Source organism: Hyphococcus luteus (assembly GCF_002943565.1).
GTDB classification, from domain to species: domain Bacteria; phylum Pseudomonadota; class Alphaproteobacteria; order Caulobacterales; family Parvularculaceae; genus Hyphococcus; species Hyphococcus luteus.
Map to the genome: position 1 here is coordinate 173,015 of NZ_PJCH01000001.1, position 55,725 is coordinate 228,739.

60 protein-coding genes (2 of these 60 only partly in view) are annotated in these 55,725 nt (G+C 61.2%); 20 read left to right on the forward strand and 40 right to left on the reverse strand.

What is annotated here, in order from left to right:
* Window positions 1-788, reverse strand: the 5' portion of a protein-coding gene (gene pyrC / locus CW354_RS00690; protein ID WP_104828127.1) for a dihydroorotase. 289 nt of this gene lie to the left of the window's left edge; the window shows 788 of its 1,077 coding nt (coding positions 1-788); the start codon lies at window positions 786-788; its stop codon lies off the left edge, out of view.
* A gap of 110 nt (window positions 789-898) precedes the next feature.
* On the opposite strand from pyrC, the gene ygfZ reads away from it, so the two are divergent.
* The 11 genes from ygfZ to ptsN all read left to right on the forward strand — a co-directional run bounded on the left by ygfZ (window position 899) and on the right by ptsN (window position 9,795).
* The gene (gene ygfZ, locus CW354_RS00695) at window positions 899-1,708 is read left to right on the forward strand and encodes a CAF17-like 4Fe-4S cluster assembly/insertion protein YgfZ (protein WP_165793457.1); all 810 of its coding nucleotides are present in this window, start codon (window positions 899-901) and stop codon (window positions 1,706-1,708) included.
* A gap of 41 nt (window positions 1,709-1,749) precedes the next feature.
* Window positions 1,750-2,160, forward strand: a complete 411-nt coding sequence (locus CW354_RS00700; protein WP_104828129.1) for an MAPEG family protein — start codon at window positions 1,750-1,752, stop codon at window positions 2,158-2,160.
* Between the two features lie 4 nt (window positions 2,161-2,164).
* A complete protein-coding gene (locus tag CW354_RS00705) occupies window positions 2,165-2,764 on the forward strand; it encodes a DNA-3-methyladenine glycosylase I (protein ID WP_104828130.1) in 600 nt (199 codons plus the stop codon).
* 74 nt (window positions 2,765-2,838) lie between these two features.
* Window positions 2,839-3,999, forward strand: a complete 1,161-nt coding sequence (locus CW354_RS00710) for a beta-ketoacyl-ACP synthase III (protein ID WP_104828131.1) — start codon at window positions 2,839-2,841, stop codon at window positions 3,997-3,999.
* Window positions 4,000-4,076: 77 nt separating this feature from the next.
* Window positions 4,077-4,691 (forward strand): ribonuclease D, encoded by a 615-nt coding sequence (locus CW354_RS00715; RefSeq protein WP_104828132.1) that lies wholly within the window; start codon window positions 4,077-4,079, stop codon window positions 4,689-4,691.
* Between the two features lie 132 nt (window positions 4,692-4,823).
* Entirely contained in the window at window positions 4,824-5,606 is a 783-nt protein-coding gene (gene lptC / locus CW354_RS00720) for an LPS export ABC transporter periplasmic protein LptC (protein WP_104828133.1), read from the forward strand.
* Window positions 5,603-6,109 carry an LptA/OstA family protein gene (locus tag CW354_RS00725; protein WP_104828134.1) on the forward strand — a complete coding sequence of 169 codons (507 nt, stop codon included), beginning with the start codon at window positions 5,603-5,605 and terminating at the stop codon, window positions 6,107-6,109. Before lptC ends, CW354_RS00725 begins: the two co-directional genes overlap by 4 nt.
* Window positions 6,110-6,194: 85 nt before the next feature.
* A complete protein-coding gene (gene lptB / locus CW354_RS00730; protein WP_243396243.1) occupies window positions 6,195-6,998 on the forward strand; it encodes an LPS export ABC transporter ATP-binding protein in 804 nt (267 codons plus the stop codon).
* A 26-nt stretch (window positions 6,999-7,024) separates the two neighbouring features.
* Complete coding sequence (gene rpoN / locus CW354_RS00735; RefSeq protein ID WP_104828135.1) at window positions 7,025-8,539, forward strand: RNA polymerase factor sigma-54; 1,515 nt, start codon at window positions 7,025-7,027, stop codon at window positions 8,537-8,539.
* 77 nt (window positions 8,540-8,616) lie between these two features.
* Window positions 8,617-9,207: a ribosome hibernation-promoting factor, HPF/YfiA family gene (hpf, locus tag CW354_RS00740; protein ID WP_104828136.1), complete on the forward strand. Its 591-nt coding sequence runs from the start codon at window positions 8,617-8,619 to the stop codon at window positions 9,205-9,207.
* A gap of 123 nt (window positions 9,208-9,330) precedes the next feature.
* Window positions 9,331-9,795, forward strand: a complete 465-nt coding sequence (gene ptsN / locus CW354_RS00745; RefSeq protein ID WP_104828137.1) for a PTS IIA-like nitrogen regulatory protein PtsN — start codon at window positions 9,331-9,333, stop codon at window positions 9,793-9,795.
* 38 nt (window positions 9,796-9,833) lie between these two features.
* On the opposite strand, the gene CW354_RS00750 is transcribed toward ptsN, so the two are convergent.
* From CW354_RS00750 to CW354_RS00785, 8 genes are all read right to left on the reverse strand, one after another.
* Entirely contained in the window at window positions 9,834-10,130 is a 297-nt protein-coding gene (locus CW354_RS00750; RefSeq protein ID WP_207764596.1) for a DUF1150 family protein, read from the reverse strand.
* A gap of 256 nt (window positions 10,131-10,386) precedes the next feature.
* Window positions 10,387-11,403, reverse strand: coding sequence for a threonine ammonia-lyase (locus CW354_RS00755; protein ID WP_207764597.1), 1,017 nt, complete (start codon window positions 11,401-11,403; stop codon window positions 10,387-10,389).
* A gap of 89 nt (window positions 11,404-11,492) precedes the next feature.
* A complete protein-coding gene (locus CW354_RS00760) occupies window positions 11,493-12,308 on the reverse strand; it encodes an undecaprenyl-diphosphate phosphatase (RefSeq protein WP_104828138.1) in 816 nt (271 codons plus the stop codon).
* Between the two features lie 82 nt (window positions 12,309-12,390).
* Window positions 12,391-12,789, reverse strand: a complete 399-nt coding sequence (locus CW354_RS00765) for a response regulator (protein WP_104828139.1) — start codon at window positions 12,787-12,789, stop codon at window positions 12,391-12,393.
* A 103-nt stretch (window positions 12,790-12,892) separates the two neighbouring features.
* Window positions 12,893-13,549: a histidine phosphotransferase family protein gene (locus CW354_RS00770; protein ID WP_104828140.1), complete on the reverse strand. Its 657-nt coding sequence runs from the start codon at window positions 13,547-13,549 to the stop codon at window positions 12,893-12,895.
* Window positions 13,550-13,621: 72 nt separating this feature from the next.
* On the reverse strand, window positions 13,622-13,978 hold the full coding sequence (locus CW354_RS00775; RefSeq protein ID WP_104828141.1) for a YdbL family probable chaperone protein: 357 nt from the start codon (window positions 13,976-13,978) through the stop codon (window positions 13,622-13,624).
* A gap of 10 nt (window positions 13,979-13,988) precedes the next feature.
* Window positions 13,989-14,192 carry a YnbE family lipoprotein gene (locus CW354_RS00780; protein ID WP_207764598.1) on the reverse strand — a complete coding sequence of 68 codons (204 nt, stop codon included), beginning with the start codon at window positions 14,190-14,192 and terminating at the stop codon, window positions 13,989-13,991.
* Between the two features lie 138 nt (window positions 14,193-14,330).
* A complete protein-coding gene (locus CW354_RS00785; protein ID WP_104828142.1) occupies window positions 14,331-17,201 on the reverse strand; it encodes an intermembrane phospholipid transport protein YdbH family protein in 2,871 nt (956 codons plus the stop codon).
* A gap of 211 nt (window positions 17,202-17,412) precedes the next feature.
* Here CW354_RS00785 and CW354_RS00790 point away from each other — a divergent pair, with 211 nt between their 5' ends.
* Together CW354_RS00790 and CW354_RS00795 are read left to right on the forward strand one after the other, a co-directional pair.
* Window positions 17,413-19,224, forward strand: coding sequence for a peptidoglycan DD-metalloendopeptidase family protein (locus CW354_RS00790; RefSeq protein ID WP_104828143.1), 1,812 nt, complete (start codon window positions 17,413-17,415; stop codon window positions 19,222-19,224).
* 271 nt (window positions 19,225-19,495) lie between these two features.
* The gene (locus CW354_RS00795) at window positions 19,496-20,773 is read left to right on the forward strand and encodes a hypothetical protein (protein WP_133162106.1); all 1,278 of its coding nucleotides are present in this window, start codon (window positions 19,496-19,498) and stop codon (window positions 20,771-20,773) included.
* Here CW354_RS00795 and CW354_RS00800 read toward each other — a convergent pair.
* Entirely contained in the window at window positions 20,770-21,096 is a 327-nt protein-coding gene (locus CW354_RS00800; protein ID WP_104828145.1) for a 7(1) septoil knot domain-containing protein, read from the reverse strand. The two genes, CW354_RS00795 and CW354_RS00800, sit on opposite strands and share 4 nt — an antisense overlap.
* Window positions 21,097-21,436: 340 nt before the next feature.
* Here CW354_RS00800 and CW354_RS00805 point away from each other — a divergent pair, with 340 nt between their 5' ends.
* Window positions 21,437-22,918, forward strand: coding sequence for a DEAD/DEAH box helicase (locus tag CW354_RS00805; RefSeq protein ID WP_104828146.1), 1,482 nt, complete (start codon window positions 21,437-21,439; stop codon window positions 22,916-22,918).
* Window positions 22,919-23,069: 151 nt separating this feature from the next.
* Window positions 23,070-24,137, forward strand: coding sequence for a GGDEF domain-containing protein (locus CW354_RS00810; protein ID WP_104828147.1), 1,068 nt, complete (start codon window positions 23,070-23,072; stop codon window positions 24,135-24,137).
* 182 nt (window positions 24,138-24,319) lie between these two features.
* Here the strand turns inward: CW354_RS00810 and CW354_RS00815 are convergent, their stop codons facing one another.
* Window positions 24,320-24,895, reverse strand: a complete 576-nt coding sequence (locus CW354_RS00815) for a DsbA family protein (protein ID WP_104828148.1) — start codon at window positions 24,893-24,895, stop codon at window positions 24,320-24,322.
* 95 nt (window positions 24,896-24,990) lie between these two features.
* On the opposite strand from CW354_RS00815, the gene CW354_RS00820 reads away from it, so the two are divergent.
* Window positions 24,991-25,344 (forward strand): winged helix-turn-helix transcriptional regulator, encoded by a 354-nt coding sequence (locus CW354_RS00820; protein ID WP_104828149.1) that lies wholly within the window; start codon window positions 24,991-24,993, stop codon window positions 25,342-25,344.
* Between the two features lie 3 nt (window positions 25,345-25,347).
* Here the strand turns inward: CW354_RS00820 and CW354_RS00825 are convergent, their stop codons facing one another.
* Window positions 25,348-25,815, reverse strand: coding sequence for a DnaJ domain-containing protein (locus CW354_RS00825; RefSeq protein ID WP_104828150.1), 468 nt, complete (start codon window positions 25,813-25,815; stop codon window positions 25,348-25,350).
* A gap of 39 nt (window positions 25,816-25,854) precedes the next feature.
* Window positions 25,855-26,694, reverse strand: coding sequence for a division plane positioning ATPase MipZ (locus CW354_RS00830; protein WP_104828151.1), 840 nt, complete (start codon window positions 26,692-26,694; stop codon window positions 25,855-25,857).
* A 106-nt stretch (window positions 26,695-26,800) separates the two neighbouring features.
* On the opposite strand from CW354_RS00830, the gene CW354_RS00835 reads away from it, so the two are divergent.
* Complete coding sequence (locus CW354_RS00835) at window positions 26,801-27,643, forward strand: fimbrial biogenesis chaperone (RefSeq protein WP_104828152.1); 843 nt, start codon at window positions 26,801-26,803, stop codon at window positions 27,641-27,643.
* Here the strand turns inward: CW354_RS00835 and CW354_RS00840 are convergent.
* The 4 genes from CW354_RS00840 to CW354_RS00855 all read right to left on the reverse strand — a co-directional run bounded on the left by CW354_RS00840 (window position 27,640) and on the right by CW354_RS00855 (window position 30,772).
* Window positions 27,640-28,410 (reverse strand): SPOR domain-containing protein, encoded by a 771-nt coding sequence (locus tag CW354_RS00840; RefSeq protein WP_165793458.1) that lies wholly within the window; start codon window positions 28,408-28,410, stop codon window positions 27,640-27,642. The genes CW354_RS00835 and CW354_RS00840 overlap by 4 nt on opposite strands.
* Before the next feature lie 122 nt (window positions 28,411-28,532).
* A complete protein-coding gene (locus CW354_RS00845) occupies window positions 28,533-29,312 on the reverse strand; it encodes a hypothetical protein (RefSeq protein ID WP_104828154.1) in 780 nt (259 codons plus the stop codon).
* A 14-nt stretch (window positions 29,313-29,326) separates the two neighbouring features.
* Window positions 29,327-29,758 carry a DUF1489 family protein gene (locus tag CW354_RS00850; protein WP_104828155.1) on the reverse strand — a complete coding sequence of 144 codons (432 nt, stop codon included), beginning with the start codon at window positions 29,756-29,758 and terminating at the stop codon, window positions 29,327-29,329.
* Between the two features lie 42 nt (window positions 29,759-29,800).
* Complete coding sequence (locus CW354_RS00855) at window positions 29,801-30,772, reverse strand: lysozyme (protein WP_104828156.1); 972 nt, start codon at window positions 30,770-30,772, stop codon at window positions 29,801-29,803.
* Window positions 30,773-31,209: 437 nt separating this feature from the next.
* Here CW354_RS00855 and CW354_RS00860 point away from each other — a divergent pair, with 437 nt between their 5' ends.
* Both CW354_RS00860 and CW354_RS00865 read left to right on the forward strand, forming a co-directional pair.
* A complete protein-coding gene (locus tag CW354_RS00860; protein WP_104828157.1) occupies window positions 31,210-31,434 on the forward strand; it encodes a hypothetical protein in 225 nt (74 codons plus the stop codon).
* An 83-nt stretch (window positions 31,435-31,517) separates the two neighbouring features.
* Window positions 31,518-31,799: a hypothetical protein gene (locus CW354_RS00865; RefSeq protein ID WP_104828158.1), complete on the forward strand. Its 282-nt coding sequence runs from the start codon at window positions 31,518-31,520 to the stop codon at window positions 31,797-31,799.
* 75 nt (window positions 31,800-31,874) lie between these two features.
* Here the strand turns inward: CW354_RS00865 and mgtE are convergent, their stop codons facing one another.
* The 19 genes from mgtE to CW354_RS00960 form a co-directional block, all read right to left on the reverse strand.
* Window positions 31,875-33,326, reverse strand: coding sequence for a magnesium transporter (gene mgtE, locus CW354_RS00870; protein WP_104828159.1), 1,452 nt, complete (start codon window positions 33,324-33,326; stop codon window positions 31,875-31,877).
* Between the two features lie 103 nt (window positions 33,327-33,429).
* Complete coding sequence (locus CW354_RS00875) at window positions 33,430-33,675, reverse strand: DUF1467 family protein (protein WP_104828160.1); 246 nt, start codon at window positions 33,673-33,675, stop codon at window positions 33,430-33,432.
* Window positions 33,675-35,333 carry a ribonuclease J gene (locus CW354_RS00880; RefSeq protein ID WP_104828161.1) on the reverse strand — a complete coding sequence of 553 codons (1,659 nt, stop codon included), beginning with the start codon at window positions 35,331-35,333 and terminating at the stop codon, window positions 33,675-33,677. The genes CW354_RS00875 and CW354_RS00880 overlap by 1 nt, the downstream gene beginning before the upstream one ends.
* The gene (locus tag CW354_RS00885) at window positions 35,333-36,106 is read right to left on the reverse strand and encodes a type III pantothenate kinase (RefSeq protein WP_104828162.1); all 774 of its coding nucleotides are present in this window, start codon (window positions 36,104-36,106) and stop codon (window positions 35,333-35,335) included. The genes CW354_RS00880 and CW354_RS00885 overlap by 1 nt, the downstream gene beginning before the upstream one ends.
* Window positions 36,107-36,127: 21 nt before the next feature.
* Window positions 36,128-36,862, reverse strand: a complete 735-nt coding sequence (locus CW354_RS00890; RefSeq protein ID WP_104828163.1) for a biotin--[acetyl-CoA-carboxylase] ligase — start codon at window positions 36,860-36,862, stop codon at window positions 36,128-36,130.
* A 3-nt stretch (window positions 36,863-36,865) separates the two neighbouring features.
* Complete coding sequence (gene nuoN / locus CW354_RS00895; RefSeq protein WP_104828164.1) at window positions 36,866-38,311, reverse strand: NADH-quinone oxidoreductase subunit NuoN; 1,446 nt, start codon at window positions 38,309-38,311, stop codon at window positions 36,866-36,868.
* A complete protein-coding gene (locus tag CW354_RS00900) occupies window positions 38,311-39,891 on the reverse strand; it encodes an NADH-quinone oxidoreductase subunit M (protein ID WP_104828165.1) in 1,581 nt (526 codons plus the stop codon). The genes nuoN and CW354_RS00900 overlap by 1 nt, the downstream gene beginning before the upstream one ends.
* Window positions 39,891-42,065, reverse strand: a complete 2,175-nt coding sequence (gene nuoL, locus CW354_RS00905; protein ID WP_104828166.1) for an NADH-quinone oxidoreductase subunit L — start codon at window positions 42,063-42,065, stop codon at window positions 39,891-39,893. Before nuoL ends, CW354_RS00900 begins: the two co-directional genes overlap by 1 nt.
* A gap of 5 nt (window positions 42,066-42,070) precedes the next feature.
* On the reverse strand, window positions 42,071-42,379 hold the full coding sequence (gene nuoK / locus CW354_RS00910; RefSeq protein WP_104828167.1) for an NADH-quinone oxidoreductase subunit NuoK: 309 nt from the start codon (window positions 42,377-42,379) through the stop codon (window positions 42,071-42,073).
* 14 nt (window positions 42,380-42,393) lie between these two features.
* Window positions 42,394-43,029 (reverse strand): NADH-quinone oxidoreductase subunit J, encoded by a 636-nt coding sequence (locus CW354_RS00915; RefSeq protein ID WP_104828168.1) that lies wholly within the window; start codon window positions 43,027-43,029, stop codon window positions 42,394-42,396.
* A gap of 272 nt (window positions 43,030-43,301) precedes the next feature.
* Complete coding sequence (locus CW354_RS00920) at window positions 43,302-43,709, reverse strand: hypothetical protein (RefSeq protein ID WP_104828169.1); 408 nt, start codon at window positions 43,707-43,709, stop codon at window positions 43,302-43,304.
* Between the two features lie 143 nt (window positions 43,710-43,852).
* Window positions 43,853-45,931, reverse strand: coding sequence for an HAD-IIIC family phosphatase (locus CW354_RS00925; protein WP_104828170.1), 2,079 nt, complete (start codon window positions 45,929-45,931; stop codon window positions 43,853-43,855).
* A gap of 6 nt (window positions 45,932-45,937) precedes the next feature.
* A complete protein-coding gene (gene nuoI, locus CW354_RS00930) occupies window positions 45,938-46,426 on the reverse strand; it encodes an NADH-quinone oxidoreductase subunit NuoI (RefSeq protein WP_104828171.1) in 489 nt (162 codons plus the stop codon).
* 2 nt (window positions 46,427-46,428) lie between these two features.
* Window positions 46,429-47,508 (reverse strand): NADH-quinone oxidoreductase subunit NuoH, encoded by a 1,080-nt coding sequence (nuoH, locus tag CW354_RS00935; protein ID WP_104828172.1) that lies wholly within the window; start codon window positions 47,506-47,508, stop codon window positions 46,429-46,431.
* A 101-nt stretch (window positions 47,509-47,609) separates the two neighbouring features.
* Entirely contained in the window at window positions 47,610-48,302 is a 693-nt protein-coding gene (locus CW354_RS00940; RefSeq protein ID WP_104828173.1) for a head GIN domain-containing protein, read from the reverse strand.
* Window positions 48,303-48,475: 173 nt separating this feature from the next.
* Entirely contained in the window at window positions 48,476-49,132 is a 657-nt protein-coding gene (locus tag CW354_RS00945; RefSeq protein WP_104828174.1) for a head GIN domain-containing protein, read from the reverse strand.
* A gap of 107 nt (window positions 49,133-49,239) precedes the next feature.
* Complete coding sequence (locus tag CW354_RS00950; protein ID WP_104828175.1) at window positions 49,240-49,767, reverse strand: hypothetical protein; 528 nt, start codon at window positions 49,765-49,767, stop codon at window positions 49,240-49,242.
* Window positions 49,768-51,873: an NADH-quinone oxidoreductase subunit NuoG gene (nuoG, locus tag CW354_RS00955; protein WP_104828176.1), complete on the reverse strand. Its 2,106-nt coding sequence runs from the start codon at window positions 51,871-51,873 to the stop codon at window positions 49,768-49,770.
* 248 nt (window positions 51,874-52,121) lie between these two features.
* Complete coding sequence (locus tag CW354_RS00960) at window positions 52,122-52,337, reverse strand: hypothetical protein (RefSeq protein ID WP_104828177.1); 216 nt, start codon at window positions 52,335-52,337, stop codon at window positions 52,122-52,124.
* Window positions 52,338-52,474: 137 nt separating this feature from the next.
* Between CW354_RS00960 and CW354_RS00965 the strand changes: the two genes are divergently transcribed.
* Window positions 52,475-53,101 (forward strand): helix-turn-helix domain-containing protein, encoded by a 627-nt coding sequence (locus CW354_RS00965; RefSeq protein WP_165793459.1) that lies wholly within the window; start codon window positions 52,475-52,477, stop codon window positions 53,099-53,101.
* Between the two features lie 124 nt (window positions 53,102-53,225).
* Here the strand turns inward: CW354_RS00965 and CW354_RS00970 are convergent, their stop codons facing one another.
* The 4 genes from CW354_RS00970 to CW354_RS00985 all read right to left on the reverse strand — a co-directional run.
* Window positions 53,226-53,639, reverse strand: coding sequence for an HU family DNA-binding protein (locus CW354_RS00970; protein WP_104828179.1), 414 nt, complete (start codon window positions 53,637-53,639; stop codon window positions 53,226-53,228).
* A gap of 142 nt (window positions 53,640-53,781) precedes the next feature.
* On the reverse strand, window positions 53,782-54,312 hold the full coding sequence (locus tag CW354_RS00975) for a GNAT family N-acetyltransferase (protein WP_104828180.1): 531 nt from the start codon (window positions 54,310-54,312) through the stop codon (window positions 53,782-53,784).
* Window positions 54,309-55,610 (reverse strand): NADH-quinone oxidoreductase subunit NuoF, encoded by a 1,302-nt coding sequence (gene nuoF / locus CW354_RS00980; protein ID WP_104828181.1) that lies wholly within the window; start codon window positions 55,608-55,610, stop codon window positions 54,309-54,311. The genes CW354_RS00975 and nuoF overlap by 4 nt, the downstream gene beginning before the upstream one ends.
* A 19-nt stretch (window positions 55,611-55,629) precedes the next feature.
* Window positions 55,630-55,725: the end of a nuclear transport factor 2 family protein gene (locus tag CW354_RS00985; protein ID WP_104828182.1), read on the reverse strand. The gene runs 417 nt beyond the window's last position; only the last 96 of its 513 coding nucleotides appear in the window; its start codon lies off the right edge, out of view; its stop codon occupies window positions 55,630-55,632.

Consider the following 55,725-nt stretch of genomic DNA (forward strand, 5'->3'; position numbering starts at 1 on the left):
GCATGGGGCGCGGTGTCCGTGCCCAGAAAAAACTTCGGCGAGCCCGAGGTCGCGGCGCGGCGCAGGGCGAGCCGGTGTTTTTCGCGCTTGGCGACCGGCAGGCAGTAATGATGGGGCCTGAGGCCGCCTTCGAAGATGGCGTTGCGGTTGATGCGCAAATGATGCGGCGTGATCGTCGCGGCGATATTGGCGCCGCTCGCCATGACGAACGCGACGGCTTCGTCCGTGGTCACATGTTCGAAAACGATCTTCAGGTCCGGAAAATCCCGGACCACTTTCGTCAGGACGCGTTCGATGAATACCGCTTCGCGATCGAAGATGTCGATGTCTTTGTCGGTCACCTCGCCATGCACCAGAAGCGGCATGCCCATGCGCTGCATCGCTTCGAGCACCGGATAGATATTCGCGATGTCGGTGACGCCGTGACTGGAATTGGTCGTCGCATTCGCAGGATAGAGCTTGCAGGCGGTGAAAACGCCCGCTTCAAACCCGCGCTCCACCTCCCCTGCGTCGAGCGTATCGGTGAGGTAGCAGGTCATCAGCGGCGTGAAGTCATAGGCCTCATCCGCCGCCGCCATGATGCGCGCGCGGTAAGCCTCTGCGGCCTCGGCGGTCGTTACCGGCGGGGCGAGATTGGGCATGATGATGGCGCGGGCGAACTGGCGCGCCGTATAATTCGCCACCGCCTCGAGCATCGCCCCGTCGCGCAGATGCACATGCCAGTCGTCGGGCCGGCGCAGGACGAGACGGTCCGCGTCGCCGGAAATCGGGTCTTTGGATTGCGTCATGGCCCGTCTTTTAGGCCTGTCGGCGCCCGAGGCACAAGAGACGGGGCCGCCCTCGCCGCCGCGAATCGTGACTTTGCAATCCGCCTGAAGGCCCTTACATGCGGGCGGTTATGAGCCAGACCGAACGCCTTTCCGACCGCGCCGTCATCCGCCTTGAAGGCGAGGACCGCCTTTCCTTCCTGCAAGGGGTCGTCACCCAGGACCTCGACCGGCTGAAGGAGGCGCCGGCGATCTTCGCCGCGTTGTTGACGCCGCAGGGAAAGATCCTGTTCGACTTCTTCATCGTCAAAGCCGACGGCGCGCTTTATCTCGACTGCAACGCCGAGGCTGCGCCGGCGCTGTTGAAACGGCTTTCCCTTTACAAGCTCCGGGCGAAGGTCGCGCTCGAGATCGACGAAAGCCTGCATGTCGTCGCGAGCGAAAGCGAACTGAACGAAGGTTTCGCTTTCGCCGATCCGCGCCTTGCCGCGCTGGGTTGGCGCGCCCTTGTTGAAAACGGCGATGATGCTGAGGACGGCGATTATGACCGGCGGCGCATCGCGCATGGCGTTCCCGAATTCGGCAAAGACTTCGCCAGCGACGAGATGTTCCTCCTCGATGTGAATTATGACGCGCTCGCCGGGGTCAGTTACAAAAAGGGCTGCTTCATCGGACAGGAAGTGTCTAGCCGCATGAAGCGCAAGGGCGATCCGCGCCGTCGCACGGCGATCGCCACTTTCGAAGGCCCCGCGCCGGAAAAAGGCGCGGCGATTACAGCGGGCGGCTCGACCCTCGGCGAAATCATGAGCGGGACCGGAACCGGGGCCCTGGCGATGATCCGCCTCGACCGCTGGGAAAAGGCGGAGACGGAAGAAACGCCCGTGGAATGCGGCGGCGCGGCGCTGCTATTGCAGATTCCGGCCTATCTCGAACAGGGCTAGGCTCCATGGCTGTCTGACGATAACAACAAGGAGGAACCGTCATGACGCCAACCGCAACCGCATTACTGGCATACGCATCCTGGTTCATAATTTTATTGTTGTGTCTCGCTTTCGTGCGCACCTCTCTCGTCATGGCTGGCAAGCGCGCCTCCAACTCCTTCGCCCCTTCGGGGGACGATATGGAGGGCTTCGCCAAACGCCTCACCCGGGCGCACGCCAACTGCTATGAAAATATGGGTCTCGTCGCCGCGGTGCTGCTCTACGCCATCGCAACGAACCAGACCGCCCTTACCGACGGGCTTGCCTATGTGTTTCTCGGCGCGCGCATAGCGCAGTCTGCAGCGCATCTCATCGCCACAAACCGCCTCTTCGTTTTCATTCGTTTTGCCTTTTTTGTTGTTCAGGTGCTAATCCTGATCTACTGGCTCTTGAAACTGTTCCACCTGATCTGAGCTGATGCCCCAAAAAGCCGCCAAGAAAGCCCCCTGCCTTTGGGCGCCCGTCGACGATCCCGTTTATCGCGACTATCACGATACGGAATGGGGCGTGCCCGAATATGACGACCGGGCGCTATTCGAAAAGCTGATCCTCGACGGCTTTCAGGCGGGGCTTTCCTGGCGCACCATCCTTTATAAGCGCGATAATTTCCGCAAAGCCTTTGACGGCTTCAACCCGGAGAAGATCGCGCGCTATACGCCTAAGAAAATCGACCGGCTGATGAACGATGCCGGCATCATCCGCTCGAAGACCAAGATCAATGCGGCCATCGGCAATGCGAAAGTCTATCTCGACATCATGGAGACAGAGCCGGACGGCTTTTCCGGATTCCTATGGGACTTCGTCGGCGGCGAGCCCATCGTCAACAAGCTGAAAGACTATCGCCAGCATCAGGTGAAATCGCCCGAAAGCGAGGCGATGGCGAAAGAGCTCAAAAGGCGCGGCTTCAAATTCTGCGGGCCTGTGATCGTCTACGCCTTCATGCAGGCTGTCGGAATGGTCAACGACCATGAGCAGCACTGCCCGCGCTGGAACGCGGTGCAAAAGCTCGCCCGCTAAGAGCGGCCCAGAGTTGCGCGCTCCGGCCGAAAGGCGCAAATTGGGAAAAATTCCCAATCTGGAAGCGCTCATCAATGTCCCAATTCCCCGCCGCCGACATACGCATCGTCGCCACCGGCCTTTACACCCCGCCCCACGCCATTTCGAACGACGAACTCGTCGCCGCCTTCAACGCCTATGTTGTGAAATTCAACGAGGACAATGCGGCGAAGATCGAGGCCGGCGAGATAGACCCGTTGCAACCGTCTTCTTCGGAATTCATCGAAAAGGCGTCCGGCATCAAATCGCGCTATGTCGTCGAGAAAGACGGCATTCTCGACATCGACCGCATGGCGCCGCGCGTCGCCGCGCGCCCTAACGAAGAGTTGTCGCTGCTCGCCGAAATCGCCGTCGCCGCCGCCCGCGACGCCATGCGCGCCGCCGACCTCAAACCCGTCGACATTGACGGCGTCATCTGCGCCGCCTCGAACATGCAGCGCGCCTACCCCGCGATCGCTGTTGAAATTCAGGCTGCGCTCGGCATTGAGGGCTTTGCGTTCGACATGAATGTCGCCTGCGCGTCGGCCGCCTTCGGCATCGAGACAGGCCTCGGCCTCATCCGCGCCGGGGCGCGCCGCATCCTGATGGTCAATCCGGAGATCTGTTCGGCGCACCTCAATTTCCGCAACCGCGACTGCCATTTCATTTTCGGCGACGTGGCGACGGCGGTGATCCTTGAACGCGCCGACGGCGCGCCTTCGGGCGAGGCCTGGGAGATCCTCGGCACACGCCTCAAAACCCAATTCTCCAACAATATCCGCAACAATTTCGGCTTTCTCAATCATTGCGAGCGCGAGACCGGCGCCCCCGCCGATCCGCAGACCGATCCGGCGACGGACAAGCTGTTCATGCAGGAAGGCCGCAAGGTCTTCAAAGACGTCGTGCCCATGGTCAGCGAGCTGATTTCAACCCATCTCGGCGATCTCGGCGTCGCGCCGGAAACCGTCAAACGCTTCTGGCTGCATCAGGCGAACCTCGCCATGAACGAGTTCATCGCCCGCAAGGTGCTCGGCCGCGACGCGACGCGCGAAGAGGCGCCGGTCATTCTCGACGCCTACGCCAACACCTCCTCGGCCGGGTCGATCATCGCTTTTCACAAGCACAAGGCCGATTTCGCCGCCGGAGACATCGGCGTTATCTGCGGTTTCGGCGCAGGCTATTCGGCCGGCTCCGTGATTGTTCGCAAAGCCGCTTAATCCGGCCTTCACTATTGCGGCGACAATGTTAAGACCGGCGGATTAGCATTTGCCGGACGCATGCAAAGAAAGACGTCATGACCAATCATCTGCATAAAGGCGATTTGCCGGAGGGGCTCGATCTCGGCCCCGTCGTGGCCATCGATTCGGAGACCATGGGGCTGATCCCCCAGCGCGATCCGCTTTGCGTCGTCCAGCTTTCCGCCGGAGACGGAAACGCCCATCTCGTCCAGCTCGACCGCAAGACCTACGATGCGCCGCGGCTGAAGGCGCTCCTCGCCGACCCGAAGATCCTCAAGATCTTCCATTTCGCCCGATTCGACATCGCCGCCTTCCAGCACTGGCTGGGCGTGCGGACCGCGCCGGTCTACTGCACCAAAATCGCCTCCAAGCTGTGCCGCACCTATACCGACCGGCACGGGCTGAAGGACGTGACCCGCGAGCTTCTCGGCGTCGAAATCTCGAAACAGCAGCAATCCTCGGACTGGGGCGCCGAAACCCTCAGCGACGCCCAGATCGACTATGCGGCCTCTGACGTCCTTTATCTCCACGCCCTCAAGGAGAAGCTCGACGCCATGCTGGCCCGGGAAGGCCGCACAGAGCTCGCAGAGGCTTCATTCGGCTTCCTGCCGACCCGGGCGGCGCTCGATCTCGCCGGATGGCCCGAAACCGACATCTTCGCCCATTCGTAACCGCCTTTTCGAACGAAAAGGCCCCGCCCCTTGTTTCCCTCACGCCCCCGCGCGACTATATGAAAGGGCAGGCCCCGGCCGCCCCGCGAGGCGGGGGCGAGGCTTTCGGACGATAAGGAAACCCGAGGGGTCATGACGACCACCGTCACGCATAAGGAACAGCCCGCCGCCAATGCGCCGACGCCGCTGCCGCAGCGCCGCCGGGTCCTGGACAGCTTGCCCTCGCAGGCGCGCACCACCGGCGATCAGGCCGCCGCACGCTCGCGCATGGTCAAACGCCTGCGCCTCGCCCTGCCGATCCTGGCGCTCGTCCTGGTCGCCGCGTTCTTCTTCAACACAAAATCCAACGACGTCGACAAGGCCTTTCTCGACGATTTCAAGGACGTCTCCGCCTCGGCGGAAGAATTGCGCATGGCCAATCCGCGTTTCGCCGGCGTCGACAATGAGGGCAAACCTTTCGAAATCACAGCGAACACCGCCATCCAGAACACCAAAATCAAGGACGTCGTTACGCTCGACAAACCCCGCGCCGTACAGGGCGAGAACAATGAGTCGACGGTCGTCACAGCCGACAAAGGCGTCTATCGCTCAGACATCAACATTCTTGAACTTGAGGACAGCGTCACCCTGCAACATAATGTCGGCGCGGAGAGCTATGTCTTCAAATCGCCTTCCGCCACGGTTGCGATCAAAGACGAAGTCGTCACCAGCGACGCCGGCGTCGGCGGCGAAGGAACAGATGGGAGCACGCTCCAGGCGGATCACATGAAAGCCTATAACAGCGAAGGCCGGGTCGTCTTCGAAGGCAATGTGCGCATGCGCATTTATCCGAAAAGCTCGCCCGCCCCTCTCGAACAACAAAGCGCCCCGGAAAAACCCGAGCTCAGAGATTCAGGAAACGATACGCCGCAATGAACCCGATCAGATTATCGAGGCCCGCCTTCTTGTTCGCCGCCGCCTTTTTCGCCGGCGCCCTTCCCGTCAGGGCGCAGCTTATCTCCGCCGCCGGCGACAGCGACGAACCCATCGACATCACCGGCGACACGGCGGAGTTTCAGGACAATCATGCGGTCTGGACCGGCCATGTCCGCGTCGTTCAGGGAGAAGCCATTCTCACTTCAGAACGGCTTGAAGCGGTGCTCAACGACGACGGCGATATCGAAACCATCACCGCCATCGGCGCCGTGCGCTATTCAAACGGCAAGGAAGCGATTACCGGCGAGCACGCCGTCTTCAATGACGAAAAACGCACCATCGTCATGACTGACAATGTGATCGTCACCCAGGGCAAGCAAGTCATGTCCGCCGGCAAGATCACCTACTGGGTCGACACCGGCAAAGTTCTTTTCACCCCCGAGCCGGGCAAGCGCATTCGCGGCCTGTTCTTCACCGGCAAGGAAGAAGACGAACAATCGTGACGGAGTCCGGCCGCAGCGGCCAACCTCAACAAGGCATTAAGGTTAACAGCTGAATTTCACGGAACGTTAAAGAGAGGCGCGCTTAATGAGCGACAATATGGAAACAGACACCGCCATAAGCAATGCAAACGCGACGCGGAAGCTGAAGCCCAAAGTCATCGAGGGCGGCGGCGCGCTTGCGGCCGAGAATCTGGGCAAGTCGTTCAAGCGACGCCCAGTGGTGCGCGGCGTCTCCATGAGCGTCAAACGCGGCGAGGTTGTCGGCCTTCTGGGGCCCAACGGGGCCGGCAAGACCACCTGTTTCTACATGATCACGGGGCTCATCCCCGCCGACCGCGGCCGCATCATGATCGACGGGCACGACGTCACCAACCTGCCCATGTATCAGCGCGCGCGTCTCGGCGTCGGCTACCTGCCGCAGGAAGCCTCGATTTTCCGCGGCCTGACAGTCGAACAGAATTTGCGCGCCGTTGTCGAACTCATCGAGCGCAACAAGGACAAGCAGCAGGCGATCATCGACGACCTCCTGAACGAATTTCACATCACCCATCTGCGCAGCGCCCCGGCGATTGCGCTGTCAGGCGGCGAGCGCCGCCGTGTCGAGATCGCGCGCGCGCTGGCGACCGCGCCGTCCTTCATGCTGCTGGACGAGCCTTTCGCCGGCATCGACCCGCTCGCGATTGCGGAAATCCGCGAACTGGTCGCGCATCTTAAAGATCGCGGCCTTGGCGTTCTCATCACGGACCACAATGTCCGCGAGACGCTCGATATCATCGACCGCGCCTATATCATTCACGAAGGCGAGGTCCTGCTCGAAGGCGCGCCCGGCGAAATCGTCGGCGACAAGGATGTGCGGCGCGTCTATCTGGGCGACCGTTTCCAAATGTAAAGAGTAGAGTACGACCCGGGGGTCATGTGGCGTTAACACCGAAACTGGAATTCAGACAGTCGCAACAGCTGGTGATGACGCCGCAATTGCAGCAGGCAATCAAACTGCTGCAATTGTCGAATCTCGAACTCGCCGAATATGTCGACGACCAGCTCGAGCAGAACCCGTTTCTCGAACGCGATGAATCGCCCGTCGACGGTCCTGAGGAACGACGCGGCCAGAGAAACGAAGAACCCGAAGCCAAATCCGCTCAAGGAGAAGGCGTCGACAAGGCGAACGCGAAAGAAACCCAGGACTCCCTCGACGCCTCATATGAGGACCTCAATCCGGGCGACTCGGGCAGCGATGCGGCTTACGGCGATTATCAACCCAGCGACTGGGCTTCCGTCCAATCTTCGGGAGGCGGTTTCGAGGGCGACGACCAGGAATTCGGCGCGACCCTGAAAAAGGAAATCTCGCTCGCCGATCATCTGACCGAACAGCTGCACCTTGCGACGCGCGAACCGCAAGCCCTGTTCATCGGGGCCTATATCATCGATCTCATCGACGAGGCGGGCTATCTGCGCGAAGACCTTTCCACGATCGCCGAAAGGCTCGGCGCCGAACTTTCCGATGTCGAAGAAACGCACAAAATGATCACGAGCTTCGATCCGTCCGGCGTCGGGGCGCGCGATTTAAAAGAATGTCTGAGGCTGCAACTCATCGATGCGGACCGCTACGACCCTTCAATGCAGGCGTTTGTCGAAAATATCGAACTTCTCGCCAAGGGCGACCTGAAAGGCCTGATGCGCGCGACAGATGCCGACGAAGAAGACGTGCGCGACATGATTGCGGAAGTGCGCGCGCTCACCCCAAAGCCCGGCTACGCCTATGGCGGCGGCGTCGTGCAGGCTGTTGCGCCGGACGTGTTCGTCACGAAGTCGCAGGACGGCGGCTGGAAAGTGGAGCTCAACAGCGAGACCCTGCCGCGCGTGCTCGTCAATCAACGATACTATTCAGAGATTTCTTCAGTCAAAGGCGGCGACGAAAAAGACAAAACTTACATCGCCGAGCAGTTCGCCAACGCCAACTGGCTTTCAAAGAGCCTGCATCAGCGCGCGCAGACAATTCTTAAAGTAGCGAGCGAAATCGTCCGCCAGCAGGACGCCTTTCTCGCTTATGGCGTCAAGCATCTGCGCCCGCTCAATCTGAAGGTCGTCGCCGACGCCATCGAGATGCACGAATCAACCATCTCCCGCGTGACCTCCAATAAATACATGGCGACGCCGCGCGGCTTGTTCGAACTGAAATATTTCTTCACCGCCTCCATCGCCTCGTCGAGCGGCGGCGAGGCTCATTCCGCCGAAGCGGTCCGCCACCGCATCCGCGAGCTGATCGAAGCCGAAACCAAGGACACGGTTTTGTCCGATGACAAGATCGTTGAAATCCTGCGCGCCGAAGGGGTCGATATCGCCCGGCGCACCGTCGCCAAGTACCGGGAAACATTACATATTCCCTCTTCGGTACAGCGCCGGCGGGCGCTGTTGCAAACCGCAATCTAACCCTTTAATCCGCGGCCCCGGCGCCAATATAATAGATGGCGGAGCGGTCCTTTGGGCCGCCATTCTCAGGAGGTCTAATGGACATTCAGGTCAGCGGTAAAAACATGGATCTGGGCGACGCCCTCCAGGCTCATGTGGCGGAAAAACTCGAGGACAGCGTCCATAAATATTTCGATCGCGGCGCGGAAGCGTCCGTCACCTTCTCCAAAGAACGCCATCTCATCGACTGCGATTTGACTGCGCATCTGGCGTCAGGCGTATTTCTGGCGGCCCATGGCGAAGGCGGCGACGCCTACAGCGCCTTTGAGGAAAGCTTGGAAAAGCTTGAAAAACGCGTCCGCCGATACAAAAGGCGTCTGAAAAGCCATCACACCAACGGCAAGCCTCCCCTGCCGGCGGAAAGCGCCTCCTATTACCTGATCGAGCCTTTCCGGGACGAAGAGGAGGGCGACGATCTCTCGCAGGATGACGGGACCGATCCCGCCCCGGTAATCGTGGCTGAGACCCAGACCATGCTGCGGGAAATGACCGTCGGGGCCGCCGTCATGCAGCTCGACATCGCCGAACAACCTGCGGTGGTGTTCAAAAACGCCGCCCATGGGCGAATCAATATTGTCTACCGCCGCCGCGACGGCCATATCGGGTGGGTTGATCCGGGAGCCTCTTGAGAGTAAAGGCGGCGCCGGCGGGCCTAAAGGCCCCACCCCGGAGGGGTTATGGTTAACGAAAAACTCAATTTATTTTTCTAGTGAGGGCGGCTGCGAACCGGCAAGCTGAGTTTGCGTGAGCGTATGGGACTTCAGGACCTCTTAAGCCCTCAGGGCGTCATCCATAACCTCCGGGCGAAATGCAAGCGCGACGCGCTGCAAGCGCTCGCTGAGAAGGCGAGCGCTATTGTCGACCGTCCGGCGGCGGACATCATGGGCACGCTCCTTGAGCGCGAGCAGCTCGGCTCCACCGGAGTCGGCGACGGCGTCGCCCTGCCCCATGGCAAGATCGAAGGTTTAAGCAAGATTGTCGGCGTGCTCGCCCGCCTCGAAACGCCCGTAAGCTTTGACGCGGTGGACGACCAGCCTGTGGATCTTGTCTTCATGCTGCTGGCCCCGGCGAATGCGACGGCGGCGCACCTTAAAGCGCTCGCCAAAGTCTCCCGCCTCTTCCGCGACGCCGAAGCTCGCGAAGCGCTGCGCGGCGCCGATTCAGCCGAAGCGCTGTTCGCCATCGCCACGGCGGACCAGAAGCACCACGCCGCCTAGGCTCTTTTTTCGAATATCGTCGATTTGCAGAACGCTCGTCAGTGAACGCTGACCGGGTTCATTTCATGCTGGCGCGCCGCCGCGAAAGCAAGATCGCGGTCGCCCACAAGGGCCAGACGCTCGCCCGAAGAGGAGTGCACCGAGTAAAGAATATCGTCGGCTTCCACTTCGATCGAAAGCTCGCCATCATCATCGAGAAGGTCGTCGAGAACGTCACGCGCGGCGATTGCACGGACATAGACAAGCTTGCGCCCGCCAAGTTCTGCAAAATCGCGCGCTGACAACGGCTTGCTCTCGCCATCGTTCAAAATCGCGCCATTTTTCATCACTGTCATCGTCTTCTCTCTTTCGTTGCCTGTCGGCCGTTTCCAGCGTCCGGCTCTGCTGAGTTTCAAAGAAAACGGCTAGCAAAGCGTGAACGCCGAACGCGAAATTCAATGGTCTTTTTACACAGGAGAAAGGGCGAAGGTTCGTCCCTTTCGTGGCAAGACCGCCATACTCCGCAGTGTACAGTTTATTTAGGAACAAAACGTAACCATTCAATAACCCGTTTTACGCACGCGCGAATGTGAATTTTTCGTGCAAGGCCTATTATCGGGCTGTGGGGATCGGCCTGTTTTCTAGCACTGCGGCGAATAGTCCGGCATCCACATTGCCGCCTGACAGGGTTAACGCAACGATCTTGCCCTTCGCCTCGAATTTGCCGGAAAGGATGGCCGCAAGCGCCACCGCGCCTCCGGGTTCAACCGTAAGCTTCAGCGTTTGATGCGCGAAAACCATCGCGTCTCGCACCTCATCCTCCGTCAGGGCGACGCCGCCGCACACCAGCCGCTCCATGATCGGCAGGGTCAGCTTGCCCGGCGTCGGCGAGGCCAGCGCATCGCAGATCGTATGCTGAGAAACGTCGGCGCGGCACCGGGCGCCGTCCCGGATCGAGGCCCATGTTTCGTCAAACCCTTCAGGCTCGGCGATCCAGACTTTCGTCCCCGGCGAAACGTCTTCGAGAATCACGGCGCTGCCTGCAGTCAGCCCCCCGCCGCCGCAACAAGTGATGAACGCCTCAAGGGTTAAACCTCGCGCTTTCGCATCTTCATAGACTTCAAGCGCAGCCGTGCCCTGCCCTTCAATCGTATGGGGGTGGTCGAAAGGCGGCGCCAGCGCAAGGCCGCGCTCGGCCATGATTTTCCCGCCGACCTCTTCGCGGTCCTCGGTGTAACGATCATAGGTGATGATTTCCGCGCCGAGCGCGCGGACATTGCGCAATTTGATCGCAGGCGCGTCTTCCGGCATCAAGATGGTTGCCTTGACGCCCATGAGCTTCGCCGCATAGGCGACGCCTTGCGCATGGTTTCCCGAAGACCAGGCGAGAACCCCTGCCTTGCGCTGTTCAGGACTTAGCTGCGAGATCAAATTATAGGCGCCGCGGAACTTGAACGACCCGTAATGCTGCAGCATCTCCGGTTTGAGGAGAATGCGCCCGCCCGCGCGGTCATTGAGAATGGCGTTTTCAAGAAGCGGCGTTCTGACAGCCTTCCCGGCAATGCGATCCGCCGCAGCGCGCACGCCGTCTGCGGAAACCATATCGGCGGTCAAAACCTTCGCATCCATGAAACACCTTTGAAACAAATCAAGCTGGAGATTTTTGACGGCAAAAAGCGCCGCGGCCAAGACTTATTTCTGGCGTTGTCGCGGCAATGTCATTGCGCCGCAAGCGAGCCCGCCATGGCGAGAAGCGCTACGCCAAAAATGATCCGATAAATGACGAAGGGCGTGAAGCTCACGCTGCGCGTCAGCCGCATCAGCGCCGCAATCGCCGCATAGGCGCAGACAAAGGAGAGAACCGCCACAATGGCGGCGCTCGCCATGGTCGCGCCGGCCCCTTCTCGAACGATTTCAATAGCCGCAAAGAAGCCCAGCGCCAAAATGGTTGGGATGGCGAGCAGCATGGAAAAACGCGCCGCTTCGGGACGCGCAAGCCCCAAATAACGCGCCATAGTCATCGTGATGCCAGAGCGCGAAACGCCAGGCACGAGCGCGACCATCTGGGCAAGGCCGATGCTTAGCGCATCGCGCCAGGTAATGTTGTCGAGGCCTTCGCGCGTTCCTTTGGACCGGTCCCCATGCCAGAGCAGCGCGCCGAAAATAATGCTGGTCCAGCCAATGACGACCGGCGAGCGCAAGGCGTCGGTAATGTCGAGAAGAACGAAAACCGCGGCCAGCGCCAGGGTCGGGATGGTGGCCGCCGCAATAAACAGGAACAGTTTGCGGTCATCGCTCGGCTTGAAACGCAGCGTGTCGACGCCGCCGCGAAACAACATCGCCGTCTCCGTGCGGAAATAAAGAAGGACGGCGGCGAGCGAGCCCACATGCGCGGCGATGTCAATGAGCGGCCCCTGATCGGCCCAGCCATCTACGACAACCGGCGCCAAGATGAGATGCGCCGAGGACGAGATCGGAAGAAATTCCGTAATCCCCTGAATGATTGCCAGAACGACAAGCTGAAGAAGCGTCATGCCCCGCTCTTAAACCCGTTCCCATGGCCGCACTATGACAATATGCGGGCGGGGTGTTTTTTCTTTTACGCCCCTTGCAGCCTTAAGCGTTGGCGGCGGCCGGCGGATGATCGATCAGACCAATCTCGGCCAGCTTGCCCGCCAGAACGGTCTTGTCGAAAGGCTTCAGGATGTGATGGGCCGCGCCGGCGGCCTTGGCCAGCATGAATTGCTGATGGTCGTTCTCGGTGGCGCACAAAATGATCGCCGGCCTGTCGCCTTCGAGGCTCGCCGCTTCGCGGAGAAAATCAAGCGCGCCCATGGACGGAAGATCCCAATCGAGGAACACTGCCGCCGGCCTTTTTTCCCGGCAGACCTCGACAGCCTCGGCCGCATCGACAGCGCCCTCCGCCTCAAGGCCAAGATCAGTGATGATGCGGATCGCGATTTCCCGGATCAGTTCGGAATCATCAACGACAAGACAGGTTTTCGATGCAGTCATGGCCTTCGGGGTCCGTTCCAGAATAGCTGATCAGCCCCCGACTTTGCCGCGGCGTCGTTAGCACAGGATTAACGCCCTGGCAGGAATTTCGTTAACCGCTTTTTTACGATCCGAAAGACGCCTTGAATGTCACCACATCTTCCGCGCGTTCGACCCTGATGGCGCCGCCCCGCGACGCGACAAGCTGCGAGGCGATCAGGGCCGGCGTATATTTCGGCGTCAAATCGTTCGCATCGCCGCCGAGGGCGCGTACGAGATCGTCATTGAGCAGCACTTTTTTGCCTGTCGTGGTGATCGTGAAATTCTGGATATCCCCCTCAATGGTGACGACGCCGCCGCGCGGCACGCAATCGGCCGCCGCATAGGCGAGCACCATCAGGACTTTCACATTCTCTTTCGCCGCAAGGCCTGTTTCAATGCGCCAGTCGAGTTCGGCCTTGGTGACGGCGAAGAGGTCGGAGAGCGCCTTCTGCGCGTCTTCAAGGCTGATCTGGGCGCCAAAGCCGCCCGCGGCGCCATAAGCGAGCCGCGCATAGGAAAGGAGCGCAACGGCTTTCTGAGCCCCGTCGCGCACGAGATCCATGGCTGCGTCGCGCATGGCCCCCTCCATGGACGGATCTTCCAGAACCTCCAGGCCGGAACGCAACGCGCCGACCGGATTGATGAGATCGTGACAGACCCGCGAAGACAGGAGCGCCGCAAGCGCAAGCGAGTCGGGTTCATTGTCGTCTGGCGGGGTGAGTTTGGCGGCTTCTGACATGGGCGGGGACTCTCAAGCTAACGGGAGTCCCCTTATCCCTGATTCGCAGCCTCAGGACGCCTTAAATCGCGCTTAGCGCTTCACCCATTCGCCTGATTCGAGGCGCACGCACTGGCCCGGCCCCGCCTGATTCATCAGCTTTTCCGCCGTCAGCGCCGCCGTCACCTCGATTGTGACGCCATTGCGCCGGGCGAGATTGGCGTAAGCCGCCTTGCGCTGCTGATTGATGTCGCGCACTTCGCGGCGCAGCGCCTCGCTCGCATCAGCGCCGGTCACAACGCCGAGATAGCCGTCGGCCTGTTCGCCGACGACGCAGTTGTTCTTGGCGTTTTCGACAAGCGGGCTCGCCGCCAGAACCGGCGCGGCGGAAACCGCCAGCCCGGCCGCCAGAAGAATCACGGCCACTAGCTTCTTCAATGTCTGTTCCATCTCGCTCCCCTTAGAAAATGTCCGGATTGTCCGCAATCAGATCCTCGATCTCGCGATCGAGCCTGACGCGCACTTCCTGATCGATCTTGACGTTGAGATTCACGACAATGGGTTCGTCCTTGTCGCCCTTCAAAGTCACCGTGGTGCAGGCGAGTAGCGCCGGCGCCGCAAAAGACGCCAGAACCGCAAGTCTCCACTGTTTCAGTCTCATCATAGGGGATCGCCCTCCGCCCTGAATTCATCCAATCGGCCCAATCGGCATGCCGAACTTTTCACGGATACTAGCTCAGTCATAGGGCGAAAAATAGACGAAAATCGGCGCCAACGGCCGTCGAAGCGCTGCATTTCGGCCTCATTGTCCATCTTCCGCCCGGGCGCCGCCGTCCGGGGGCTCCGTTCTTTGCATCTGTTCGTATTGGAGCCTGAAATCCTGCGACAGCCGCGCCTGATTGATCAACGCAAGCAACGGCGCCTCCAGGCTGATCGTGTAGCGCGCCGGAATGCGCCCCTTGCCTTCCTTGATCATCGCCTGGTTCTTGAGAGTAATTTCGCCAGCCCCTTCGAGGGCCACGACAAAATCGAGATCGCCGTCAAGAGGGCCGCTGATCTCCACCCTCATCGACTCATAGCGAAAATCGCGCAACAGATCGAAAGCAACGTCCGCCTCGCCGCTGCGCTCGGACGCGGCGTCCGTACCCTTGCCCACATAACTCAAGACGCCCGGCCCCTCCGATTTGAAATAGCCGTTTTCGATGCGTGCTTTCCCGTCCTCGAAAGTGACGGGAAGCTCGCCGCTCAGGACACCCTCGCCGGAAAGCCCGTCGACATCCACATAGTCGAGGATCTTCGCAAGATCGGCGTTGTCTGCGCGCAAAGGGATAACCGCCTCGCCCGTAAACGCCGCCTTCGCGTCATAAACGCCGATGGTTCCGCCGAACCAGGGGAACTCCGCCTCAGCAAGATGAATGCTGTCGTCGCCGGGCATGTCAAACGTGATCGCGCCGGCCCCGAGCTGCAGCGCATCCATGTCGACGGCGCTTACCGTAATAGTCTGCAATCCGTCAGTGGTCACCGGCCAAAGGTTCGTAAGCTGAACGCTTCCATTAAGGCCCGAAGTTCGCGTCACCGCTCGTGTCGGACCGACGAAGGAAATCTCGTTAAACTGGAAATCCGCGCTCGAGGTCACGCCGTCCGGCGACCAGCCGAAGCGGATCGCGCCGTCCATGCCCCCTTCGGCGGCGTCGACAATGCCTTTCAGCGCCGGCGAAATCCTGTTGGGCTGCAAGGCCCCTGGCGCGAAAGCGAGATTGCCGAGGGAGAACGCCGTCTCGCCGCTCGCCGTCATCATGTCATGCGTCCCCTCGCCACGGCCGAGCCGGCGCCCTTCCGGCGTCGTCAGCGTGTAGGCGAATTCCGCCTTGCTCCCTTTAAGAGACGCTTCGCCGGCGGCGACCACAGGCGAGACCAGCCGGGCCTGACCTGTTTCCCGGAGATGCTGGGCGATGCGCAGCCGGTCGACATTCGCCGACGCGCGCAAGGTTTCGGCGTCCAGCGTGATTTCAAAACGCCCGACAACGCCGGCCATGTCGAGCGCATTATTCAACGTCATGGCGCCGCCTTCAGCCGCGCCTTTGATTTCGGTCTTTTCTTCGTTCGGACGATAGGACGCATCGATACGTATTGCCGGCGGGCGGCCTTCAGCGCGCGTCTCGCCCATGCGGAACATGGCGGTCTTCGCCGCAAGGTCGCCGGCAAGTGCAAAGACGGTTTCGCCGTTCCATGTCACAACGCCGAGCGGGCCGTCGCCATTGCATAGGGTCATGGCCGAAATACGCGTTTCGAGATTTTGCGCTTTGATGACGCCGCGACCGCGCTCGATCGTGAAACAATCGCTTTTGCTGACGATGGTCGCGCGCCGGGCGTTCATATCCGCCTTTATTCCAAAAGCGCCTGAAAAAGGCGCATCGGAAATCGTTAGCCTGCCGACTTCCAAACGCTTGAGGCCGGATTTAAGCCCGAGCGCCGCATCGATTATCGCACCATCCGACATTGCTGACAGATCGACGCGGCTGCCGGCGAGCGACAAGGGACCGGAGGCGAATTCAGCGATTTCGACGGGCGCGGCGAGACGCCAGCCGCCGCCTTCCTGCGCGAAATCAACGCCGCCCGAAGCATCGACGCCGTCGCTCTCGAGCGCAAAGCCGAACGACGACGCCATCCGGCCGCCGGACGCCTTATAGAAAGGCGCTTCGCCCTGCTGCCTCACCGTCAGCAAAGCCCCGTCCGGCGTTGCAAGCGTCAAAGGTTTCCCGCCAGCGATGCGCGCCGTCAACGCGGCCTGTGAAAAGTCGATGATGACGGCTCCGTTCAGCGCTCCCCGGCGCAATGCTGTTCCGAGAACAGCCTCCACCGGCGCGGCGCTCATCACGCTTTGCGCCGCCGGCTCGTTGAGTTCGATATCCGGCGCGGAGAAATCGAAACGCATTCGGCCAGCCAGCGCATCCGCTTTGCCGTTCGCCGCATCGCGCCAGTCCGCCGCTTCGCCGTCAAGTTTCATATCGAGATTATTCGCTATCGCTCCTTCCGTGCCGGCAGACGCGGCTTTAAGGTCTGCGGCCAGAGATATTTTTCCGTCTGCAGACAAATCCGCCGACGCCGAACCCTCCACTTCCGAAAAATGAATATCGCGCCACACGAAGCGCTTGGCCTCGAGCGTCACGGCACCTTTGCCGCCTTTGCCGATATCGTATTCGGCGTCGATGATCGCTCTCGCATTGGTGTCCGGCGCCAGAATGAACACCTTCAAGTTCCGCAGCAGAAGCCGATCGAATGGGAGCGCCGCGCCGACACCCTCACCTTCGCCGCCCGCTTCAAATCCGGCGAACGAGGCCCGGCCCGCGTCGTCGACCTTCACCCGCGCCACGCCCGGCCCGGCGCGCAGGGCGTCGGCTTTCTTTTCCGTCCATAAACGGCGCGGATGAAAATCCGCTTCGATCGCTTCAAAGGAAAAATCCGGCGCCAGTTCCGGTCCCGCTGCGACATCTTCGAGACGCGCGCCGGAAAAGCTTAATGCCGTCACGCGCGCCGCCGGATTTTCAAACCCGGCGCCGGCCATGGCGCTGCGCACCGCCCACCCCGCCATCGGCAGGCGAAACACATAGACGAGCGCGGCGAGGATCGCCGCAAGCGTCAGCAAAATCGCCAGTAAACGCGCCGCCCGCATGGTGTTACCCCACTCCCTCAAACACGACCGCCGCTTTTCTCTATTGGTTAACAACAATTTCGTTTAATCAGCGCGGTTCGGCGCTTAAGCATGCAAAAAATTGCGGGCTTTGGCGAGGCGTGCGAGGATAGAAGGCGGCGGCCGCCGGCAGGCTGGCCAGGAACTTGAATGGCGATTTGAATAGGCCCAGGAAACCGGCGGCCAGGCGCGAATGACAGGCGAGTTTGTTCATACAGGTCAAACCCTTACGGGAGGCGGCGACGCCTACTGCCCGCTTGAGCGCAAGCGGCGGGGGCCCGCGGCGCTCGCCGCGGCGCTGACCGTTCTGCTCGCTGGCGGCGTGTTTCTCGTCTTTTCCGCCATCTCCGAACCCCAACGGATCGCTGAAACGCCCATCGCCGCGACCCTGCCCGTCGCGCCCGAAACGGCCCCGGCGGCGCCGGTTGAAAAGGCGGCGGCCGAAGAGATGACCGTCGCCGAAGCGCTGGCGGAATCGCGCGCCGCCCGCGCCGGGCGCGCCGCCGAAACGGAGCGGGCGCTCGCAGGGGGTGAAGAAACGGCGGACAAGCCGGACGGTCTCGTCCCCCATCTCAAACCCGTAACCACAAGCATTGCGGACGGCGTCGTCAAAACCGCCGGCGTCGCGCCGAGCCTCAAGCCCGCGGCACCGGCGCCCAAGCCCGTTGCGCCGCCCTCGCGGCCGATGCAGCTTGGCGGCGTCGAATATGCGTCCGCTGACGACCAGCCGCCACCTTTCTTTTTTGCAAGCGACATCGTTCGTCATGATGTCAGCCGCACAGCGCCCGCCGTCGCGCTCGCCGCCGATTTGTCGCGCGAGCCGCAGGAGTTCCGCATCCGCATTAATCGCGGCGAAAACTTTGTCGACGCCTTGAAGCGCGCCGGCGTCAGCCCTGTCGACGCGAATGAGGCCGCCTACGCCTTCGGCGAATATCAAAATCTGCGCCGCCTCCTGCCCGGCCAGGAACTGGCGCTGACTCTTGGCTGGCAGAACCAGACTCTGTTCGAACTCGCCTCCGCCCATAAGGAGCCGCAAGCCCAGCTTCTCGGGCTCGAATTCCGCGCCGACCCGGAAAACCGCATTCTCCTCCGCCGCGCCGCCAACGGCGAAATCCTCGCGGAAAAAAAGACCGTGCCGCTGACGACGCGGGTCATGTCCATCGCCGGCCAGATCAACGGCAGTCTTTACCTGTCCGCCAAGCATGTGGGCGCGCCCGACCAGATCATCGCCGATCTCGCCGACGCTTTTTCCTATGACGTCGACTTCCAGCGCGAGATCTTCGGCGGCGACGAATTCGAGGCGATTTTCGAAGTCAATTACGACGACCGCGGCAAGATGGTCTCTGTCGGAGACATCCTTTATGCGCGCCTGAAATGGCGCGGCCGCTCGCGCGAGAAAGGCTATTACCGCTTTTCCGAGGACGGCGAGACGTCGGATTTTTACGACGCCACCGGCCAGAGCGCGCGGCGCCTTCTGATGAAAACGCCGATCGACGGCGCGCGGCTTTCCTCCGGCTTTGGCACGCGCCGGCACCCGATCCTCGGCTATCGCCGCGCCCATAAAGGCGTCGACTTCGCCGCCCCGCGCGGCACGCCGATCAAGGCCGCCGGCGACGGCGTTATCGAGCGCGCCAACCGCTACGGCTCCTTTGGCAATTACGTCCGGATCCGTCACGCCAACGGCTATCAAACGGCCTACGCCCATCTCAAAGGCTTTGCCCGGGGCATCCGCGCCGGCAAGCGCGTGCGCCAGGGCGACATCATCGCCTATGTGGGCACGACCGGCCGCTCGACCGGCCCGCATCTTCATTACGAAGTCCATCTTCACGGCAAGGCGGTGAATCCCCAGCGCCTCAAGATCAAGACGACAGGCAAGAAACTTCAGGGCGAAGCGCTCGACCGCTTCAAAATGATGCGCGCCATGATCGACGCCATGCGCATGCCGCCGGAAGAACGCGAGGCGCTCTACGCCCGCCAGAACAGCGGAACACAAGGGGCGCTCTGATTGCGCGATGGCGGCCTCGGCCATGGCCTGTCTCCTTAATCTTCAAAATTGATGCAAAAACGCCCGGCGCGCGGAACGCGTTCCGTCCCGGGACAAGGCTCATCATAGGGCCGCGCAGAAGCCCGTGGATGAAATAAATCCAACTTTTTTTAGCTCTCGGGCCTTGCGTCGCCCGAAAGTTGCAAGGCGAGGCGTAATTTAACCCGGCTTTCAGCGGCTGACGGCTAGGCTTGGAAGCCTTTTGTTGCGTTTGTTTATGGCGGGCCCGGATATGCCGGCGGCGAAAACCTTGCTGACTTATCTTGCGCCCGCTGCGTTTCTCGCCGGGATGGCCCATCTCGCCTGGCTTGCCGGCGCGCATTGGACCTCGTCGGCTGATGATTTTCGCCTGTTATGGCTGGCGGGCGATTTCTGGACTGCTGGCGGCAATCCTTACACAGAAGAGTTTGCGCAGACTGCGGCGGCGCAGTTCGCCGGCATCGAAAACGCGCTCTGGCTTGCGGGACCAAACTGGTTCCCTATCGCCGCAATCTTTTCCCTGTTCGATCCGGCGACAGCGGGACGCGCGTGGTTTTTCTTCAATGCGGCGGCGCTTCTCGGCGCGAGCGGCCTCAATGTCGCCACCTTCCGGAAGATGGCGGCGCAATCGACGCTTTTCGGCGACACGGAATTCGCCTCTCTTCTCAAAAGCCTGTCGCCGCTCACCCTGTTCCTGCTGCATGCAGGCTTCATAACGACAACGGAAGCGGTCAGCGGCGCTTTCGTCCTGGGAGCAGCGTCCCCGCTTGTCTATTTCGGCGCCAGCCTCCTGCTTTACGGCGCAGCGGCGAAACACGATCTCGCCGGCGCCGGCGGCGTCGCATTGTTGATGCTGCAGCCTTCCATCGGACTCATCCTCATCGCCGGGCTGGGGCTTTCCGCCTATGGGCGGCGCGCCCTCATCCTCGGCGCCATCTTCTCTTTCCTGATGGCGGTCCCAGTGCTGGCGGTGACGCCGGGGGTCGATATCGCCGCCGCCCTGATCTCCGGGGCCGGACAAACCCCAAGCGGGTCCGCAGAGGCCGCTGCCGGCCTGCGCGCGCTCCTCTCAGCCGCTGGCGCGCCGGATCTTGGCGCAATGTTTTATTTTCTCCTGGCGCTGGCCGCGGTTTCCACGGCGGGGCTTGCAGGGCGCAAACGCGCGCGCGCCTTGAAGCCCGTGGACAATCTGATGATCGCCGCCAGCGCCGCGCTTGCCGTCGCGCCGCTCCACGCTCCGAATTTTGTGCTTGTCGGGGTTTTGCTGTTTTACGCTGCCGCGCTCAGGCCGCCGCTCGGCGCGGGGCTCATCGCCGCCGCCTTCCTCTCCTGGCGCGGCGGAGACCTGCCGGGCTTCGGCCTTGTCGACGCCAGCGTTTACGCCTCGCTCGGCGCCACGGCGATGTTCGCCTTGCTGATCGGCGCCGGCTTCTTTTCACCCGCGCCAGCGCCTGTTCGCCGCCCCGCGCCGTCGCTCGGCGACAACGTGGTGCTATGGTCAGCTTTTATAAAGAAGCGCCGCAATGCTTAAGGAACGCCCGGGAAACTCTCTACGAATTCGATTTTCAGGTCCGGGAAACTGTCCACATACTGAATTTTAATGTCGGGAAAGCTCTCGACCATTTTCCATTGACCGCATTCCTCCGGGAAACTGTCGACGATTTCGACCTTCAGGTCCGGGAAGCTGTCGACGATTTGCACCTTGATATCCGGGAAACTGTCCACCACCTGTATATCGCCATGAAGCGCGACGCCGTTGAACGTGCATGCTTCTTGGTTAAAGCCGTCCCCGGCGGCGGCGGGCGCGCTCAGAGCCAGAAAGCCAATAGCGGTACAGGCAAATCGTCCGTGCATGTGATGATTTTAGGCAACAATCCGCTTTCGGACCAGCGCTAGAGGGCCCGAAAAGTCTCGCAAATGTTGACTTGAGGGCGAAAGCCCCCTACTTCCCGCTCAGCAATGCTGCGATGCAGCGCGCGCAACCGGCCTTTTTCCTTGCTGGAAGTCGGCCCCACCATAAGACGCAGCGCACATTTTGCATTCGCTTCCGGTCGAAAGACCCATTGCATTGATGACGCATCGCTTCCTCGGCGGAAGGGCGGGGCGTTGAAGAGAAACAACCCCGCCGATGCAAAAACTGGTTTACGGGCGGCGCAAGCGCGCCCCGCCAGCAAAAAAACCAAACGGAGACTGAATGTCGTTCGCTGATCTCGGCCTATCGCCGAAACTGCTCGAAGCTATTGCTGCGGCTGGCTACGAAACCCCCACCCCGATCCAGAAAGAGGCGATCCCGCCCGCGCTTGAGGGCAAGGACGTCCTCGGCATCGCTCAGACCGGCACGGGCAAAACCGCCTCCTTCACCCTGCCGATGATCGAGCGCCTGTCGAAAGGCCGCGCCAAGGCGCGCATGCCGCGCAGCCTCGTCCTCGCGCCGACCCGGGAGCTCGCCGCGCAGGTCGCGGAGAATTTCGAGAAATACGGCGTCAACCACAAGCTGACCATGGCGCTCCTCATCGGCGGCGTCTCGTTCGGCGACCAGGATGCGAAACTCACCCGCGGCGTCGATGTTCTCATTGCGACGCCGGGCCGCCTGATCGATCATTTCGAGCGCGGACGCCTCCTCCTCAATGGCATTGAAGTGATGGTCGTCGACGAAGCCGACCGCATGCTCGACATGGGCTTCATTCCCGACATCGAAAAAATCTTCAAACTGACGCCGATGACGCGCCAGACCCTGTTCTTCTCGGCGACCATGCCGCCGGAAATCCAGCGCATTACCGACCAGTTCCTTCACCAGCCGGTGCGGATCGAGGTCTCAAAGCCGGCGACCACCGCCGACACCATCACCCAGAATATCGTGCGCGTGCCCTCTAAAGACGATAAGCAGAAGCGCGCTGTGCTGCGCGAACTCATCGGCAAGGAAGACGTCAAGAACGGCATCATCTTCTGCAACCGCAAATCGACGGTCGATGTCGTCGCGAAGTCGCTGCAAAAGCATGGCTTCAACGCCCGCCCCATCCATGGCGATCTGGCGCAGTCTTTCCGCACCGAAACCCTCGACAAATTCCGTAATGACGACTTGCAGTTCCTGGTCGCGTCGGACGTCGCCGCCCGCGGTCTCGACATTCCGGCGGTGAGTCATGTGTTTAATTTCGACGTGCCGATTCATTCGGACGATTATGTCCACCGCATCGGACGCACCGGGCGCGCCGGGCGCAAAGGCGCCGCGCTGATGCTGGTGACGCCCGCAGACGGCAAACATCTCGACTCGATCCTGAAGACGATCGGCGCCAAGGAGATCGAAGAGCTCGATTTCAGCGAATTCTTCGAAGCCAACCCGGCGTCCGAAAGACCGGACAGAAAAGGCGGCCGTGACGACAAGGGCGGCAAAAGCCGCTCCCGGCGGGGCGAGCGCTCCTCCGGCGACCAGCCGAGCCGCAGAAAACCCAAAGACGCTAAGGAGCCTGCGAACGATCAGCCGGCTGTGGAAGCACAGGTCGAGCCTGAACAGGACAATGACAACCAGGCCGAGCCCAAAAAGCAGCGTGACGAGACCCGCTCGTCAAAACGCCGCCGGGGCGGCGGCGACGCCCGCTCCTCGCGCCGGCGCGAGGAAGCCGTCGTCGGCCTTGGCGATCATGTGCCAGCCTTCCTGACGCGCAAAGTCGCGCGCTAGGTTTTAACCGGACGTTAATTAGGACATTCAAGAGCCCGCAACCGCCGGGCCCGGCGTGATTCGCACGGGCCCGACCTTAGGCAATCCTTTACTGCGCTCCTTTAAGCTCTTTCCAACGGGTAAGAAACGCCCATTTGGATTTCGGGGAGCTATGAGTCCAGATACGGATACGAGTCACCGCTATGCCGAGCTTGCGCTCGCGGCGTTGAAAAAGACCGGTCTTTCGGCCAGTCCGCGCAATTACGAATTGTGGTATGCGCATGTCGAGGGCAAGAACCCTTCTCTCTCCGCGCACATCCAGAAAGCCATGGACGCTAACGGCAAGGTCAGTCAGGAAAAGGCTGACGCGCTCTATAAAAAGCTTATCGAGCAAACAGATATTTCAAACGATGTCATCGAGCTGGTGACGCGGTTTCACAACGAAGTCAGCGCTCTCTACGATATTGTCGAAGAATCCGGCGAAAACGCGCAAGGCCGCACGAAACAACTGTCCAACATTTCCGAACAGCTGCGCGAGACGACGGAAACGTACCCGGCTGTGGGGGCGCTTCTCGAGGGCGTCATTTCCGTTGCGAAGTCCATGCGCGAGGAAAACGAAAATCTTGAATCCCGCCTTGCCGCGTCCGTCGACGAGGTCAACGCGTTGCAGCGCGATGTCGAGGCGATCCAGCGCGAAGCCATGCAGGATGCGCTGACCGGCGTCGCCAACCGCGCGACTTTCGACCGCTCGCTGGGAAAACATATGAGCGAGGCGCGCGACAACGGCGAGCCGCTGACGCTGCTGCTTTGCGATATCGACCATTTCAAGAAGTTCAACGACACCTGGGGCCATCTCACCGGCGATCAGGTGCTGCGTCTTGTCGCCGAAATGATGAACGCCAATGTGAAAGGCATGGACCTTCTGGCGCGTTATGGCGGCGAAGAATTCGCTGTCGTTCTTCCGGGCACGACCATCGAAAACGCGCAAAAAGTGGCGGAAAAAATCCGCGCCGCCGTTGAATCGCGCCGTCTGCGCAAACGACGGACGGAAGAAGATCTCGGCACGGTCACCATGTCTTTGGGCGTCGCCCAGCTTCGCCCCGATGACACGATGGAAAGCCTCATCGAGCGCGCGGATACTTGCCTTTACGCGGCAAAGAGCGCTGGGCGAAACCGCGTATTCCACGAAGGCGAGCTAAGCGCGTCCGACGAGGAAAGCCCGCGCCAGGGCGTCGCCTAAGAGCCAGATTCAAAAGCCCGCAGCGCATTCAGAAACAGAATAGACAGACGTCAGTCAGCAAAGACGCCGGCGCCTCTCAGGCTCTTGATTCTTAAACTGCAGAGCCGTTGGCGCATCAATACGCCGATAGGAACGTCTGATCCCTCTATTTCGAGGACGTGTGAAGGATTTTCAGCTAGGCTCTAAACGGCGGCGCCCCCTACGTCTTCCGCCAGAATGTGAAACCGGTCATGGCCCCAATATTTTTGGGCGCCCATAACCGCAAAAGGCACGCCGAAAACGCCGTCTGCCGCAATCATCTCGCGATGGCGCTGCATGACGGCGGCGACGTCTTCGTCTTCCTGTGCTGTTTCAATGCGCGCCTTGTCCCAGCCGGCCTCATCGGCGCATTTTTCAAGCACCGCTAAATCGGAGACATCGCGCCCCTTGCCCCAGCGCGCATCCGATACGGCGATGGCGAAAGCGAGCCCCTTGCCGTCGAGTTCTGCGGCGGCGGCAGCCTTGTTTGCAGTCGTCATGTCGACATCGAACGGATTGGGCGGCTGGATCGGCAGGCCCAGGCGCATGGTCATGCGCGGCGCATCGAGGAGATAATAGGAAAGCTTCAGCCGGTTCGCGGCCGGGTCGTCGAATTTATGCCCCTCGGGCGGGCCGGTGAACGGGATCAGCTCCGCTGTAAGGCCGGCCTTGACCAGCATATGGAGTCCAAGCCGCGAATAGGGACTTCGGAAGCCGTGATAAACGCGAATACCGGTCATCGGCTTTCTTCCTTCTGTTTCGATATATCACTTTCATTTTGCAAGTTATATGGATCGACTGTAACTTGCAATAAAAAAGTCACCCGGGAGCCGCCTTGCCCAAAAAACCGACATTCAGCCGTTCGCCCTGCCCCCTGGCAGTGAGTCTCGACATTCTCGGAGACAAGTGGTCGCTGATCGTCATCCGCGACCTCTTTCGCGGCGTCACGCGCTACAATGATTTTCTGAAGTCGCCGGAGGGCGTCACTACGAACATTCTCGCCGAACGGTTGAAACGGCTTGAAGCGCACGGACTGATCTCAAAATCGGCCTATCAGGAAAATCCAGTGCGCTATGACTATGCGCTGACGGAAAAAGGACGCGCGCTGGGCCCGGTGCTGCGCGAAATCGCGAGATGGGGCAACGCCCACTACCCCGGCACCTACAAACCGCCTTTCAAAGTCGGATAAAGCTCATTCCGCGCCGGCGCGGCGCATCAGGTAATCGCGGGCTTCATTGATCTTGGCGGCGAGATAATCCGTGCCGCCCCGGTCGGGATGAAGCTGGGCGATAAGCTTTCTGTGCGCGGCGCGGATTTCTTCAAGGCTTGCGCCCGGTTTCAGGCCCAGCACCGACAGCGCCTCTTCCTCGCTGATGCGCTTCGCAGGGGGCGAAGCCGGCGGCGCCTCCTCCGTTTCCGGTGACCCGGCCCTAGCCCGCCAGGCCTCGATCGCCGTGACGCCCCCCGCCGCCAGCAGCACCATGAAGGCGAGCGGCCAGAGCTTTGCTGCGAACAGAACAGCCGTCAGCGCCAGCCAGACCACAAGCTTCATGACCGTCATGGAGCGCCCGCCCTGATCATCGCCGGCCCGCGCCAGCCGGAACAAGAGCCAGCCCGCAGCGGCGACGGCGACCAGAATGGCGAGAAAAGCAAGACCCATCAGGCCAGCATAGCCGCTTCAGGGCTGAGCCGCGATGATTTAAGCGGCCGCCGCCTTGTCGGCGTCTTTGGTTTCTTCGCCCGCCGGCAGGTTGAGCGCGGCGACAAGGGAGCGAATTTCGAGCCGCGCGGTGACATGGCTCATGGTCGACAGGCGCACCGGCGAATCGACCCCGCCGAGATCGAGGAGGGTCAGCCCGATAGGAAACAGCTCGCGGTAAATCACCCGATCGCCGAAGCCGCGCGCCAGCCGGAAGCCGATGCGCGAGGAAAGCTCATCCAGCTTGTCGCCCATATTCTTCTTGTTGCGGGCGCGGGTGGCTGAAAGGCGATTGCGCATCACCACCCAGTCGATGCCGCTGCGGTCGCCCATCATCGCCCGGTGCTTGCGCGCATCCCACACCATTTCACTGTAAAGGCTGGGACCGACCACCTTGCCGGTTTCCGGATCGACCTTCGCGAGAAGGTCGAAGTCGACGAAACTGTCATTCAAGGGGGTCACGATGGTGTCGGCGTGAAGATGGGCGAGCCGCGAGAGATGGGTGTTCGCGCCGGGACAGTCGATCACCGCGAAATCGCACTCCCCGAGAGTTTTCAGCGCGTTTTTAAGGTTTTCCGTCTCTTTCTTCTGGGACTCCGCGCGGCTGTCGAGGCTCGACGGCTCCACCTTCACCATCTCCGGAAAGATGAGCTCTTTCCCTTTGATTTCACTGAATTTTCTTCGATTCTCAAGATATCGGGTCAAGCTGCCCTGACGCAGGTCAAGATCGACCGCGCCGACCTTTTTGCCGGACTTCAACAAGGCGACGATGAGATGCATCGCCGTCGTCGATTTGCCCGAGCCGCCCTTTTCGTTCCCGAGGACGATTACGTGAGTCATAGGAAAGGTCTCTCATCGGCCTCGCGGGACCGGCATTTCATGGTTTTTGCTTACAGTTGGGAAACTCTCCCTACTTAATTTCGACTGTGAGACGATTCTAGGGCCTATGGCGATAGCGAAGACATCTGACCGGAGACGGCGCCGGGCCGGGCTGGCGGCCATCCTGGCCGCCGCCGCGGGGGTCGTCGCCCCTGGCGCTGCGATGGCGGATATGGACCTTGCGCCCTTGCGCCAGGTTCTGGACTCCGACCACCCCCGCGCCGAATTCGCCGTCTCCAACCCTTCCGACCGGATTGTCGAAGGCCGTGTCAGCTGGATCGATCTCGCCGCGGCCGAGACCGGCTACGAGTCGGCCGACCCGGCCTTGCGCGCCGAGCTTAGCGCCGCTCCTTATCTGGTGGTGTCGCCAGCCCATTTCCGCCTGAAGCCTGGGGGACGCCAGACCATCACTGTCGAAATCAAAAAAGGCGCAAAGCCGCCAAAGGGAGAAAGGCGCTCGCATCTTCTGATCGAAACGGAAGCCTCGCGCACGGCGCTGCGCAAGGCGAGCAACACCGGCCTGCAGGTCGATGTGGGGCTCGGCATGTCAGCGCCCGTGATCTTGCGCAATGGCGGCAAGGCCGATGCAAAGATCACGGACGTCAAACTCCTGCGCGACGATGAGGGCCTTTTGATGCTGGAAACGACGATTGAACCCAAAGGCGACTGGTCGAGCTATGGGCGGATGGTCGTCACTTACAAACCCAAAGACGGCGAGAAACAACTGCTCGGTATTCGCGACAATGTCGCCGGCTTCACCGACGCCGAACAACGCAAGGTGACCGTTCCCTTCGGCTTCGTCTCGCTCGGCGCAGGCGAGCTTACGGTGCGCTATGAAGGCGCGGCGGAGTATGAAGGCGTCGTTTTCGACAGCCGCGCTTTCGACATTAAACCGCCTGAAGACAATTAGCCGCGATTTTCCGCAAGCGAGAGACGTTCGCCCTCGAAACTCTCCACCGAGCAGAACAGGCCGTTCGCCTTTAGTTGGCCGCACAGCGCCTCGGCTTTGTCGCGCGCAGCGAAGCCGCCGCCGATAAGACGCAGGAACTTGCCCTTGCCTTCAATCGTCACGGCCTCAACGCGCGGCTCCAGCAAACCAAGCTCGTCAGGGTTCTCCCGCTGCAGCTTGCGCCAGCCGGCCCGGGCTTCTTCCAGATGGCGGTAAGACGCGAGATGAACGCCGAACAAAACGCTTTCGGTTTTAATGTCGCCATTCTCGGCTTCGTTTTCAAAAACGGTTTCGTTCGACGCAAAGGTCGGCTGCACAAGCCGCGGCGAGGTTTCCACAGGCACGTCGGTTTTCGCGAGCGCGGGCGAGGCGGCGTCGTCGACCACCGCTTTCGAACGCGGCGGCGTTTCGTTGCTGGCCGTGCTGTCCGGTTTCGGCTTGACGCTAAGCTGCAGCTCTTTTTCGTCAGCCGCCTGGGCCGCCTCGTCCGCCGCCGCGCGGCGGTCACGTTCGCGTTGCAAAGAAAGCACTTCATTGGCGAGTCGCGCATTCTGGGATTTCAGGCGCGCCACCTCCGCCTCCAAAGACGCGACCTGCATCTGCGCCTCTTCGACTTCCTGCGCGGAAGCCGTAAGCGGCGTTTCGTCACCGCCCCCGCCCGGAAAGGACGCGCAAGCGGAAATGAACGCACATGCGATCACCGCGCCGGTATGTCTCAAAAGCGCCAAGGGCCTATTTCTCCCTGAAATCTCTTCAAAATCCAGAATCGCCTCTATCATAGTCATCCGCCGCCGGGCGTCCAAGGCCAAGCTCCGCCAGCAGCGAAAAAAACACCTTGAAGCGGGATTTTTCAGCCGCCCGTCTCGCCCGCCTCATCTCCCGTAAAGGCGAAGGGTGTAAAGGCGAGCGCAGCTTCAGGCGCATCCTTCTCAAGAAGCCCCGCCTCATAAAAAGCCGCAGTGCCGCCCTGGGGGGCGCCTGCCATGAAGGCGAGAATCTCCTCAACGCCGTCATTGTCGAAATCGGCGTTGGCGATTTCATGAATGGCGATGGAAATATCCCCGGCGCTGATGCGCCAGACATGCCCCTGTTCCTTTTTGACACGCACATCGCCCGGCGTCGGACTCATTTCGCCGAACGTCATTTTCGCTGCAAGGTCGGCGATTTCTCCGGACCGCGGGGAGCCATTGTCGAAATAGGCGTGTTTTGCTTCTTGCGCTTCGCTCAACATGGCGAGCGTCCCGCAGGCGCGGATGAAATAAGCTTCGCGGCGCATGTCGCGTGACGTCGGCGCATACCATCCGCCAAAACGCGCCTTGCGATAATCGCGGCAATTGCCGACTTCGACCGGCGCGGCGCTCATGTCAGTCGGATGCGTCATGTTGACGGTCACTTTAGCGCCCCGCCGGTCTACAAGCGGGGCGTTAGCCATATTGCGGATTTGCTCATAAGAATAACAGCCCGCTGGAATATCCGCGAAGAAGGCGAAGTCGCCCTTGAGACAGAGCTCCCGCGCCGGCGCTCCCGTTAACTCAGCACCATCTTTGTCAGGCAGCGTTTGCGTCATCACAACGACGCCAGCGGCCGCCGCGGCGCCTGCGCCGATCAGGCTCATTTTCAACGGCGACATCTTCAAAGGCGGCTTCACAACAGCCCCAATTCCGCGAGCTTGCGCCCCAGTTCCGGCGGCGGCCCCTTGCGCGCGCCTTTTTTTAAATCCTGCGGCGCATCCTCGCCCGCAAGATAGCGCCAGCCCTGAAACGCCCGGCGCGGCTGCGCCTCGGTGAGCACATAAGCCGGATCGAGAAGGATCGCCGTTCTTTCGATTTCATCCTTGCCCGTTCTTTTTTCAAAACCGACGATTTTCTGCCGGGCGAGAATGACGCCCTTGATCACCCAGTAAATGGAGCCGCCTTCGAGAAGCTCCTTTTCGCGGCGCGGATGCATGCGGGTGACATGATCGTGAATGCGGCCGAGCCCCGCCTTTTCATTGACAGCGACCCGGTGGTCGATGCGGTCGGCAAGGTCCTCGACGCTCCCGGCGCCGGCGCAAAGTTTAACGAGATGTAGCGTCATGGACTCGCAATATAGGGGCCGCGCGCCCGGAATTCAGCCCCGTTATTCCGCCACGCGCAGGCGCGCCAGATCCCGCGCGCGCTGGCGTTTCAGATCGTGCCGCGCGGCGCGCTTCACGAGAATATAGAGAATGAAATAGGACATGGCCGCGCCAAGTCCTGCGAGCCAGATCGGCAGGTTCTCGAAGATCGTCGTAAACCGCTCATAGGTGAGGCCCATGGCCTCCGCAACGCCCGGCGCTTCCTGGCCGAGAAGGAGGATCGCCCCGACGCCGGTCATGGCGAAGGCGAGGAGCCCCGCCAGCAACGCGCCCACCGTCACGCCCATATCGGCGCGCTCTTCAGCCTTGGAGATGATCATCTTCGAGGGATCGCCGCCCAGCGCCTGCGTCGCGGCGAACAGGGCGCGGGTCCGCGCGGCGCGTTCCTCAGCCGACAAGGCTTTCTTTTCGTCTGACTTGTAGTCGTCGAAATCGACGACGGGCTTTGCGTTTAAGACGCGATCAGAAACATATTCCGGTTCACATTCCGCCGCCGGATGAACGTCCGAACTCGGAACAACAAGCGCCGCGTCGGTCGGCATCAGGAAGAGCGATTTTTCCGCCGCGCGCCGGCGCACGAGACCATCGAGCGTCACGAGTTCGTTGTTCACGAAAGCTTTGCTCCAGAGCTCGAAGGCGTTCGCCGCGCCGAGCTTGTCGCCGGCGTTCAGCTTGCGGAGCACGGTGGAGCGCCGCCAGTTGTCTTCGCCGATATTGAAAATCAGCGAGACCAGCGCGTCATGTTCATTCTGGTTTAAGGGCGCGCGAACCGTGTCGCCAATCAGCTGCTCAATTGGCTGAACGTCATCCTTCAACAGCCGTTCGGCATCGCCTTCAGTGACGCTCATGCCGTGACGCGCAGATCCTGTATGGCCGTAGCCCACGGTCCATTGCTCCGTCGGCGCATAATGCGCCGACATGCGCAGGCCCTCATACCCCTTGATCAGATTGAGACCGGTCTCTCCCGTCCGCATCAGACCCGTTCGAACCCCTCTGGCCGTCACTCCCCACTGAGGGAGTCATACTCAGGAAGCCTTGCCCGCGAAACCCGGCGCATTTCGCGGCTTCCCCCCTGGTTAATCGCCGTTAACGATTCCTACCATGCCGGGGCCCGGTTGGGTAGACGGCCCCTCGAATCCGGCGGATTTTCCGGCTCTCGCGGCGCCGAAACGGCACAGATCGGACGGCGGCCGACGCGGCTCCCTCGCCCGGGATTTTCCCCAGCGTCTGAATTCCATCTCTAACCATCTGTTTTTCAAACTTTTCCGCCGATTCGGACGGCCTCCTCGAGCGGGCGATTCTGGCACAAGTCTTGTGTGTATGGGGACGGGAAAGCCTGTCCGCAGGACGGAGGCAGGGCCGGTTCGGCCTTGATGCCGGATCCGGGCGCGGGGGCGTTTCGAGGTGAGATATGTTGGGCAACGGCATCCATAACATCATTGCAGCGGTGATCATCGCCGCGGCGATCCTGTGGACAGGCGGGTTTGGCGGCGGACGCGACGACGGCGTCATGACCGACGAAGAATTCGCCGCGTGGCAGGCGCGCGCCGTGGGCGACATCCGCAACGACATTGTCGTCAATTGCGGCTGCTGCGGCGACAAAGGGCCCCGGAGGGCCGCCGCGGAGTCTTTTTAGCGCCCCGTCCGGTTCCGACCCGGCTGGCCGGATATAATCCGGTCGCCCCACAGGAAACGCGGCGGGTTCCGACAACCGAACCCTTGCCGACGCCGCCTCCGGCGGGCGAGAGCGAACCGCCTTTGCCGCCGCTTTACGATCCTCATTGGCCGGATTTCCCGCCGGTGATCGTGCCGCCGGTCTATATTCCGCCGGGCGAGGAGCCGCCCTGCGACGAAGACAATCCCGACGATGATGAATGCGACGAGCCGGAAGAGCCCGAAGAGCCGCCGGTGGACGCGCCGGAGCCCGGCACGGCGTTTATCCTGGGGCTGGCGGGGCTCGTTTACTGGCGGTTCAGACCGGCCGGACGCCGGAGCGCCTGAGGCCCTGTCAGCAGCCTGTCTTGATTGTTTCAGTGCAGCCCATCGGCGCCATGACGGTTTCACCCATCATCCGGGCTAGAGCAAAACGATGGCGGCAAGTCCCAGAAACACGAAAAAGCCGACAATATCCGTGATCGTCGTGACGAACACCGCCGAGGAGACGGCGGGGTCGGCGCCGGCGCGCTGCAGGCCGATGGGAATGAGAATGCCGGCAAGGCCCGCCGCCAGAAGATTGATGATCATCGCTGCGCCGACAACGCCGCCAAGGCGCATCGCCTCGCTCTCCCCGCCCCAGCCGCTCATGTAAAACCACACGCCCGCAAGCGCGCCCATAATGACGGCGAAGATGACGCCATTGAGGAACCCCACCAGCGCCTCGCGAAAGACAATGCGCGCGGCGTTGGAGGCGGTGAGGTCTTTCGTGGCGAGCGAACGCACAACAACGGTCAGCGTCTGGGTGCCCGCATTGCCGCCCATGGAGGCGACGATGGGCATCAGGATGGCGAGCGCCACCACCTGGCCGATGGCCGCGTCGAACAGCGCAATGACTAGCGAGGCGAGGATCGCGGTCGCAAGGTTTACGGCGAGCCAGGAAAAGCGCGAACGCACCGTTTCGAACACCGTGTCGGAAAGACCAGTGTCGGCCTCGACGCCGCCAAGCGCGAGCATGTCTTCCTGGGTTTCCTCGCGCACCATCTCGACAACGTCGTCGACGGTGATCATGCCGATCAGCCGTTCGGCGTCATCGACGACAGGCGCGGAGATGAGGTTATATTGCTCGAAGAGATAGGCGACTTCTTCCTGGTCCATCACCGCCGGCACGGGATGCATGTCCCGGCTCGTCATGATGGTTTCAATCACCGTGTCCCGCGGCGATTTCAACAGCGTCGACAGTGGCACCGAGCCCACCGGCTTGAACGCCGGATCGACGACGAAGACTTCGTAGAACCGGTCCGGCAACTCCTCCGTGCCGCGCAGGCGGTCGATGATCTGGCCGACGGTCCAGAAAGCCGGCGCCGCGAAGAACTCGCGCTGCATGAGGCGCCCGGCGCTTTCCTCCTCGAAATCGAGCGCGGCCCGAAGCGCCAGCCTGTCCTCGATGGTCGCATAGGACAGAATCTCGGCCTGCTTTTCCGCGTCGAGATCCTCAAGAAGGAAGGCCGCATCGTCGGTGTCGAGTTCAGCGACGGCCTTGGCGACTTTCGCCGGCTCCATCGCCTCGATGATGTCCTCGAGAAGGTCCTCTTCGAGCTCGGCCAGCACCTCCGAATGAAGCGCGCCGCCGAGGAGCGTAATCATCCCCTCGCGGTCTTCTTCCTGCAAAAGACCGATGAGGTCGGCGATGTCGGCGGGGTGGAGTTCGCGCGTGAGGCCCTCGAAGGCTTCAGCGTCTTCGGCTTCGATGGCGTCCGCAACCGCGCGCACGAACTCCGGCGACAGCGTGCGGTCTTCCGCAAACTGAGCGTCGCTATCGGACGTCTCGTTTTCCGGGCGCGCTTCTTCTTCGATGGGCGCGGTTTCGCTCATGGCTGCCCCTCGCTCTTTCGGCTTCGGTCCGGTGGTTGGGATTGCCTTGGCCTGTTGCTAAGCCAGCCCATTTGCGAAGGCAAGCGTTTCAGGAACGCCCGGGCTAATCGCGAAAGTTAAAGACGCCGCTGAGGATGACCGACGCCGTGACGGCCCATAAAACTGCGGCGACCTTGGTCGCGAGCCAGATTTTCTGTTTCAGCTTGGGATCGGTCGGCGCGCCGGGATCGGCGCCTTCGACGCCGTCGTCCTCGGCCTCCCAGCGGCTTTTGATGTCGATCGGCAGGACGGCGAGAAACGAGACCCACCACCAGACGATATAGATGACGATTGCGCCGGCCCAGTTCATCAGCCCGTCCTATGAATATGGGTGACGATGACCGGGCGCTTGCCCCAGACATCGTCGTAATAAGCGCGCGCCGCCCGTTTGACCGCCAGCATCACCGCCTCGTCGTCCCGGCGCTTTGTTTTCGGCAGGCCGAGCACCGCGTCTTCGATGTCGTCGGCGAGATCCGCCGGCTCCTCGCCTTCTTCTTCGTCGACAACGCCAATGCCGGAAACGGAGACATCATCGACAAGCGCGCACTGCTTGTCAAAAACAAGAGAGACCGCCAGCAGCCCCGCATAGGAAAGTTTGCGGCGCTCCCGCATGGGCATCGCGCCGTCCGGCAAGAGGACGTCGCCATCGAGATAGATGCGCCCCTCGGGAACCTCGTCGATGCGCTCCGGCCCGTCCGGCGCTATGCGGATCAGATCGCCATTGCGCGGCGCAAAGGATTTCTGCGCGCCGAGCTCCAGCGCGAATTCCGCATGCTCCTCAAGGTGGCGCGCCTCACCATGCACCGGGATGGCGATTTCCGGGCGCGCCCACTCATACATGGACCTCAATTCTTCACGGCAGGGATGGCCGGAGACATGCACGAACTCATCCTTTTCGGTGATCACCTTGACGCCGAGCTCCACGAGATCGTTCTGGAGATTGTAAATCTCGCGGTCATTGCCGGGAATGATCTTCGAGGAAAAGATCACCGTATCGCCGTCTGACAGAATGAGATCGCGGTGATCATTGCGGGCGATGCGCGACAGGGCCGCACGCGGCTCACCCTGGCTGCCCGTGCAAAGGTAAAGCACATGCTGGCGCGGCAGATGGCCGGCGTCCGCCGGTTCAACGAAACGCAAGCCCTTGGGCAAAAGCCCCACCTCTTCGGCCGCATCGACGATGCGCAGCATGGACCGGCCGAGAAGGCAGACGCTGCGGTCTGCCGCGGCGGCGGCCTCGCAGATCGAGACGACGCGCGAGACATTCGACGCGAAAGTCGTCACCGCGACCCGGCCTTCCTGCTTCGCGATGAGCTTGGTCAGGGATTCCCGCACGGCCGATTCGGAGCCGGATTCGCCTGATGACAACACGTTGGTCGAATCGCAAACCATGGCGAGAAGCCCGTCATCCCCAAGCTTTTTAATCGTGCTGCTGTCGATCAGCGGCCCGAGCGACGGAGACTTGTCGATTTTCCAGTCGCCGGTGTGCAGCACCGTTCCGAGCTCGGTTCGGAGGATGACGCCGCTCGGCTCCGGAATGGAATGCGTGAGCGTCACATATTCGATGTCGAAAGGCCCGAGCGTGAAGCGGGCGTTCATGTCGATGATATTGAGCTCAACATTGGCGCCGCCATATTCAGCGAGCTTGCGCTCGACCAGCGCCGCCGTGAAAGGCGTCGCATAGATCGGACAGCCGAGCTTCGGGGCCAGAAGCGCCACGGCACCGATATGGTCTTCATGACCATGGGTCAGCAAGAGCCCGTGCAGCGCTTCTTTTTCTTCAAGAATATAGGTCGGGTCCGGACAAATAAGATCGACGCCCGGCGTCGTCAGATCGCCGAACATGACGCCGCAATCGATCATGATCCATTGCCGGTTGGCCGGCGACCCGACCCCGTAAAGGTTCATGTTCATGCCGATCTCGCCGGAGCCGCCGAGCGGCAGGAATACAAGCTCTTTACGGGACATCAGCGCGCCTTCAGCCTTTTCGAGATCTCGTAAAGCCCGCGAATGGTGAGGTCATGGTCGAAAATATCGATCGTTTCAGTTTCGCCTTCAAAGAGCGAAGCGATGCCGCCCGTGGCGACGACTTTCATGGGCGCGCCATATTCGGCCTTGATGCGCGCGACAAGTCCGTCGATGAGCGAGATATAGCCCCAGAAAACGCCGGTCTGCATGGCGCCCACAGTATCGATCCCGATGGTTTTCGGCGGCTTTTCAATGGCGATGCGCGGCAGGCGCGCCGCAGCCTCATGCAGGGCCTGCATGGAAAGGTTGATGCCGGGCGCGATGACCCCGCCTTCGAAGCCGCCGTCTGCGCCGACAATGTCGAAATTGGTGGCGGTGCCTGAATCGACGACGACCAGGGGCCCGCCATGGGCGGTGAAGGCGCCGACGGCGTTAACGAGCCGGTCCGCGCCGACCTCGGAGGGTTTCGTAATCCGCACGGCGACGCCCGGCACATTGTCATGGCCGATGACGAAAGGCTCGCAGTTGAAATAGCGCCGGGAGAGATTGCGCAGATGGAACAGCGACTGCGGCACCACGGTCGAGATAATGCATTCGGAAATGTCTTCGAGCCTGTAGCCGGCGAACTCCATCAGCTGCGACAGCCAGACCGCATATTCGTCGGCCGTGCGCGTCGTGGACGTCGACGCGCGCCATTGCCCCGCCGGCGTTTTGTCGCCGTCGAAAAGCGCAATGACAGAATTGGTGTTGCCGACATCGATGGCGAGCAGCATGGAGCCGATCCTTAACGTCCCTTAGTTTCCTCTGCGGGCGAAAAACACATCCCCGGCGGCGATTGTCCGCCTTCCGGCGGGCGAGCGCAACACCAAGGCGCCGGTTTCATCGAGCCCCTCAAAGACGCCCGAAAGCTCTTCATTCGGCAGGCGCACGGTGATATCGACGCCAAGCCCCACGGCGCGGGCGAGCCATGCGTCCCGGATCGGGGCGAAGCCTTGCGCCCGCCAGAGCCTGTAGAACGTCCAGAAATGATGATCGAGCCGTTCGGCGAGCTTTTGCGGCGCCGGCGGTTGCGCGGCATGGTCCATAAGACGCGCCACAGGATAAGGAAGCCCCTCGGGCGCCGTGACGATATTGACGCCGACCCCGATGGAAAGGGCGGCTCCCAGGCTTTCAAGCAGGATGCCGGCGCATTTGGCGCCGTCCAGCAAAACATCATTGGGCCATTTCAGTGCGATCTTCTCCTCGGGCATGAGCTCGTCCAGCACCGACGCCAAAGCGAGAGCGACAATGAAGGAGATCTGTCCCCAGCTTGCCGGCAGCGCGTCCGGTTTGAAGAGAAGCGTGCAGGCGAAATCGCCTGTTTGCTGTTCCCAGCCGCGTCCGCGGCGCCCGTAACCGGCGGTCTGCGCCAGCGCAAGGACCCATAAGGGCCCGGCCTCGCCCGCCTCCGCGCGGCGCCGCGCTTCCGCGCTCGTCGAATCGAGCGTGTCGAAAATCTCAATCGCGGTTCCGGAGGGAAACTTCGCCACGCTCTAGAAGAGAGACGCCGCAGCGGTCTCGGCAAGCTGGCGCAGCGTCCCCATGCCGACCGTCAAGAGCGGGAACATGAGGATCGCCGAGCCCCAGGCGGCGACGGCGAGCGCCGGCCCGTGATCGCGTTCGAAAGCCGGCGCCGGCTCGTCGAACCACATGAACCAGACAACGCGCAGATAATAGAAGGCGGAAATCGCGCTCGCCGCGACGCCGATCACCGCAAGCCAGATGAGGTCCGCATCGACGGCGGCGAGGAACACATACCACTTGCCAAAAAAGCCGGCTGTGGGCGGTACGCCCGCCAGGGAGAACAGAAGCACGGTGAGGATCAGCGCCATGGGCATGTTGGTGCGCGAGAGCCCCGCGAGATCGGAAATGTTTTCCGTCATGCCGCCGCGCCGGCGCATCATCAGAATGATCGCGAAAGTCCCGACTGTCATGACGATATAGATCGCCATATAGATCAGCACCGAGGAAACGCCCGAAGACGTGCCCGCGGCAAGGCCGACCAGCGCATAGCCCATATGGCCGATGGAGGAATAGGCCATCAGGCGTTTGATGTTGGTCTGGGCGATGGCCGAGAAGGCGCCGATCGCCATAGAGGCGACGGCAATGATGGCGATCACCAATTGCCAGTCGCCGACGGCTCCCGGGAAGGCCATCATCAGGGCGCGGGTGAAAAGCGCCATGCCGGCGAGCTTCGGCGCGGCCGCGAAGAACGCCGTCACCGGCGTCGGCGAGCCTTCATAGACGTCCGGCGTCCACATGTGGAACGGCGCGGCGGAGACCTTGAAGGCGAGGCCGGAAATCATGAAGACGAGGCCGATGATGAGCCCGGCGTTATCGCCGCCCGCGGACGCCGCTTTGGCGATTTCCGTGAACAGGGTCGAGCCCGTGAAGCCGTAGACCAGCGAGGCCCCGTAAAGCAGCATGCAGGAGGAAAGCGCGCCAAGAACGAAATATTTAAGGCCCGCTTCCGTCGAACGGCGGCTGTCGCGGTTGAAGGCGGCGAGGATATAAAGCGCGAGGCTTTGCGTCTCGATGCCCATGTAAAGCGAGATGAGATCGGTCGCCGACGCCATCAGCGACATGCCGAGCGCGGCCAGGAGGATCAGCACCGGATATTCGAACCGGCCGAGTTTCTCGCCGGCGAGATATTTGTCGGACATTAAAATCGCGAACGCCGCCGCACCGAAAATCAGCACCTTGGCGAAGGTCGAAAAGGCGTCGATGCGGAACGCGCCGTCGAAGATGGAAGCGGTGGATCCGGCGCCGGGCGAAAACGCCGCCAGAAGGGCGCAGACGATCAAAAGGCCCACCGAGGCGAGCGAAATCTGCGGCGCGGCCTTGTCGCCCAGAAACACGCCAGTGATGAGCAGGACCATGGCGCCGATCGCAAGCGCCAGTTCCGGCCAGGCATAGGAAAGAGTTTCGAAGAGCGTCATCAGCTTGCTCCGCCGGCAGCGAGCGCCGCATCGTAATTTTCAATCAGGAGATCGACCGCCGGGCTGAAGACGTTGAGCGCCGGGCCCGGATTGAAACCGAGATAAAGCGCGAAGGCCATCAGAACGCCGAGCGTCACGAGCTCGCGCGTGTCCACATCGGGGATCGCTTTAAGCGCATCCTTTTCGAGCTTGCCGTAAATCACCGCGCGGTAAAGGCGCAGCGCATAGGCCGCCGAGAAGATGACGCCAAAAGCCGCAAAGAAGGCGATCCAGCTGTTAAACTTGAAGGCGCCGGTCATGGTGAGGATTTCACCGACGAACCCGCTTGTGCCGGGCAGACCCACATTGCCGAGCGTGAAGAAGAGGAACAGGAAGGCGTAAAGCGGCATGCGGTGAACGAGCCCGCCATAGGCCGCAATCTCGCGCGTATGCATGCGGTCGTAAACGACCCCGACGCATAGGAAGAGCGCGCCTGAAATAAAGCCGTGGGAGAGCATCTGGAAAAGACCGCCTTCGATCCCCTGCTCCGTGCCGGTGAAAATGCCCATGGTCACGAAGCCCATATGGGCGACGGAGGAATAGGCGATGAGCTTTTTCATGTCTTCCTGGGCGAGCGCCACGAGAGACGTGTAAATGATCGCAATCACCGAGAGCGCAAAGACGAAAGGCGCGAAGTCGGCGCTCGCCAGCGGGAACATGGGCAGCGAGAAGCGCAGGAACCCATAACCGCCCATCTTCAACAGGATCGCCGCCAAGACGACCGATCCCGCCGTCGGCGCCTGAACGTGCGCGTCGGGAAGCCAGGTATGCACCGGCCACATGGGCATCTTCACCGCGAAAGAAGCGAAAAACGCGATCCACAGCCATTTCTGCGCGCCCGCCGGGAAGTCGACCTGCTGAAGCGTCGGAATATCGGTGGTGCCGGCCTGCGCATACATCCACGCCATGGCGATGAGGAGCAGGAGCGAGCCGAGGAGCGTATAGAGGAAGAATTTCAGCGAGGCGTAAATCCGGCTCGGGATCGAATAGCCGGCGAATTCCTTGGTGCCCTTCGAGCCCCAGACGCCGATGATCAGGAACATCGGAATGAGGCTGCCCTCGAAGAAGAAGTAGAAAACGAAAAGGTCGAGCGCGCAGAAGACGCCGATCATCAGCGTTTCGAGAACGAGAAAGGCGATCATGTAATCGGCGATGCGCGACTTCACGGAATTCCACGACGCCATGATGCAGATCGGCATGAAGAATGTCGTCAGGAGAACGAACAAGATCGAGATCCCGTCGACGCCCATCTTGTAATTGATGCCGCCGCCGAGCCAGGGAACCTCTTCCACCAGCTGATAGCCGGCGATGGACGGGTCATAGAGCGCGTAAACGCCGAGCGAGAGAACGAAGGTCGCGGAGGTGAAGATCAGCGCGACCCAGCGCGCGACCTTGTCCACCTGCGCCTGCTCCTCGGGGGCAACCGTTCCGTCTTCGCCCGTCCCCGTCAGCATCCGGCGCAGCATGATGAAGAGCGCGCCGACGAGCGGCGCAAACGTAATAAAGGTGAGCCAGGGCTGGTTGGCGAAACTTTCAGTCATTACTGGCCGCTCCCCGCCCGGACGAGAATGAAGGTGACGAGCAGCGCAATGCCCACCAACATGACAAAGGCGTAGTGATAGACATAACCGCTCTGCATTTTGACGATGCGGCGCGCGCCGGCGGCGACGACCGCCGCGATGCCGTCGGGGCCGACCCCGTCAATGGTCTTGCCGTCGCCGTCCTTCCAGAGGAAACGGCCGATGGCGTAGGCCGGCTTCACGAAGATGAAGTCGTAGATCTCGTCGAAATACCATTTGTTCTTGAGGAAGGCGTAGATCATGCCGCCCGGACGCAACATGCCGGGTTTCAACGGATCGCCGCGCAGATAATGCCAGCCCGCCGAGAACGTGCCGATGAGCATAGCGAGGAAGGGCGACCAGAGGACCCAGCCAGGAATCTCGTGATGGCCGCCGCCATGTTCCTCTTCGGCCGCGCGCTCGTCAGCCGGAGCGTGGTCCGCAGCCTCGCCGTGGGCTTCCTCGACATCATGCTCGTCACGCATGGCCGTAACTTCTTCGGCGTTCAGATGATCCGCGGTCGACGCTGTTTCTTCATGGCTTGCTTCGGCGGAATAAAGCGCGCCGTTCCAGAACCTGTCCGCGTTGGAGCCAACGAAAGAGCCGTAAAACACAATGCCCGCAAACAAGGCGCCGATAGCGAGCGGCACGAGCGGCCACATCATCGTATCGGGCACGGCGTGGGGATGTTTGCGAATATGTTCGGGCGCGCGCGACGGCCCCCAGAAGGTGAGGAAAATAAGGCGCCAAGAATAAAACGCCGTCATCACCGCAGCAAGAATGCCCAGCGTGAAAGCGAAATAGCCGAAAACCTTGCCCGCTTCGCCGCCAAAGAAGGCGCTTTCAAGGATCATATCCTTGGAGACGAAACCGGCCGTGCCGAAAGGCGCGCCGAAAAGCGTCAGGCCCGGAATGCCGACGCCGGTAATCGCAATCGTGCCGATGACCATCAGGATATGCGTGAAGGGCATCAGCTCTTTGACGCCGCCCATCTTCTTGATGTCCTGCTCGTGATGCATGCCGATGATGACGGCGCCCGAGCCGAGGAAAAGGAGCGCCTTGAAGAAGGCGTGCGTAAAGAGGTGGAACATCGCCGCTCCGTAAGCGCCGACGCCCGCCGCAAAGAACATGTAGCCGAGCTGCGAACAGGTGGAATAGGCGACGATCTTCTTGATGTCGTCCTGCAAGAGGCCGACTGTCGCCGCAAAGAAGGCCGTCACGGCGCCCACGAGCGTCACCATGGCGGCGGCGTTCGGCGCGTATTCGTAAATCACCGAGCAGCGGCAGACGAGGAAGACGCCGGCGGTCACCATGGTCGCGGCGTGGATCAGCGCGGAGACCGGCGTCGGCCCCTCCATAGCGTCGGGGAGCCAGGTGTGCAGGAGGAACTGCGCCGACTTGCCCATGGCGCCGATGAACAAAAGGACGCCGATAACCGTCAGCGCATGGAAATCCCAGCTGAGGAAATGGATGGTCAGTTCCTGAATGGGCGCGCCTTCGGCGGCGCGCCATGGCGTCGCCACCGCGTTCGCAGCCACCGCCTGGAAAACTTCGTCGAACTGGATCGTGCCGAACACATAGAAGATCGCCATGATGCCAAGCGCAAAGCCGAAATCGCCGACCCGGTTGACGACGAACGCCTTGATCGCCGCGTCATTGGCGGACTTCTTGTTGAACCAGAAGCCGATGAGAAGATAGGAGGCGAGGCCGACGCCCTCCCAGCCGAAAAAGAGCTGCAGGAAATTATCCGCCGTCACCAGGGTGAGCATAGCGAAGGTGAAGAGCGAGAGATAGGCGAAGAACCGCGACTGCTCGCCATAGTCCTTCATGTAGCCCATGGAATAGGTGTGAACGAGGAAGGAAACCGAGTTCACGACAATCAGCATCACCGCCGACAGGCTATCGAGCCGCACCGACCAGGTCGCGACGAAATCGCCCGAACCGATCCAAGTAAAGAGTTCAATCGTGCGCGCATGCGCTTCGCCGCCGAAAACCGGGGTCACATTAAAAAACAAGACCCAGGAAAGGATCGCCGCGATGAGCACGAACGCCGTCGTTAAAAGCTCCGCCGCGCGAGGCCCAAGCGCGCGCCCCACAGGCATCGCCAGCATGGCGCCGAACAGCGGCAGTAAGACGACAAAGGGTTCCCAGGTCATGCGCGTCAGTTCTTCATCAGGCTTGCGTCATCGACCGCGATGTCGCCGCGATTGCGGAAGAAAGCGACGAGAATAGCGAGCCCCACGGCCGCTTCCGCCGCCGCCACGGTCAGCACCATAAACGCAAAGACCTGCCCCACGAGATCGCCGAGAAACTGGGAGAAAGCGACGAAGTTGATGTTCACCGCCAGCAGCATCAACTCAATCGACATCAGGATGACGATGACGTTTTTCCGGTTGAGGAAAATGCCCGCCATGCCGATGGCGAACAAGATCGCCGCGACGGAAAGATAATGCCCTAGCCCGATGTCCATGTCTCAAGCGCCCCTTAGGAAAGCCCCTGGCCCGGCTTGATGTCCACAAGCTCGTAGCCTTCTTCGCGTTTGCGGCCGATCTGCTTCGCCGCATCCTGTTTCTTGATCCCTTCACGCGTGCGGAAGGTGAGAATGATCGCCCCGATCATCGCCACCAGAAGCACCATGCCGGCGATCTGAAAATAATGGACGTAATCGGTGTAGAGGATGAGCCCCAGCGCCTCGATATTGGTCGGGCCGTTGGGATCGGCGACGGTTTGCGCCGCTGTCGGCGACGGATGGGCCCGGGCGAGCTCGGCGTCGGCAGGAAACGCCCAGACGCCGACCACCATCATCAGTTCGACCACAATGAGGCCCGCAATCATGAGACCGTAAGGCATATATTGCAGAAAGCCCTGTTTCATCTCGACGAAATCGACGTCGAGCATCATGACGACGAACAGGAACAGGACCGCGACCGCGCCCACATAGACGACGACGAGAACCATGGCGAGATACTCCGCGCCCATGAGCACGAACAGCCCGGCGGCGGAAATGAAGGCCGAAATCAGGAACAGAACTGAGTGAACGGGATTCTTCGCGGCGATGACCATGAAGCCCGAGAAAACGGCGAGAACAGCAAATATCCAAAAAGCAGCGGCGGCGATCATCTTAAACCTTGCGGTCGAATAAAGCGTACACGCTTGATGAAACAGCGCCGGACGGCGCCTTTGAAACTGGCGCGCCCTCCCCCTTTAAAACCGCTCAAAAACAAGGGCGACTCAAGACGGGGGGCGCATTCGCTGGCGCTTTTAGAGGCATTGGATGGACTTTGCAAAGGGCTTGGACCTGAAAATCCGTGGGAATCCGGGACTTATCGCCACGCTCCATGAGAAAGGGTTTGGGCGGGCCGAAACGCGGCCCCGGCCAGCGGGCTTGGGGACTACTCGGCGGCTCCGAGGCTTGCCAGATAGGCGGCCAGATCATCGACCCGGTCCGCCTCGACAATCAGGCTCGGCATCGACTGGTGCGGAGACCGCAAAAGGGCGGCAAGCGCCTGCCGGGTCATGTCCGGGCGGTTCGCCAGCGCTTCGAATGACGGCGCGGCGGGGTCGGGCGATTCGATCTTTCCCGCCTCCACGGCGTGACAGGACGCGCAAGCCTCGCGCGCATAGGAAAGGCCGACGCTTGCAGCGCCATAATCGCCATGGGCTGCAGGCCCCGAAGCGTCAGAGCCGCTTTCAACGGCGCAGGCGCCAAGCAGAAAAGCGGCAAGGCCGAGCGCAGCCGCTTTCGCAAATGGGCCAGACAGGCCGTTCCCCGTTCTGTTGCTGATGATCCGACGCACCATATTTTTCCCCATACGCCCCTGAGCGCTATGGAGTTAATCACAAGACGGGGCGCGGCGCCAATCAGGCGGCCGGCCGGAATACAGTTCTGGCGGCCCTGGAAAACGACCGAAACAGGGGCGGGAGAGCTATTGCTTGCCCCACCCTACTCGACGGCGAGCCAGGAGGGGGCTTCGATCGGCGCGGCCCCTTTTTCATACACCCAGACGCCGTCGCGCTCTTCAAAATTGTTCTCGGCATAGACCGCCTTGCAGGGCGCATTCGCCATGGTTTCGATATAGCGCCCGACAATCGCGCCCTTGCCCGTTTCGTCGAGCGTTTTCTTCACCACATTGAGCATGGCTTGCTCCGCTCCATAACCGAAGACCCGACAACTGAGGACGAAAATCGGGATCTCCACCGCTTCGCCCGTTAAGTCTGCGACAAGAACCGAAATCACCCCCATATCACCGAAACGATCCGCCATGCTTGCAAGATAGATCCTGTGATCCTTGCTATCGCGCCATTCGTTCATCTGCGCGAAGGTGGTGCGCGATCCTTGCATGTTGAACTGGTTGGTGCGGTTAATGAGCTCCGTCGCGCGCGCAATGTCTTTCTTTCCCGCTTCCCAGATTCGGATTCTCAAACCGAGCGACGCGAACATCGCGCTTTCATCCGGCGCATCCGCAGTCTGCTCTGCCGTGAAAGCCTCGCGCTTGGCCCGGTCATGATACATCTGGGTGCGGTCCATATCCGGCTCGTCGCCGAGCAATTGCTCCCACAAGGCGAAAGCGCGCCAGGTTCGTTCAACCGTCGGGTCGTAACAGAAGATTTCCGGATGTGCGTCTTCGACCATCGCGCGTTCGTCGGCGCGATCGTCGATAAAGATGAAATCCTTGGTCTTAAGATTGAGGGATTGCTGAATGGCCGAAAAAGCGGCGACTTTCGGCGTCCAGGCGATGTAGCTGTAGACGAAGTCATCCTCGCTTAAGACGCCGCCGGTCCAATGAACGTTTTTCGGATCGTTCTTCGACGCGACGGCGAGCAGCACGCCCTTCTTTTTCAGCCTTGCAAGCAAATGCTGGCGGTCGGCGAAATGGGAAACCGCGCCTTCTCCGATGACGCCGTCCCACAGCGTGTTGTCAAGATCGCACACGATCAGCTTCTTGCCGTGAAGATTGCCGAGCGTTTCAAGGATCAGGTCGTATTCGCCGGCGACTTCGGCCCCGAACCTTGCCGGATGCTGCAGGCCGTAAACATGAAAATAGCGCCCGAGCTCGCTGTCGCTGGCGCGCGCGCGCAAGGCGCATTCATCGAATTTGTGCACATGCGGAAAGGTGTTTTCATTAAGCCCGGCGATCAGCGCGTCTAACCGCGCGTCTATCTCCTTGCGCACGCTCTCGCGCAAACGTGCCGTCAGCGCATGTTTCAAGGCAAGCGACCGGGTCGTCTCATCGCGCAGGATGACCGCAGCGTTGTGAATGAAAACCGGGGCGGCGAATGTCGACGCCAGCGCCCCGGCGACAGGCGCAACTCCCTCGAAAATCTGATCGATGCGCTGTTTGCGCCAGTCCGCCCCCTTCAAAGCGTTGCGCACGCGCAAGATGTCGGTGAAGCCATGGGCGAATTCATAGGTGAAGGGGCTGTAAAAAACCGCGTCGAATTTCTCGTCGCGCAGCGCCTTGACGCCGGCGACCAGTTTCGCCGGGTTTTTATCGGTCAGGAAATGCGGCGCCAGACCGACGCCCATCTCCAGCGTCTTGCCGGTCAGAAAGGCGGTCACATCGAGATAAAGACAGTCGCCGACGAAAAGCACGCGCAGTTCTTTTCGAACCGGCAGCGACAAAGTTTCAATCAACGCATCGAAAGCGGCGGCGATATGGGCGCATGAGACTTGAGACGCTTCGCCAAGAGAGCGCAGCAGGACGTCCCTGTCGCTGGTTACAAGGCGGCGGATGAAATCATTGCGGGTTTGCGCATCGTCGCCCGGCAAATAGGCCATCTTCGCGCGCTCGCCCAAATAAAGCGTGCGGAAAACCTCGTCGCCGTCGGCGAGCCAGCGAATGAAATAGTCGATGAGAGAAAGATGCTCGCGCCGGGCGAATTCAGCGGCGCTCTCCGGCGAGGCGCCGATTTCATCACGCATGCGCGGAACCAGCCGGACAGTTTCCAGAAGGGCTTCGGCAAGCGCATCCTTTTGCGCGGTCAGCGCCTCCCGGACCTCGCTTCCGACGCCCCCGTTCATCGCGCCCTACCTGTAGGGCGCGTCAAGTTCGAGATTGCGCGCAATCTCGCGCTCCCAACGGTCGCCATTCGCAAGCAGGCGTTCCTTGTCGTAGTAAAGCTCTTCGCGGGTCTCGGTGGCGAATTCGAAATTCGGTCCTTCGACAATGGCGTCGACCGGACAGGCCTCCTGACAAAAGCCGCAATAGATGCATTTCACCATGTCGATGTCGTAACGCGTCGTGCGGCGCGAGCCGTCGTCGCGCGGTTCGGCCTCGATGGTGATCGCCTGCGCCGGACAAATCGCCTCGCAGAGCTTGCAGGCGATGCAGCGCTCTTCCCCGTTCGGATAGCGGCGCAGCGCATGTTCGCCGCGAAAACGCGGGGAAAGCGGGCCTTTCTCGAAGGGATAGTTGAGGGTCGCTTTCGGGGTGAAATAATATTTCATGCCAAGACCGAACGCCTTGATGAAATCAAGGAGCATGAAGCCTTTCAACGCCTGTGCGATGCGCGCCATATCTAGCTTCTCCAGCTTTGAAGGTAATCGACCGCGCCCGGGAACATGATCAAAACGCCGGCCACCAGGACGACCCAGACGAGCGACAGGGGCAGGAAGATTTTCCATCCGATGCGCATCAGCTGGTCATAACGGTAACGCGGGACAAGGGCCTTCACCATGGCGAAAAGGAAGAAGAAAAAGACGACCTTGAGGATGAACCACAAGACCGGCATGGGCCCCGCATTCAGGAAATCGAGCGGGATCGGCGAATGCCAGCCGCCGAAAAAGAGCACGGTCATCATCGCGCACATCAAGACGATATTGGCGAGCTCGCCGATCATGAAGAGCAGGAACAGGGTCGAGGAATATTCCACCTGATAGCCGGCGACGAGTTCGGATTCGGCTTCCGGCAGGTCGAAGGGCGGGCGGTTGGTCTCGGCCAGCGCCGAAATGAAGAAAACGACGAACATCGGCAGCAGCGGAATGAAATTCCAGTTCCAGAAGCCGCCGCCGCCGCGCCCCTGCGCCTCGACGATCTCCGAAAGATTGAGCGAGCCGACAAGCAGGAGAACCGTGATGATCACGAAGCCGATGGAGACCTCGTAGGAAACCATCTGCGCCGCCGAACGCAGGGAGCCCAGAAACGGATATTTCGAGTTTGAGGCCCAGCCGCCCATGATGACGCCGTAAACGCCGAGGGAGGAAATCGCGAAAAGATAGAGGATCCCCACATTGATGTCGGCGCCCACAAGGCCCGGCCCCACCGGGATCACCGCCCAGCCCACCAGGGCGAGGACGAAGGTGATGACGGGCGCAAGGACGAAAACGACCTTGTTCGCGCCGGCCGGGATCATGATTTCCTTGAAAACAAACTTCAAAAGGTCCGCGAAAGATTGAAGCAGCCCGAATGGGCCGACGACATTCGGGCCTTTGCGCATCTGCACTGCGGCCCAGACCTTGCGGTCGAAATACATCAAAAAGGCCTGCGCCAGGAGGAGGGTCACGAGGATCGCAAGCGCCCCGGCCGCCGTCGAAGCCAGCCACCAGCCCCATCCCAGATCGGTCGGGCGGCTGATCAGATTTGTCCAGATCTCTTCCATGGGCCCGCGTCATAACGGGGATCGAGCCGCTAGTCACGAGGGAAATGGGGGCCAATCGGTCGCGGGCTGGCCCCATTTTTCAGGGGCCAGCCCGGACCGGCCTATTTCACCGAAATCGAGGAGATGAAGCTCGTGCTCTTCTCGATTTGGGATGGCGCGCCGTAAATATCGATGGAGCCGATGCCGCTGACCGAGGCGTCCACGGCCTCGCTGGCGAAAACGCTCGCTGAACCGACGCCGGAGACGTCTACATCCGCCTCCCGGCATTCGAGTGCTTTGGCGTCTAGCTCGCCCACGCCCGAGACATGGGCGTCGAGGCGCCCGCAGGTCCCCGACAGCGCAAGATCGCCGACCCCGGCGAGATCGACGCGGAAATCGTCGGCGTCGACGCCCGTCACCTCCCCGTCGGCGACCCCGGCGAGATCGAAGCCATTGAGATCGGGGAGCGAAATGACGGCCGTCATGCCCTGATGGCGCCAGTTCCGCTTGCCGAATCTGACCTCGTCCTGATCGAGCTTCAAAACGCCGTTTTCGACCGCAGCGTCGAGGCGCGCCATTTCGTCTTCGGCCCCTGAAACGACGACCGAGTAATCCCCGCCGACGCTCACCTCCACTTCAAAGACGCCGCCAATATCGATCTTGTCGAAGCCGGCGAGATCGAGCGTTTGCGTTACGTCTTTTGATTTATCGCGCCCGGCCACGTCGCCGAGATCGCCGAGCGCATATTTCGCCGCCGCGAAAGCAATGGCTACAGCCAGCACAAGGCCGATAATGATGCCGAAGAAAATTCTCATGGGTCGCCTCCCGTCTCACCCGTTTTCCATGATCGATCTATAGCACCGCCGCGGCGGACTTAGAACGCCGCCAGCCGCGCCACGCCCTCGCCCCGTCGATTCCCCGCGCCGGTGCAAAAGCAAAACGCCGCGCTTTAAGGCGCGGCGTTTTCAGCTTTTCGGCGAAACAATCGTCAGTGGACGGTGATCTCCGCAAACATGCTCTTGTTCTTGTGCACGGCGTTGGGCGATCCATAGACGTCGATGTCGCCCATGCCGGAAACCCTGGCGTCGACTTCATCGCTGGCGAAGACCGCGGCGCTGCCGACGCCGGAGACATGAATGTCCGCCTTGCCGCACTCCAGCCCTTTCGCATCGAGCTCGCCGACACCGGACAGATGTGCGTCAAGCGCGCCGCACTGGCCGTCGATTGAAACGTCGCCGACGCCGGAAATATCGATCTCGAAGCGCTCGGCGTCGACGCCGGCGATCTCGCCGTCGATGACGTCGGAAACTTCTAGGCCCGTCAGGCTTGGCAGGGTGATCACCGCTTCGACGCCGTCGCGATTATTGCGCATCCGCTCGCCCCAGCCACCTTTGCGCTGGTCGAGAACAAGCGCGCCGTTTTTCACCGACGCCTCGACGCGCTCCATTTCATATTCAGGACCGGAAAGCCGGATCGAATAATCGTCGCCGACGCGCACGTCGAGTTCGTAGACCCCGGCGATGGTGATGCGGTCGAAGCCCGACAGTTCGAGCTCCTGCGAAACCGTATCGTCGTCATCGGCATACGCCATACCTGCTGCCACTGCCGCGCAGGTTCCAGCGGCGAGAACAAGCAGTTTTTTCATGGGTCGCCTCCATCAACTGTGACGACTGTAGCGCTTCGTCAGGATGGGAGGAAGCTCGGTTCATCGCATTGACCGCCCTGCTGGTCGAAAGACCATGCACGCCTCTTCTAGTTCAGGCGGATGATATTTGAACCGGCAGCCTCCGGCTCTTCCTCGGCGCGTTCCGCCGCGCGCCAATGCGGACGCATCTGGCGCGAAAAGATCAGTGCGATGATGACCGCCGGTGCGAAAATCGCCGTCGCCGTTTCGAGATGAAGATCCTCCGGCCCCGGAAGGCCGCGCGAGGCCGCAAGCATGACAACGACCGCAATAGCGAGCGCGGCCGCGAGATAGGGCCAGAGCGAACGCTGTTTGCGCTTCTCGAGCAGCCGGAACAGAGGCGCGCCCAGCGCGACGCAGGAAATAAAGCCGGTCAGAAAAATCAGGAACGCCGTCATCAGGGTTTCCAGAAAGGCCGACAACAGCACAGAAAAAGAAAAATCCTGCAGAACGCCGCCCGCCAGCCTGACGAGAAATGTCATGACGCCGCCAGCGCCGGCGCCGGCGATGACGGCAACAACCATGTTTTCGAACGCGATGTTGACGCGGACCTGATCCAGAGTCTCCTGCGAGCGATCCTTCGCAGGGAGCTGCACTTATTCCGCCGCGACTTTCGCCGCGCCATTCATCACCGCGGAACACTCCGCCATGGTTTTCGACGCACGGGCGATCGGGTTGGTGAGATAATAATCCGCTGTCGCAGAAACGAACGGCTCCGAGCTTAGAGAACCGGCGGCGCCGGCTGCACTCGCATCAAAGCGGTCTTCCGCGCCGCCGACCTGGTCGATGCGGCCGAGCGATGGAACCTCCGCAATCATCGCCTGGCGCAGCGCGAACATGTCGTCATAAGGAAGCGCCTTGCCGATGCGGCCCGACAGGGCGCGAATGATGGCCCAGTCTTCGCGGGCGTCGCCCGGCGGGAAGCAGGCGCGGTTCGCCATCTGCGCCCGGCCCTCGGTGTTGACGAAAATCCCGCTCTGCTCAGTATAGGCCGCAGCCGGAAAGATGACGTCCGCATGGCGCGCGCCATTGTCGCCATGGCTGCCCTGATAGACGACGAAAGCGCCGGCGAGACGGCGCGCGTCGAATTCGTCGGCGCCGAGATTGTAAACGAAATCGATCTCGCGGGCCTCGCAGCCGTCGAGAATGCCGGCGAAATCGCGCCCGCCCTCTCCCGGCAGGAAGCCGAGATCGAGCGCGCCGACGCGGCCCGCCGCATTATGAAGAACGTTGAAGCCGTTCCAGTCGCCGCGAACGGCGCCGACGCTGTCGGCGAGTTGCGCCGCGGCGTTCAGGATCGCCGCGCCGTCTTCGCGGGCGAGCGCGCCCATGCCGACAATGACGACAGGATTTTTCGCCGCTTTCAGCGCCTCGTAAAACGCGCCTTCGCCTTTTGCGAGCGAGGACAGCGTATCCGTTCCGGCGCCGAGATAGTCATAGTCGTAGGAAAGGTCTTTTTGCTCGCCAATCAGTCCGATCTTGACGTCGAGATTGTTGAGCCATGTCTTGCGGATGCGCGCATTGATCATGGGCGCTTCGGCGCGCGGATTGGTTCCGATCAGAAGGATGGCGTCGGCCTGTTCGAGATTGGCAATGCCTGTATTGAAGAGGTAATTGCGGCGGTCGCCCTCTCCGACTTTTGCGAAGTCCTGACGACAATCCATGTTCGGCGAACCGATCTCGCCCATGAGGTCTTTCAGCGCCTTCACCGCTTCAGCGGGAACGAGATCGCCCGCAAGCGCAGCGACTTTCTCCTTCGGCGCGGCTTTCAGTTTTTCAGCGACGAGCGATAGCGCCTCGTCCCAACTCGCCGGAACGAGTTTGCCGTCCTTGCGCACATAGGGCTTGTCGAGACGCTGGCGGCGCAAACCATCCCAGACGAAGCGGGACTTGTCGGCGATCCACTCCTCGTTGATCCCTTCATGGAGAACGGGAAGGATGCGCAGCACTTCACGCCCGCGCGCGTCAACACGGATATTCGAACCGACCGCGTCCATGGCGTCGACGGATTCCGTCTTGCGCAGCTCCCAAGGGCGCGCATTGAAGGCGTAAGGTTTCGAGGTCAGCGCGCCCACCGGGCAGACATCGATGAGATTGCCCGTCAGCTCGGACTCCACCGCCTTTTCGAGATAGGTCGTGATCTCCGCATTCTCGCCGCGATTGACGAGGCCGAGATCGTCGACACCGGCAATCTCCGTCGCAAAGCGGACGCAGCGCGTGCATTGAATGCAGCGGGTCATGATCGTTTTGATCAGGGGGCCCATATGTTTTTCTTCGACAGCGCGCTTGTTTTCCTCGTAGCGCGAGCCATCACGGCCATAAGCCATGGCCTGGTCCTGAAGGTCGCACTCGCCGCCCTGGTCGCAGATCGGGCAGTCGAGCGGGTGGTTGATGAGCAGGAACTCCATCACCCCTTCGCGGGCCTTCTTCACCATGGGCGTATTGGTGAAAAGCTCCGGCGGCGCGCCCTCCGGGCCGGGACGCAGATCCTTGACGTTCTGGGCGCAGGAGGCGACCGGCTTCGGAGGGCCGCCCTTCACTTCGATCAGGCACATGCGGCAATTGCCGGCGACCGAGAGGCGCTCGTGATAGCAAAAGCGCGGGATCTCTTCCCCCGCCGCTTCGCAGGCCTGCAAAAGCGTGAGGTTCGAGGGAACTTCGATTTCCCGGTTGTTGACCTTGATCACCCGCGTGTCGGACATGGCTTATCTTTCCCGTCTTCGGCCCCGTTTCCGGCGCTGCATGAGGCGGCGATTCCCGCCCGCAACAGCCCCTGCATAAAGCGGAATTATTGAATGACAAGCGCCGGATTGTCCCGCCTCCGGCTAAGCCCTGCGTGATATCCGCCCGCCGGATCAGCGGGCGGCGGCTCAAAGCCGCCCGGTGATCCGGATTTTAACGGTCGCGCCGGTTTCGCGAAAAACCGGTTTCCACTTTTTCGCCCGGCGCTCTAGCGCTCGTGCAGCAGGGCCTCGAGCCGCGCAAGGCTTTTCGCAAGCCCTTCCTGGCGCAGGATCATGCGCTGACCGGCGCTCGCCGTGCGCTGGCATTCTTCATGGAGGCTGTCGAGCCGCGCCTCCAGCCTGTCCAGCATGTCTGCAAGCCCATCGATCTTGTCGCCAAGGACTGCGAACTGCTGGTCTTCATTCTCCCCGGAGCGCCGCATGGTTTTCCTTCCGTTGACTCTTCTTCGTCTCGGGCTTCAGTCTGAATCACCAAATTTGCGATTTTGTCAATAAATACAGCAAATTGTTGTGATTTTATCCATCGCAATTCAACTTCCCGCCTTTCATGTTGCGGTCCATGCAACGGGAAATTGACTGGATTATCGAGGCGCTGGCGCGCGACCGGACCAAAACAAAATCCGGTCTCGCAGAAGCGCTCAATATCGACAAATCCGGCGTTTCCCGGATGCTCCGGGGCGAACGACGGCTGAAATTCGAAGAGGCCCAGCGCGCGGCGGATTATCTCGGCGTCAGCCCCGGCGGGGGTTTTGCGGAAAGCGAGGCTGCTTTTGAGAGCGAGCCTCCGGCGCGCCGCGACGATGGAACCGCCCCGCTCTACAAAGCCGCTGCGGGCGAAAACGGCCTTTGGATCATCGACCGCACCGCAATCATCGAACGCCGGCCGCGGGCGCCCGAATTCGCGGGCGCGGAGCTCGTCTTCGGCTTTTACGCGCCGGACGACGCCATGGCGCCGCGTTTTTATACGGGCGAAGTGGTGTGGACGAACCCGGCCCGCCCGGCGGCGGCCGGCGAAGACGCCGTCCTTATGGAGGACGCGGACGATCCTACGGCGTTGAAAGTCTATCTGTGCTTTCTCAAAGAAAAGACCGCGACGCAGATCGCCGGCGTTCAACATGGACGCGGCGAGACGCTGAGCGTGCCGGCGCGCGGCTGGCAAGCCGCGCATGTATACGCACGCAATTAAAAACATCTCCGGCCCAACGCGCGGCGCACATCTCATGTGACGAACGATCCGGAATGAAAAACGCCCGGCCTTTAAAAGCCGGGCGTTTTGTTTTCGGCGCCGGTTTTCCGACGTCGGCGGAAACTTAAAGAACGCGTTCTTTAAGATCTTTCGACGGACGGAAAGCGACTTTCTTCGACGCTTTGATCTTGATCGCTTCGCCGGTCGCCGGGTTGCGGCCCATGCGGGCGGGACGATGGCGAACCTGAAAGATTCCGAGACCGGCGAGGCGCAGTTTCTTGCCTTTCTTCAGGTAGCCGCCCATGCGGTCGACCAGATCGCTGACCATCGTTTCAGCCTGTTTCTTCGGCATTTCATACGCTTCGGAAAGCTCCGCTGCGAGATGCTTCAGGGTGAGAACGTCAGGCAACGCTTTTTTCGTTGCGGCTTTTTTCTTGGCGGGGGCTTTCTTAGCCGGCGCTTTTTTCGCCGCGGTTTTTTTGGCCGGCGCTTTTTTCTTCGCCGGGGCTTTTTTTGCAGTTTTCCGTTTAACGGCCATGTCAGGTATCCTCTATCAGACAGTGAATGCGAAAAGCAGCCTAAACACGGGGGTTTTCGCCTGCTGTGATTTCATTATTGCCCTTGATTCGTCTTCAAGGGAGACTCTGAAAAGCCCATTTAGGCCCATAAAATCGAGTTTTTCAGGCCTTCGAGGCGTTTTTCTTCATGATCCACTCATGATCGGCGTGGTTTCCGACCATAAAGTCGTACTCGCCGACCTTCTCGAAACCGTAGCGGCGATAGAGGTCCTGAGCCTTTTCATTCTCCGAAAAGACGCCGAGATAGACATGGGTGAAATGCGCGTCGAGCCAGGCTAAAGCCGTTTCCAGCAAGGCTTTTCCGAGCCCGAGGCCTTGCGCCTCCTTCAACAGATAGAGGCGTTTCAGCTCGCCCGATCCGTCCGGCATGGCTTCGACGGGAAGGTCGCAGGGACCGGCCATCGCATAGCCGAGAATGACCCCGTCATCATCTTCCGCCAGCCACGCCGCGGTTTCCGGCTTGGCCATGAACTCTTCGTAATAGGAAGGCGCATGAGCGCTTTTCAGGAAGCTTTGCAGGTCCTCGGGGCAATAAAGCGCGCCGAACGTCTCGATGAAGGTGGCCGCGCCGAGTTCTGAAAGCGCCGCCGCTTCAAGAACATCAGCGCGCCTGATGGCGACGCCCGAACTCATTCCGCCGCGGCGACGGCCACATGCGGGCGATCATTGCGATAGCTGTTGATGCGCTCTTCGATCTCGCCGCGGAAATGACGGATGAGCCCCTGCACCGGCCAGGCGGCGGCGTCGCCGAGCGCGCAGATGGTGTGGCCTTCAATCTGCGTTGAAACTTCGAGGAGCTTGTCGATTTCCTCCGTGGTCGCATCACCAATCGCCATGCGTTCAAGCACGCGCCACATCCAGCCCGTGCCCTCGCGGCAGGGCGTGCACTGGCCGCAAGATTCATGCTTGTAAAAATAGCTGATGCGGGAAATCGCGCGCACAATGTCCGTAGACTGATCCATGACAATCACCGCCGCGGTGCCGAGACCGGAGCGCGCGTCGCGCAGCGCGTCGAAATCCATCAGAATATCGTCGCAGATGTCTTTGGGCAGACAGGGCACGGACGAGCCGCCCGGGATGACGGCTTTCAGGTTTTCCCAGCCGCCTTTGACGCCGCCGCAATGTTTGTCGATCAGTTGCTTCAGCGGGATCGACATCGCCTCTTCCACATTACACGGACGATTGACGTGGCCTGAGATGCAGTAAACTTTCGTGCCGTGATTATTCTCGCGGCCGAATTTGCGGAACCAGTCGGCGCCGCGGCGCAGGATGGTCGGCACCACCGCGATGGATTCCACATTGTTGACGGTGGTCGGACAACCATAAACGCCCGCCCCCGCCGGGAAAGGCGGCTTCAGGCGCGGCTGGCCTTTCTTGCCTTCAAGACTTTCAAGCAGCGCGGTTTCCTCGCCGCAGATATAAGCGCCGGCGCCGTGATGGACGTAAAGGTCGAAATCCCAGCCCGACCCGGCCGCGTTCTTACCGAGGAGGCCCGCCGCATAAGCCTCGTCGATGGCGGCCTGCAGCGTGTTGCGCTCGTCGACATATTCGCCGCGGATATAGATGTAACAGACATGCGCCTGCATCGCGAAAGACGCGATGAGGCAGCCCTCGATGAAAAGATGCGGGTCGTGGCGCATCATCTCCCGGTCTTTACAGGTGCCGGGCTCGGACTCGTCGGCGTTGACCACGAGATAATGCGGGCGCTCGCCCACTTCCTTGGGCATGAAGGACCATTTGAGGCCCGTGGGGAAGCCCGCGCCGCCGCGTCCGCGCAGCCCTGAATCCTTGACCTGCTGGATCACCCAGTCGCGGCCCATGGCCATGAGGTCCTTGGTGCCGTTCCAGGCGCCGCGCTTTTTCGCCTCTTCGAGCCGCCAGTCATGGAGGCCGTAGAGATTGGTGAATATCCGGTCTTTATCTTCGAGCATCGTCTTATCCTTGAGGGGCTTACTCGGACTCATCCGGCGGCGTAACCTGAATGTGCCACCATTCCTTCAGGGAGCTGACGGTCTTCGCATCCGCGAAGGCGCACAAGAAGACGCC

Coding starts and splice junctions, on each gene's coding strand:
- ygfZ (WP_165793457.1), top strand. CDS start 899: ATGAGCCAGACCGAACGCCTTTCCGACCGCGCCGTCATCCGCCTTGAA.
- CW354_RS00700 (WP_104828129.1), top strand. CDS start 1,750: ATGACGCCAACCGCAACCGCATTACTGGCATACGCATCCTGGTTCATA.
- CW354_RS00705 (WP_104828130.1), top strand. CDS start 2,165: ATGCCCCAAAAAGCCGCCAAGAAAGCCCCCTGCCTTTGGGCGCCCGTC.
- CW354_RS00710 (WP_104828131.1), top strand. CDS start 2,839: ATGTCCCAATTCCCCGCCGCCGACATACGCATCGTCGCCACCGGCCTT.
- CW354_RS00715 (WP_104828132.1), top strand. CDS start 4,077: ATGACCAATCATCTGCATAAAGGCGATTTGCCGGAGGGGCTCGATCTC.
- lptC (WP_104828133.1), top strand. CDS start 4,824: ATGACGACCACCGTCACGCATAAGGAACAGCCCGCCGCCAATGCGCCG.
- CW354_RS00725 (WP_104828134.1), top strand. CDS start 5,603: ATGAACCCGATCAGATTATCGAGGCCCGCCTTCTTGTTCGCCGCCGCC.
- lptB (WP_243396243.1), top strand. CDS start 6,195: ATGAGCGACAATATGGAAACAGACACCGCCATAAGCAATGCAAACGCG.
- hpf (WP_104828136.1), top strand. CDS start 8,617: ATGGACATTCAGGTCAGCGGTAAAAACATGGATCTGGGCGACGCCCTC.
- ptsN (WP_104828137.1), top strand. CDS start 9,331: ATGGGACTTCAGGACCTCTTAAGCCCTCAGGGCGTCATCCATAACCTC.
- CW354_RS00750 (WP_207764596.1), bottom strand. CDS start 10,130: ATGACAGTGATGAAAAATGGCGCGATTTTGAACGATGGCGAGAGCAAG.
- CW354_RS00755 (WP_207764597.1), bottom strand. CDS start 11,403: ATGGATGCGAAGGTTTTGACCGCCGATATGGTTTCCGCAGACGGCGTG.
- CW354_RS00760 (WP_104828138.1), bottom strand. CDS start 12,308: ATGACGCTTCTTCAGCTTGTCGTTCTGGCAATCATTCAGGGGATTACG.
- CW354_RS00765 (WP_104828139.1), bottom strand. CDS start 12,789: ATGACTGCATCGAAAACCTGTCTTGTCGTTGATGATTCCGAACTGATC.
- CW354_RS00770 (WP_104828140.1), bottom strand. CDS start 13,549: ATGTCAGAAGCCGCCAAACTCACCCCGCCAGACGACAATGAACCCGAC.
- CW354_RS00775 (WP_104828141.1), bottom strand. CDS start 13,978: ATGGAACAGACATTGAAGAAGCTAGTGGCCGTGATTCTTCTGGCGGCC.
- CW354_RS00780 (WP_207764598.1), bottom strand. CDS start 14,192: ATGATGAGACTGAAACAGTGGAGACTTGCGGTTCTGGCGTCTTTTGCG.
- CW354_RS00785 (WP_104828142.1), bottom strand. CDS start 17,201: ATGCGGGCGGCGCGTTTACTGGCGATTTTGCTGACGCTTGCGGCGATC.
- CW354_RS00790 (WP_104828143.1), top strand. CDS start 17,413: ATGACAGGCGAGTTTGTTCATACAGGTCAAACCCTTACGGGAGGCGGC.
- CW354_RS00795 (WP_133162106.1), top strand. CDS start 19,496: ATGCCGGCGGCGAAAACCTTGCTGACTTATCTTGCGCCCGCTGCGTTT.
- CW354_RS00800 (WP_104828145.1), bottom strand. CDS start 21,096: ATGCACGGACGATTTGCCTGTACCGCTATTGGCTTTCTGGCTCTGAGC.
- CW354_RS00805 (WP_104828146.1), top strand. CDS start 21,437: ATGTCGTTCGCTGATCTCGGCCTATCGCCGAAACTGCTCGAAGCTATT.
- CW354_RS00810 (WP_104828147.1), top strand. CDS start 23,070: ATGAGTCCAGATACGGATACGAGTCACCGCTATGCCGAGCTTGCGCTC.
- CW354_RS00815 (WP_104828148.1), bottom strand. CDS start 24,895: ATGACCGGTATTCGCGTTTATCACGGCTTCCGAAGTCCCTATTCGCGG.
- CW354_RS00825 (WP_104828150.1), bottom strand. CDS start 25,815: ATGGGTCTTGCTTTTCTCGCCATTCTGGTCGCCGTCGCCGCTGCGGGC.
- CW354_RS00830 (WP_104828151.1), bottom strand. CDS start 26,694: ATGACTCACGTAATCGTCCTCGGGAACGAAAAGGGCGGCTCGGGCAAA.
- CW354_RS00835 (WP_104828152.1), top strand. CDS start 26,801: ATGGCGATAGCGAAGACATCTGACCGGAGACGGCGCCGGGCCGGGCTG.
- CW354_RS00845 (WP_104828154.1), bottom strand. CDS start 29,312: ATGTCGCCGTTGAAAATGAGCCTGATCGGCGCAGGCGCCGCGGCGGCC.
- CW354_RS00850 (WP_104828155.1), bottom strand. CDS start 29,758: ATGACGCTACATCTCGTTAAACTTTGCGCCGGCGCCGGGAGCGTCGAG.
- CW354_RS00855 (WP_104828156.1), bottom strand. CDS start 30,772: ATGCGGACGGGAGAGACCGGTCTCAATCTGATCAAGGGGTATGAGGGC.
- CW354_RS00860 (WP_104828157.1), top strand. CDS start 31,210: ATGTTGGGCAACGGCATCCATAACATCATTGCAGCGGTGATCATCGCC.
- mgtE (WP_104828159.1), bottom strand. CDS start 33,326: ATGAGCGAAACCGCGCCCATCGAAGAAGAAGCGCGCCCGGAAAACGAG.
- CW354_RS00875 (WP_104828160.1), bottom strand. CDS start 33,675: ATGAACTGGGCCGGCGCAATCGTCATCTATATCGTCTGGTGGTGGGTC.
- CW354_RS00880 (WP_104828161.1), bottom strand. CDS start 35,333: ATGTCCCGTAAAGAGCTTGTATTCCTGCCGCTCGGCGGCTCCGGCGAG.
- CW354_RS00885 (WP_104828162.1), bottom strand. CDS start 36,106: ATGCTGCTCGCCATCGATGTCGGCAACACCAATTCTGTCATTGCGCTT.
- nuoN (WP_104828164.1), bottom strand. CDS start 38,311: ATGACGCTCTTCGAAACTCTTTCCTATGCCTGGCCGGAACTGGCGCTT.
- CW354_RS00900 (WP_104828165.1), bottom strand. CDS start 39,891: ATGACTGAAAGTTTCGCCAACCAGCCCTGGCTCACCTTTATTACGTTT.
- nuoL (WP_104828166.1), bottom strand. CDS start 42,065: ATGACCTGGGAACCCTTTGTCGTCTTACTGCCGCTGTTCGGCGCCATG.
- nuoK (WP_104828167.1), bottom strand. CDS start 42,379: ATGGACATCGGGCTAGGGCATTATCTTTCCGTCGCGGCGATCTTGTTC.
- CW354_RS00915 (WP_104828168.1), bottom strand. CDS start 43,029: ATGATCGCCGCCGCTGCTTTTTGGATATTTGCTGTTCTCGCCGTTTTC.
- CW354_RS00920 (WP_104828169.1), bottom strand. CDS start 43,709: ATGGTGCGTCGGATCATCAGCAACAGAACGGGGAACGGCCTGTCTGGC.
- CW354_RS00925 (WP_104828170.1), bottom strand. CDS start 45,931: ATGAACGGGGGCGTCGGAAGCGAGGTCCGGGAGGCGCTGACCGCGCAA.
- nuoI (WP_104828171.1), bottom strand. CDS start 46,426: ATGGCGCGCATCGCACAGGCGTTGAAAGGCTTCATGCTCCTTGATTTC.
- nuoH (WP_104828172.1), bottom strand. CDS start 47,508: ATGGAAGAGATCTGGACAAATCTGATCAGCCGCCCGACCGATCTGGGA.
- CW354_RS00940 (WP_104828173.1), bottom strand. CDS start 48,302: ATGAGAATTTTCTTCGGCATCATTATCGGCCTTGTGCTGGCTGTAGCC.
- CW354_RS00945 (WP_104828174.1), bottom strand. CDS start 49,132: ATGAAAAAACTGCTTGTTCTCGCCGCTGGAACCTGCGCGGCAGTGGCA.
- nuoG (WP_104828176.1), bottom strand. CDS start 51,873: ATGTCCGACACGCGGGTGATCAAGGTCAACAACCGGGAAATCGAAGTT.
- CW354_RS00960 (WP_104828177.1), bottom strand. CDS start 52,337: ATGCGGCGCTCCGGGGAGAATGAAGACCAGCAGTTCGCAGTCCTTGGC.
- CW354_RS00965 (WP_165793459.1), top strand. CDS start 52,475: ATGCAACGGGAAATTGACTGGATTATCGAGGCGCTGGCGCGCGACCGG.
- CW354_RS00970 (WP_104828179.1), bottom strand. CDS start 53,639: ATGGCCGTTAAACGGAAAACTGCAAAAAAAGCCCCGGCGAAGAAAAAA.
- CW354_RS00975 (WP_104828180.1), bottom strand. CDS start 54,312: ATGAGTTCGGGCGTCGCCATCAGGCGCGCTGATGTTCTTGAAGCGGCG.
- nuoF (WP_104828181.1), bottom strand. CDS start 55,610: ATGCTCGAAGATAAAGACCGGATATTCACCAATCTCTACGGCCTCCAT.